This window comes from Macellibacteroides fermentans (assembly GCF_013409575.1).
In the GTDB taxonomy this organism is placed as follows: Bacteria; Bacteroidota; Bacteroidia; order Bacteroidales; family Tannerellaceae; genus Macellibacteroides; species Macellibacteroides fermentans.
In genome coordinates this window covers 683,358-741,028 of the sequence record NZ_JACCCY010000003.1, presented here as the reverse complement: position 1 = coordinate 741,028, position 57,671 = coordinate 683,358, and the positions used below count along the sequence as shown (strand labels likewise).

Annotated in this window: 43 protein-coding genes and 3 pseudogenes (2 of these 46 cut by a window edge); 32 read left to right on the top strand and 14 right to left on the bottom strand. The window is 40.9% G+C overall.

Translation table 11 applies throughout. The features are described from left to right. The 10 genes and pseudogenes from F5613_RS12390 to F5613_RS12345 all read left to right on the top strand — a co-directional run. A protein-coding gene (locus F5613_RS12390) for a glycosyltransferase family 117 protein (protein WP_179399969.1) crosses the window boundary here: on the top strand, positions 1–301 show its 3' portion. Its footprint begins 2,954 nt before the window's first position; only the last 301 of its 3,255 coding nucleotides appear in the window; its start codon lies off the left edge, out of view; its stop codon occupies positions 299–301. Positions 302–308: 7 nt separating this feature from the next. Next, the gene (locus F5613_RS12385) at positions 309–920 is read left to right on the top strand and encodes a polysaccharide deacetylase family protein (RefSeq protein ID WP_079682233.1); all 612 of its coding nucleotides are present in this window, start codon (positions 309–311) and stop codon (positions 918–920) included. Further along, entirely contained in the window at positions 917–1,870 is a 954-nt protein-coding gene (gene queG, locus F5613_RS12380; RefSeq protein WP_179399968.1) for a tRNA epoxyqueuosine(34) reductase QueG, read from the top strand. Before F5613_RS12385 ends, queG begins: the two co-directional genes overlap by 4 nt. After that, complete coding sequence (locus tag F5613_RS12375) at positions 1,867–3,150, top strand: S28 family serine protease (RefSeq protein ID WP_179399967.1); 1,284 nt, start codon at positions 1,867–1,869, stop codon at positions 3,148–3,150. The genes queG and F5613_RS12375 overlap by 4 nt, the downstream gene beginning before the upstream one ends. 95 nt (positions 3,151–3,245) lie before the next feature. Continuing rightward, a complete protein-coding gene (locus F5613_RS12370) occupies positions 3,246–4,847 on the top strand; it encodes a beta-N-acetylhexosaminidase (protein ID WP_179399966.1) in 1,602 nt (533 codons plus the stop codon). A 1,182-nt stretch (positions 4,848–6,029) separates the two neighbouring features. Further along, positions 6,030–6,566: pseudogene (locus F5613_RS12365) on the top strand (IS982 family transposase); the annotation flags it as partial. Positions 6,567–6,698: 132 nt separating this feature from the next. Further along, entirely contained in the window at positions 6,699–7,868 is a 1,170-nt protein-coding gene (locus tag F5613_RS12360; RefSeq protein WP_179398827.1) for an IS4 family transposase, read from the top strand. Positions 7,869–7,889: 21 nt separating this feature from the next. Beyond that, positions 7,890–8,336 (top strand): annotated as a pseudogene (locus F5613_RS12355) (IS982 family transposase); the annotation flags it as partial. A 759-nt stretch (positions 8,337–9,095) separates the two neighbouring features. After that, positions 9,096–10,196 (top strand): TlpA disulfide reductase family protein, encoded by a 1,101-nt coding sequence (locus F5613_RS12350; RefSeq protein WP_179399964.1) that lies wholly within the window; start codon positions 9,096–9,098, stop codon positions 10,194–10,196. 33 nt (positions 10,197–10,229) lie between these two features. Next, positions 10,230–11,768 carry a YifB family Mg chelatase-like AAA ATPase gene (locus F5613_RS12345; protein ID WP_068186543.1) on the top strand — a complete coding sequence of 513 codons (1,539 nt, stop codon included), beginning with the start codon at positions 10,230–10,232 and terminating at the stop codon, positions 11,766–11,768. Between the two features lie 203 nt (positions 11,769–11,971). Here F5613_RS12345 and F5613_RS12340 read toward each other — a convergent pair whose 3' ends face one another. Continuing rightward, on the bottom strand, positions 11,972–12,880 hold the full coding sequence (locus F5613_RS12340) for a transposase (RefSeq protein WP_246303365.1): 909 nt from the start codon (positions 12,878–12,880) through the stop codon (positions 11,972–11,974). A gap of 154 nt (positions 12,881–13,034) precedes the next feature. Here F5613_RS12340 and F5613_RS12335 point away from each other — a divergent pair, with 154 nt between their 5' ends. The 9 genes from F5613_RS12335 to arsB all read left to right on the top strand — a co-directional run bounded on the left by F5613_RS12335 (position 13,035) and on the right by arsB (position 25,491). After that, on the top strand, positions 13,035–13,589 hold the full coding sequence (locus tag F5613_RS12335) for an RNA polymerase sigma-70 factor (protein ID WP_179399963.1): 555 nt from the start codon (positions 13,035–13,037) through the stop codon (positions 13,587–13,589). Between the two features lie 64 nt (positions 13,590–13,653). Further along, positions 13,654–14,595, top strand: coding sequence for a FecR family protein (locus tag F5613_RS12330; RefSeq protein WP_179399962.1), 942 nt, complete (start codon positions 13,654–13,656; stop codon positions 14,593–14,595). A gap of 215 nt (positions 14,596–14,810) precedes the next feature. Beyond that, entirely contained in the window at positions 14,811–18,308 is a 3,498-nt protein-coding gene (locus tag F5613_RS12325) for a TonB-dependent receptor (RefSeq protein WP_179399961.1), read from the top strand. A gap of 33 nt (positions 18,309–18,341) precedes the next feature. Then, the gene (locus F5613_RS12320; RefSeq protein ID WP_179399960.1) at positions 18,342–20,096 is read left to right on the top strand and encodes a RagB/SusD family nutrient uptake outer membrane protein; all 1,755 of its coding nucleotides are present in this window, start codon (positions 18,342–18,344) and stop codon (positions 20,094–20,096) included. A 53-nt stretch (positions 20,097–20,149) separates the two neighbouring features. Beyond that, positions 20,150–21,010 (top strand): endonuclease/exonuclease/phosphatase family protein, encoded by an 861-nt coding sequence (locus F5613_RS12315; RefSeq protein WP_179399959.1) that lies wholly within the window; start codon positions 20,150–20,152, stop codon positions 21,008–21,010. 338 nt (positions 21,011–21,348) lie between these two features. Beyond that, entirely contained in the window at positions 21,349–23,388 is a 2,040-nt protein-coding gene (metG, locus tag F5613_RS12310) for a methionine--tRNA ligase (RefSeq protein ID WP_179399958.1), read from the top strand. Positions 23,389–23,574: 186 nt separating this feature from the next. Beyond that, positions 23,575–23,898, top strand: a complete 324-nt coding sequence (locus F5613_RS12305; protein WP_179399957.1) for an ArsR/SmtB family transcription factor — start codon at positions 23,575–23,577, stop codon at positions 23,896–23,898. Between the two features lie 71 nt (positions 23,899–23,969). Further along, complete coding sequence (locus tag F5613_RS12300) at positions 23,970–24,425, top strand: arsenate reductase ArsC (RefSeq protein WP_079682245.1); 456 nt, start codon at positions 23,970–23,972, stop codon at positions 24,423–24,425. Positions 24,426–24,444: 19 nt separating this feature from the next. Continuing rightward, positions 24,445–25,491: an ACR3 family arsenite efflux transporter gene (gene arsB, locus F5613_RS12295; protein ID WP_179399956.1), complete on the top strand. Its 1,047-nt coding sequence runs from the start codon at positions 24,445–24,447 to the stop codon at positions 25,489–25,491. 116 nt (positions 25,492–25,607) lie between these two features. Here arsB and F5613_RS12290 read toward each other — a convergent pair whose 3' ends face one another. Continuing rightward, positions 25,608–27,290 (bottom strand): SulP family inorganic anion transporter, encoded by a 1,683-nt coding sequence (locus F5613_RS12290; RefSeq protein ID WP_179399955.1) that lies wholly within the window; start codon positions 27,288–27,290, stop codon positions 25,608–25,610. Positions 27,291–27,611: 321 nt separating this feature from the next. Between F5613_RS12290 and rbr the strand changes: the two genes are divergently transcribed. Next, a complete protein-coding gene (rbr, locus tag F5613_RS12285; RefSeq protein WP_068186557.1) occupies positions 27,612–28,190 on the top strand; it encodes a rubrerythrin in 579 nt (192 codons plus the stop codon). A 67-nt stretch (positions 28,191–28,257) separates the two neighbouring features. On the opposite strand, the gene nadB is transcribed toward rbr, so the two are convergent. Further along, the gene (gene nadB, locus F5613_RS12280) at positions 28,258–29,841 is read right to left on the bottom strand and encodes an L-aspartate oxidase (protein ID WP_068186607.1); all 1,584 of its coding nucleotides are present in this window, start codon (positions 29,839–29,841) and stop codon (positions 28,258–28,260) included. Between the two features lie 161 nt (positions 29,842–30,002). On the opposite strand from nadB, the gene F5613_RS12275 reads away from it, so the two are divergent. Next, entirely contained in the window at positions 30,003–31,406 is a 1,404-nt protein-coding gene (locus tag F5613_RS12275; protein WP_179399954.1) for a S41 family peptidase, read from the top strand. Positions 31,407–31,469: 63 nt separating this feature from the next. Here F5613_RS12275 and F5613_RS12270 read toward each other — a convergent pair whose 3' ends face one another. Further along, the gene (locus F5613_RS12270) at positions 31,470–33,005 is read right to left on the bottom strand and encodes a SusD/RagB family nutrient-binding outer membrane lipoprotein (RefSeq protein WP_179399953.1); all 1,536 of its coding nucleotides are present in this window, start codon (positions 33,003–33,005) and stop codon (positions 31,470–31,472) included. Positions 33,006–33,025: 20 nt separating this feature from the next. Then, a complete protein-coding gene (locus F5613_RS12265; RefSeq protein ID WP_179399952.1) occupies positions 33,026–36,223 on the bottom strand; it encodes a SusC/RagA family TonB-linked outer membrane protein in 3,198 nt (1,065 codons plus the stop codon). Positions 36,224–36,387: 164 nt separating this feature from the next. On the opposite strand from F5613_RS12265, the gene lpdA reads away from it, so the two are divergent. The 7 genes from lpdA to tyrS are packed head-to-tail and all read left to right on the top strand — an operon-like array spanning position 36,388 to position 41,901. Beyond that, positions 36,388–37,740: a dihydrolipoyl dehydrogenase gene (gene lpdA, locus F5613_RS12260; protein WP_179399951.1), complete on the top strand. Its 1,353-nt coding sequence runs from the start codon at positions 36,388–36,390 to the stop codon at positions 37,738–37,740. Positions 37,741–37,775: 35 nt separating this feature from the next. Then, positions 37,776–38,534, top strand: coding sequence for a DUF4271 domain-containing protein (locus tag F5613_RS12255; RefSeq protein WP_317171237.1), 759 nt, complete (start codon positions 37,776–37,778; stop codon positions 38,532–38,534). Continuing rightward, positions 38,531–39,286, top strand: a complete 756-nt coding sequence (locus F5613_RS12250) for a uroporphyrinogen-III synthase (RefSeq protein WP_068186612.1) — start codon at positions 38,531–38,533, stop codon at positions 39,284–39,286. Before F5613_RS12255 ends, F5613_RS12250 begins: the two co-directional genes overlap by 4 nt. Beyond that, positions 39,283–39,669: a ribonuclease P protein component gene (locus F5613_RS12245; RefSeq protein WP_079682254.1), complete on the top strand. Its 387-nt coding sequence runs from the start codon at positions 39,283–39,285 to the stop codon at positions 39,667–39,669. Before F5613_RS12250 ends, F5613_RS12245 begins: the two co-directional genes overlap by 4 nt. Then, the gene (gene yidD / locus F5613_RS12240; RefSeq protein WP_068186567.1) at positions 39,666–39,887 is read left to right on the top strand and encodes a membrane protein insertion efficiency factor YidD; all 222 of its coding nucleotides are present in this window, start codon (positions 39,666–39,668) and stop codon (positions 39,885–39,887) included. The genes F5613_RS12245 and yidD overlap by 4 nt, the downstream gene beginning before the upstream one ends. Before the next feature lies 1 nt (position 39,888). Further along, on the top strand, positions 39,889–40,554 hold the full coding sequence (locus tag F5613_RS12235; RefSeq protein WP_179399950.1) for a TatD family hydrolase: 666 nt from the start codon (positions 39,889–39,891) through the stop codon (positions 40,552–40,554). Between the two features lie 54 nt (positions 40,555–40,608). Next, positions 40,609–41,901 carry a tyrosine--tRNA ligase gene (tyrS, locus tag F5613_RS12230; RefSeq protein WP_068186571.1) on the top strand — a complete coding sequence of 431 codons (1,293 nt, stop codon included), beginning with the start codon at positions 40,609–40,611 and terminating at the stop codon, positions 41,899–41,901. A gap of 417 nt (positions 41,902–42,318) precedes the next feature. Here tyrS and F5613_RS12225 read toward each other — a convergent pair whose 3' ends face one another. The 9 genes from F5613_RS12225 to F5613_RS12185 form a co-directional block, all read right to left on the bottom strand. Further along, positions 42,319–43,434 carry a Fic family protein gene (locus F5613_RS12225; RefSeq protein ID WP_068186616.1) on the bottom strand — a complete coding sequence of 372 codons (1,116 nt, stop codon included), beginning with the start codon at positions 43,432–43,434 and terminating at the stop codon, positions 42,319–42,321. Positions 43,435–43,913: 479 nt separating this feature from the next. Next, positions 43,914–45,074: an ISAs1 family transposase gene (locus tag F5613_RS12220; RefSeq protein WP_179398492.1), complete on the bottom strand. Its 1,161-nt coding sequence runs from the start codon at positions 45,072–45,074 to the stop codon at positions 43,914–43,916. Between the two features lie 800 nt (positions 45,075–45,874). Continuing rightward, positions 45,875–47,446 carry an IS66 family transposase gene (gene tnpC, locus F5613_RS12215; protein ID WP_179399234.1) on the bottom strand — a complete coding sequence of 524 codons (1,572 nt, stop codon included), beginning with the start codon at positions 47,444–47,446 and terminating at the stop codon, positions 45,875–45,877. 92 nt (positions 47,447–47,538) lie between these two features. Further along, entirely contained in the window at positions 47,539–47,880 is a 342-nt protein-coding gene (tnpB, locus tag F5613_RS12210) for an IS66 family insertion sequence element accessory protein TnpB (RefSeq protein WP_179399235.1), read from the bottom strand. A 4-nt stretch (positions 47,881–47,884) separates the two neighbouring features. Further along, complete coding sequence (locus F5613_RS12205; RefSeq protein ID WP_179399236.1) at positions 47,885–48,286, bottom strand: hypothetical protein; 402 nt, start codon at positions 48,284–48,286, stop codon at positions 47,885–47,887. Positions 48,287–48,501: 215 nt separating this feature from the next. Beyond that, positions 48,502–49,314, bottom strand: coding sequence for a carboxylesterase family protein (locus F5613_RS12200; RefSeq protein ID WP_179399949.1), 813 nt, complete (start codon positions 49,312–49,314; stop codon positions 48,502–48,504). A 705-nt stretch (positions 49,315–50,019) separates the two neighbouring features. Beyond that, on the bottom strand, positions 50,020–50,775 hold the full coding sequence (locus F5613_RS12195) for a succinate dehydrogenase/fumarate reductase iron-sulfur subunit (protein WP_068186586.1): 756 nt from the start codon (positions 50,773–50,775) through the stop codon (positions 50,020–50,022). Between the two features lie 39 nt (positions 50,776–50,814). Next, complete coding sequence (locus tag F5613_RS12190; protein ID WP_179399948.1) at positions 50,815–52,758, bottom strand: fumarate reductase/succinate dehydrogenase flavoprotein subunit; 1,944 nt, start codon at positions 52,756–52,758, stop codon at positions 50,815–50,817. A 37-nt stretch (positions 52,759–52,795) separates the two neighbouring features. Further along, positions 52,796–53,464 (bottom strand): succinate dehydrogenase cytochrome b subunit, encoded by a 669-nt coding sequence (locus F5613_RS12185; protein WP_179399947.1) that lies wholly within the window; start codon positions 53,462–53,464, stop codon positions 52,796–52,798. A gap of 215 nt (positions 53,465–53,679) precedes the next feature. Between F5613_RS12185 and F5613_RS12180 the strand changes: the two genes are divergently transcribed. The 4 genes and pseudogenes from F5613_RS12180 to F5613_RS12165 all read left to right on the top strand — a co-directional run. Next, positions 53,680–54,153, top strand: coding sequence for a pyridoxamine 5'-phosphate oxidase family protein (locus tag F5613_RS12180; RefSeq protein ID WP_179399946.1), 474 nt, complete (start codon positions 53,680–53,682; stop codon positions 54,151–54,153). A 67-nt stretch (positions 54,154–54,220) separates the two neighbouring features. Beyond that, a complete protein-coding gene (locus F5613_RS12175) occupies positions 54,221–55,120 on the top strand; it encodes a serine O-acetyltransferase (RefSeq protein ID WP_079684039.1) in 900 nt (299 codons plus the stop codon). Positions 55,121–55,134: 14 nt separating this feature from the next. Then, positions 55,135–56,541 (top strand): annotated as a pseudogene (locus F5613_RS12170) (THUMP domain-containing protein); the annotation flags it as partial. 361 nt (positions 56,542–56,902) lie between these two features. Then, positions 56,903–57,671: the 5' end (the start) of a S9 family peptidase gene (locus F5613_RS12165; RefSeq protein ID WP_246303410.1), read on the top strand. Its footprint extends 1,385 nt past the window's final position; only the first 769 of its 2,154 coding nucleotides appear in the window; the start codon lies at positions 56,903–56,905; its stop codon lies beyond the right edge, outside the window.

Sequence of the window (57,671 nt, the reverse complement as noted above, 5' to 3'; positions counted from 1 at the left end):
AAAAACGGTTCCATTGGATTACAGTGCCCTTTCTATCGGTGAGTTCTACTTTACGCTCAACCAGAAAGAAAAAGCAGAAGCAGTTTATAACGGTATTGCCGATAATTCACTTCGAAGCCTTCGCTGGTATTTCAGGTTAAACCCAAATCAGATGGCTTCTGTAATGGGAGATGTAGAACATAATCTGGCTGTTTTGCAAGAAATTTTAAGAATCGGAAAACAGTACGATCCTGAATATGGCAAAGCATTCCAGGAAGAATTTGATAATTACCGTATGGCATATAGTTCCGTACGCAGATAAATAAGGTATGTTTATAGAACAACCCCCGTTCTTTTACAGAGCGTTGTTCCCAGGGGTAATCTGGAGAATTCCGTCGGACAAGAAATGTGTCTATCTCACATTCGACGACGGACCTATTCCCGAGATTACCCCTTGGGTTTTAGATACCCTGGACCGATATGGCATTAAAGCTACATTTTTTTGTGTTGGCGATAATGTCCGAAAATATCCGGAGGTTTATCAGATGATATTGGATCGTGGTCACCGTGTTGGTAATCACACATTCAACCATATTCAGGGAATCCGTTTCTGGACTAAAAATTACGTAGCCAATGTAAAAAAGGCTGCAGAGTTGATAAAAAGTAACTTATTTCGTCCTCCACACGGACACATGCGTTTTCCGCAAGTATTAATGCTTCGAAGCAGCTACAAAATCATTATGTGGGACGTTGTTACACGTGATTATAGTCCACACATGACGCCCAACGGAGTTTTAAACGTAGTGAAGAACTATACACGGAATGGTTCCATCATTGTGTTTCACGATTCGTTAAAATCGGAAGTAAACATGAAAGGGGCTCTTCCGCGGGCGATTGAATGGTTGCAGCAAAATGGATATGAGTTTAAAACAATTGAATGAATCTTGAGCAAAAAATAAAGGAGGAAGCACTTAGGTTAGGCTTCGCTGCCTGCGGAATCGCAGAGGGAGCCCCTGCAGAAAGTGAAGCAATCTATTTTGACACCTGGCTGGCAAACGGAATGCATGCAGGCATGACCTTTATGGAGAATTACCGTAACGTCCGTTTAAACCCATCCGGGTTACTGGAAGGCGCCCGTTCCATTATTTCGGTTGCTTTGAATTATTATCCGGCCGACCTACAGCCACAAGATGTACCACAACTTGCATACTATGCATACGGACGTGATTATCACGATGTGATTAAAGAAAAACTAAACGAATTGGTTGATTATCTACGTCGTGAAGTCAGTATCAATGCCCGTTGTTTTACAGACTCAGCTCCAATTCTGGAAAGATATTGGGCTTGGAAAGCCGGACTTGGTTGGATAGGAAAGAATACCCACCTGATAATCCCCGGCAAAGGATCCTATTTTTTTCTGGGTGAAATCGTAACAGACCTAATCCTTATTCCGGATCGTCCGATGGAAAGTATGTGTGGAAAATGTACACGATGTATGGAGGCATGTCCTACAAGGGCCATAGAAGCTCCCCGAACATTAAACGCAGGCAAATGTATCTCTTATCTAACGATTGAGAATAGAAATGAGATCCCGGAAAAGCTTGCTCCTCTCATCGGCAACCGTATTTACGGATGTGATACCTGTCAGCAGGTATGTCCCTGGAACCGTTTCGCCAGACCAACAACAGAAGAGTCCTTTAAGATGAAAGAAGAACTGGCTGAGATGACTGCGGATAAATGGTATGCCCTCTCCCGCGAACAATATACTCGCATTTTTAAAGGGTCGGCTGTAAAACGGGCCAAATACGAAGGCCTGTTAAGGAATATAGCCAACTACAAAGCTATTAATTTCAGAAAAGAAGAAGAACAAAACACAAATACTTACAAATGAAACGTATCAGCCACCTGCTCCTGCTGCTATTGTTGGTTATAGTCTCGGCTAACGCATCCAACAAGGAGCTCTATCAAAAACTTTGTACCCTGAAGGGAGTTATTACCGTAGATAGCCTGCCTTCCGATTATTCCTCAGAAAAATATGTTGTTACTATTAGGCAACCCCTGGATCATAAACATCCCGAAAAAGGGTCGTTTACCCAACGTGTGGTAATCAGTCACGAAGGCTTCGACCGTCCAACAGTGCTTGTAACCGAAGGATACGGTGGCGACTATGCTCTAAACCCTCGCTATCGGGATGAGTTAGCCGGACTCTTTCAGACTAATACAGTCTTCGTAGAGCATCGGTATTTTTCCGGATCCGTTCCAGACACCGTAGACTGGCAATACCTGACTGCACAGAATTCGGCTTCAGACCTACATCTTATCACCACTCTGTTTAAACAAATTTATCCTCAAAAATGGATTAGCACGGGTATTAGCAAAGGAGGGCAAACAGCTCTGATCTACCGGGCTTTCTTTCCGAACGATGTAGATATCACCGTACCCTATGTAGCACCTGTAAGCCGGTCGGCAGAAGACGGCAGGCACGAACCGTTTCTAAATGTAGTAGGAGATAAAAAAACTCGTCAGGCTATTTTGTCTTTTCAGCGTGAAGTGCTGAAAAGAAGAGGTGAAATAATACCCCTCATGGAAAAGTTTTGCATGGAAAAGCAGCTATCTTTCCGCATATCCATGAATGAAGTACTTGACTACTGTGTATTGGAATATTCATTTGCTTTCTGGCAGTGGGGAACACCTGCAAGCCAGATTCCTGCCAACTCGGCAACCACTGAGGTTTTATTCAAACACCTGACAGAGATTAGCGGTCCAGATTATTTTGCCACCGGTCAACCTACTCAGGCATTCTTTATTCAGGCTGCACGCGAATTAGGATATTATGGTTACGAAATAGAGCCCTTTAAGGATCTTCTTTTCATCCGAACAGCTAAAGACTATTTGCAACGGATTATGTTACCCGAAGGAATAACTATCCAATTCCAACCGGAGCTTTATAAGAAACTGACAAATTTTATTGCAACAAGCGATCCTCGCCTAATCTTCGTATACGGCGAATATGATCCGTGGACTTCCGTAGGTATTACCAAGTTAGATGGGAAGAAAAATATGTTTGTTGCCATCCAACCGAAAGGAAGTCACCGGGCAAGGATTAATACTCTGCCCGATTCCTTACGAGACAAGGTGATTAAAACTATTAATCTATGGCTTGAAAAATAATTGTACAATATTTCATTCTGACTTTTTATTAAGGATTTATCTCTATATTTGCACATCACGCTTTATCGCTAAACAAAACATTTAAATAAAATTCTATGAAAGTTAACCTTATTTCGGGGATATGTATATCTCTATTGATGCTTTCCTGCAAGCAGGAAGCTCCTTTAAATTATCAGGTAATTCCAACACCTCAGTCAGTTGCTTACAAAACGGGGCATCTCGATCTTCCTTCAGAAGTTAAAATAGCTTTTCCTGAAAGTGTCAAAAAAGAGGCAGATGTGTTACAAGAGATCCTTTCTTCTGATTTCAATTGCAGAACAATATTGGATCCGCAAAATACTATGGCAGATATCCAACTGGAGTTAACTACAGGCCAATCAGAAAAAGAAAAAGATGGTTATTCTATTGATGTTAGTTCAAAAGGTATCAAAATCACATCAGGAACTTCCACTGGTATCTTTTACGGCATCCAAACCTTGAGACAAATACTTAGGGCAAACGAAGGGAAACTAACCGTTCAAAAGGGTACTATCTCAGACTATCCTGCATTTGAATGGAGAGCATTCATGCTAGACGAAGGACGCCATTTTAAAGGCAAAGAGGTTGTAAAGCAATTACTTGACGAAATGGCCCGTTTAAAAATGAACGTGTTCCATTGGCACCTCACGGAAGACCAGGGATGGAGAATTGAAATCAAGAAATATCCGATGCTTACAGAAGTAGGTTCATACCGGGACTCAACCGAAATTAATCATTTCGGAAGCAATGAATACGACGGTAAGCCTCATCAAGGATTTTATACACAAGATGATATTAAAGAGATTGTAACTTATGCAGCCGACCGCCACATCATGGTTGTTCCTGAAATAGAGATGCCCGGACATGCAAGTGCAGCCATTGCAGCATATCCCTGGCTCGGAACAACAGGCAAAAAGATAAAAGTTCCTTGTAAATTTGGTGTTCAATATGACATTTATAATGTGGCAGATCCTAAAGTCGTGAATTTCCTTACAGACGTTATCGACGAAGTAATCACACTCTTTCCTTCACCGGTATTTCATATTGGCGGCGATGAAGTTCGTTATGACCAGTGGAACGAATCACCTATGGTACAATCCTATATGAAGAAAAATGACCTTGCAACTCCGGCTGAATTGCAGGTATATTTCACAAACACTGTCTCCAATATACTAGCCTCAAAGAACAAGAGGATGATGGGATGGAATGAGATTACAGGAGCTAAGCTTCACGAATATCAATCAGAAAAGGATACGAAAGAAGGAAATGAGAAGCTGGCTGCAGGTACCATTGTTCACTTCTGGAAGGGGGATTCAAGTCTAATTGTCAGCACCCTCAAAAAAGGATATGAAGTTGTTAATTCTTTCCATGAATACACTTACCTGGACTATGATTACAAATCTATACCCATGGAAAAAGCTTATAACTTCAATCCTATACCTGCAGGACTTCCTACTGAATTACAATCCAAGGTATTGGGTACTGGATGTCAGATGTGGGGAGAATTTATACCAACCACAGAAAGTATGAATTATAAAGTATATCCACGAATAGCAGCATATGCAGAAGTGGGCTGGACTGAAGCTGGTAACAAAGATTATCAAAAATTTAAATTGGCTTTAGCCAATTTCCTTACACGCTGGAGCTCAATGGGGATAAAATATGGCCCTACCGAATAATTGAATATAGAGGAGAGGGTGTGTCAAAACAAAGTAATTGACACATCCTCTTTATTTTATCTAATTGACCTATAAAATAATAGCGTCTCAAAATAATAAATGCATCCAAGCAAATCTAGTCGAATCTCTTATTCTGTTAATCGACGATTTAAATCCTCTTTTTGGTGTATCACCAATCACATGATCTCTTAAACAAAGCAGAATACACAGGCTAGCATATCATCACACAATTATAATGGCATAGATAATAAGTATTCTCCAACGAATTCGATCCTATAGGCAATTCCTTTTTCCGCTTGATTAAGAACTACAATAGTTCTGTCATTTTTAGGACTATCACAGTAAGACTTACATAACTTTACTCCAACACTTAAGTTAAATAGTCTGGTTACCATATTGAAGTATAATTTTGAATTAAGGGATCTATTCGTGTAGAAAGAAGCTGTTCATTGTATATAAATAGATAAAACACAAGGCTTCAAAGATAATTTAGCGTTGTATGTTTATGCAAATAGTATAGTCAAGAATAAAAAGTAAGATCAGATCTTGATATGGTCCTCTTCTTTTTTCACATATATCGTAGTGTTTAACAAGATATTAATCAGATTAATTAATTAAAAAGACAGAATAGCTGCCTGATTTATGTGTTGTATAACACATGAGTTGTTTTTGTCGGAAATCATTGCAGATAATCGAATTATTGTTTTTATATTTGCATCAGAACAACAAGAGATAAGCAATTGATCTTAGATGTTGTTCTGGCTAACCAAAACATTACTCTGAAAGGATGCCCAAAAGGCATCCTTTTTTTCTTTTCCCCTTTTAATGCTCAGATATAATATAACTATGATTGAGGTATATGATTTCCATTCTTTAATTTTGCTAATTAATATATTAAACCATAAAATAACAACAATCAATAATTAAAAGAACAACAAAATGCATTAATCAATATGTTGTATAACATATTGATTGTTTTTATTGGAAAACATTACAGATAATCAAATTATTGTTTTTATATTTGCATCAGAACAACAAGAGATAAGCAATTGATCTTAGATGTTGTTCTGGCTAACCAAAACATTACTCTGAAAGGATGCCCAAAAGGCATCCTTTTTTTCTTTTCCCCTTCTAATGCTAAAATATAATACAAACCCGTTGGCGGAATTAATTCACTAAAAAATGTCAGGAAATAAGTTGTGCATATCATTGATTATTAGTATTTTAATGGTGATCAAACTATTAATATACAGCTCAATTATGCACAACTTATATGCAATATTCGCTAAATTTCTTGATATATGCAAGATGTTTTCTGCTGATTTAGTAAACGAAAAAGGGAATATACCTCGCAGAGGAGTCGTCCCGAAGTTCTCTGACTTAGAAGTGATCAGTTTAAGCCTTGCTGCCGAATCAATAGGTATAGATAGTGAAAGCTTTTTGTTTTCTAAATTAAATGGATACAAAGATGATTTTTCTTCTCTCATATCCCGTCGTCAATATAATGATCGCAGGAAGCTCACTATCGGCTTATGTAATCAGGTGCGTGAAAGAATTGCATCAAAAGTTGATGGTGGAGAAGCTATTTTCTGTATTGATTCTATGCCAATTGAAGTCTGTCGTCCCATAAGGTCAAAACGTTGTAAAATGGGAAAGAATAATTATGATAAAGCTCCCAATTATGGCTATTGTGCTTCACAGGGTAAACATTATTACGGATCACTAGTGTCCGGTTAAGGACTTTAACAAACTCCTGAAACCCGCATTGATAAAGGCTTTCAAATACGTTCTTTAATTTTTCGATTTGAAAATATTGGAAATTACCTAGATTTACGAAAAATACCGTAAATCATGAATATAGGGAAAACCGTTTTCGCGCAACTGATGTCATTTTTACCGACTTATGAATTCAACAAGTGTGTTGAAAAGTACAAGGGTAACCATCGCGTAAGGAACTTTACCTGTAAGGAACACTTTTATGTGATGGGTTTTGCTCAACTTACCTATAGGGAAAGTTTACGTGACATCGAATCTTGCTTGACAGCGTTTTCCAATAAATTATATCATTCAGGCATAAAGCAGCCGGTTCCTAAATCCACATTGGCAGAGGCCAACGAAAGTCGGGATTGGCGAATTTATGCAGACTACGCACAAGTTCTGATCAAGGAGGCTCGACACCTTTATGAAAAGGATAACGAGTTCAAGCTTGATGTCAAAAACATGGTGTACGCCTTGGACAGCAGCACCATCGACTTGTGCTTAAGTCTTTTTCCATGGGCGAAGTTTCGCAAAAACAAAGGTGCTGTTAAAATGCACACGTTGCTGGACTTGCGGGGCTCCATACCCACATTTGTACATTTGACGGATGGTTTATGCCACGACGTCAATGTAATGGAACATATCGTAGTCGAGCCTGGTGCCATTTATGTAATGGACAAAGGTTATGTCGATTTCTTTCGGTTCTACACTATCATCCACGAACAACGCGCGTTCTTCGTGACTAGGGCCAAGGATAACATGGCTGCCAGAAGAGTGTATAGTCGAAAGGTGGACAAGACCACCGGACTCAAATACGATCAATCTATAAAACTGACAGGCTTTTACATCAAGAAAGATTATCCAGACTATTTGAGGAGGATAAAATATCAAGATGCCGAAACCGGCAAGATTTATGTTTTCTTGACGAATAACTTAGAGTTACCAGCCTTTACAATTGCTCAGTTATACAAAGAACGATGGAAGATTGAACTGTTTTTCAAATGGATAAAACAGCATCTTCGGATAAAAGCTTTTTATGGCACCAGCAGAAACGCAGTGTACACCCAAATATGGATAGCAATCTGTATGTATCTGCTTGTCTCAATAGTCAAAAAGAAAATGAAATTAGAGCCGCCGCTCTACACTTTATTGCAGATTTTCAGCTTGACTTTGTTTGAGAAAATGCCTATAAATGAGCTATTTATAAATACAAATTACAATTTAACCAGTCCGAATAGTTCTAACCAGTTGAATATCTGGTAGTTTTAACCGGACACTAGTGATTACGGATATAAATTACATTCTCTCTGTGGGTTGAGCGGTGTCATACACTCTTTTGACCTGACAAAGGCGAGTGTTCACGACATTCATTATTTGAAAGACGTAAAGTGTAACTTTCAGAATTGCACCATCATCGGTGATCGTGGATATATTGGAGCAGCCATACAACTTGATTTATTTGAAAAAGCTAATATCAAGTTGGAAGTTCCATATCGGTCGAATCAAAAAGATTGGAAACCTGTATTTAGTCCATTTGCTAAAGCAAGGAAAAGGGTTGAAACGCTTTTTGCACAATTATGCGATCAATTTATGATAATCAGAAATTACGCAAAACAAACAGAAGGATTGTTTACCAGAATTACGGGGAAAATTAGTGCACTTACAATCCTTCAATATATAAACAAGATTAATAACAAACCCATTGGACAAATTAAATATGCACTAATTTAATTCCGCCAACGGGTATAATACAACTATGATTCTAGGATATCAATTCTATTCTTTAATTTAGCAAATTGATATGTTTAACTATGATACACAGACTATGATTAATTAAAAGAACAATAAAATGGACCGACCTATATGTTGTATAACACATAAGTTGTTTTTGTCGGAAATCATTGCAGATAATCGAATTATTGTTTTTATATTTGCATCAGAACAACAAGGGATAAGCAATTGATCTTAGATGTTGTTCTGGCTAACCAAAACATTACTCTGAAAGGATGCCCAAAAGGCATCCTTTTTTTCTTTTCCCCTTCTAATGCTAAAATAGAATACAACTATGATTCTAGGATATCAATTCCATTCTTTAATTTTGCTAATTAATATGTTTAACCATAAAACAACAACAATCAATAATTAAAAGAACAATAAAATGGACAGACCTATATGTTGTATAACACATGAGTTGTTTTTGTCGGAAATCATTGCAGATAATCGAATTATTGTTTTTATATTTGCATCAGAATAACAAAAGATAAGCAATTAATCTTAAAGGTTGTTCTTTTAATCAAAACATTACATATAAGGGATGCCCAAAAGGCATCCCTTTTTCTTTTGTTTTTTCTTTAGCTCTGCCTGTATTATTTGCAGATTCAACACAACTGTTTGGAAACGACTCTATTAAAATTAGCATATTTATAGTTTTATTTTATTTATTTTCATATCTTTACCCCAAAGAATTTATGTGAATTTGAACAGCTAAAGATGATAAATAGAATCGTTGTAGTGCTATTTGCACTGTTAGGTATGGTTTCATGTGGTAAGAAATCTGTTTTTCAGCTGGAAGGTAACCTCTCCAACCTGAAGAATCAGACAATTTATGCTGTATTTGAAGGTTCAGATAAAAAATTAACCGATACAATCACCTGTCAGAAAAACGGTCGTTTTGAAATAAAGCAAAAGCAAGCCGATTATCTAAGTGTAACTCTATATTTCGAGAATAAATCTGTATGGCTGACCGTATATCCGGAAGCCGGCGAGAAAGTGATTCTTACGGGAGATATAAATGTACCCGAATTAATAGAGATAAAGGGAGGAGAAACCAACGAAAAGTTGTCTGCCTTTTATAAGAGACATTCAACTCTTTTAAAAGAACGGGCGCAGTTGATTGAAAAGCTACATACACCGTCTGACTCGCTTTTGACAGACGAATCAACAACTACCACCAAACTGATCAACATTGATCATCAATTACAGGAAAAGGCAGAATCCTTTATACGCAAGAATCCAGCCGAAAAGGCCTCTATTGTATTAATGTACCGATTTTTCAGAGATTCAGACGATACACGGTTATTGGAAGAATTTATACCTCTTCTTGATTCATCGTTAAAGGATTTTTTCTTATTTAAAGAGTTGAAATCTTTTGTAGCAAGAGCTAAGCGTACCGCTATCGGTGCTGAGGCCCCCGGATTCGATCTGATAAATATTTATAACCAACCTGTAAGTCTGGATTCGTTTTCGAATAAATACCTGCTTTTAAGTTTCACGGCCCCATGGTGTGAAATGTGCCAGGCAGACAATCTGTATCTGGATGAGATAAAACGTGAATTTCCGGCCGAAAAGGTTGATATGTTGTTGATAAGTCTGGACACGGATCAGGCTGCTGTAAAAAAGGTGCTTGAGGCAGACACCATTAAGTGGAATCTGGTTACAGACTCGGCCGGGCAAGGTACCAGCATGCTGGAACTATACAATGTTAATGCGTTACCGCGTTGTTTCTTAATCGACAACGAAGGAAAAATAGTATTAAAAACAGATAACGGACTGGAAGTTAAAAAAGTACTGGAGCAGATCTTAAAGAAATAGAATCTCGCTCCCAAATTGTTAAACCAAAACCTAATGCTAGTAAAATCATTCGCTGCCGCAGTTCAGGGTATATCAGCCACCATTGTTACCATTGAAGTAAATTGCACCAAAGGTGTAAGTTTTTTTCTTGTGGGATTGCCCGATGTGGCCGTAAGAGAAAGTCACGAACGTATCATCTCCGCTCTTCAGGTAAACGGATACAAATTCCCCGGAAACCGTGTGGTAGTCAATATGGCTCCTGCCGACATCCGAAAAGAGGGTTCCGCATATGATTTACCGTTGGCTTTAGCCATATTGGCAGCAGCCGGACAGGTGGATGGCTCTAGACTGGATCAATATCTGATGATGGGAGAACTATCCCTCGATGGGAGTCTGATGCCTATCAAAGGAGTATTACCCATAGCCATTAAGGCCAGAGAAGAAGGATTCAAGGGGTTTATACTTCCGAAACAAAATGTGCGGGAAGCGGCTGTTGTAAACAATCTGGCTGTTTACGGTGTAGAAAACATCAAAGAGGTGATTGAGTTTATCGATGGTAAACGTACTCTGGAAGCAACTCAAGTAAATACACGCGAAGAGTTTTATGCCCATCAGGAAGCCTTTATGTTTGATTTTTCTGATGTAAGAGGGCAGGAAAACGTAAAGCGTGCCCTGGAGGTAGCGGCTGCCGGCGGACATAATGCCATCATGATAGGTGCTCCCGGAAGCGGCAAGTCAATGTTGGCAAAGCGCTTGCCATCCATATTACCCCCTTTTACACTGAATGAGTCGCTGGAAACAACCAAGATACACTCCGTTGCAGGAAAACTTGGTGGGGGAACCTCCCTAATGACACAACGTCCGTTCCGTTCACCTCATCATTCCATCTCACATGTAGCCATGGTTGGGGGCGGAGCCTATCCGCAGCCGGGCGAAATCAGCTTAGCCACGAATGGAATATTGTTTCTGGATGAACTACCGGAATTTAATAGAAGCGTACTCGAGGTGATGAGGCAACCGCTGGAAGACAGGTATATCAATATATCGAGAGCAAAATTCTCTGTGAACTATCCCGCCAGTTTTATGCTTGTTGCCTCAATGAATCCCTGTCCCTGCGGCTATTACAACCATCCAGAACGCCCCTGTCTTTGTCCCCCTGGCGCAGTACAAAAGTATATGAACAAGATATCCGGACCACTTCTGGATCGCATTGATATACAGATTGAGATTGTGCCCGTCCCCTTCGAAAAGATATCAATACAGACTCCTTCAGAACCTAGTGCCCATGTACGCGAAAGGGTTATAAAAGCCAGGGCGATACAGGAAGAACGTTTTAAAGCACATCCTGGGATATACTGCAATGCACAGATGGAAACCAAACAACTCCATCAATATGCCATACCCGATGCTGCCGGAATGCAGTTATTAAAACAGGCTATGACCCGCCTGAACCTGTCTGCACGGGCTTATGATCGTATCCTGAAAGTTTCGCGTACCATAGCCGACCTGGACGGTACAGAAAAAATTGAGACACCTCATCTGGCGGAGGCCATACATTACCGCAACCTGGACCGTGAAGGATGGGGTACCTAATATATAATAAATACTTTAACTACATACCATACAGATTAAAAATAATAGTTTATTACAAGATCTGCAGTGTTATTATTAATTTAGTATATTTGAATTTTATTCATAGAATATATATATCTTTCTTTATCTGTAAGGCGCTAATAAGCGTTTTGCTATTGGTTAATATATAATGCGAATCAGTATTTGACATTGATTCATTTGTTTTAAACAATTAGATAAATGAATGCGATGGCTATTTTCCCCATCGTATGTATAAGAAGTCCAGATGTTGATCTGACCTTCATCGCTCTTTGAATATTTGTTTTCTCATTCAACCAGTTGAAGAAAGACTCTATGGGTTGTCTGACTTTAGAAACAGCCGTCGAAAATAAGTCTCTGTGGGCTTTCTCTCTTTGAGTAATTACGGGCTCTTCAGCCTTAATAGCTTTTACGGGAGTTAGCATATCCAGACCTATTTCCCTGTGTTTTTCTCCCCAAAAAGAGAAATCGGAGTAGATTTTATCGGCAAAGATACTTCTATTGGTCAGGCTGTCTGCTGCTTCTGTTTTAAGTACCGTCAAATCGTTCTCTGCCGCAGATGAAAGTATCAACATCTCAGGGAATGGAATAGTTCCTTTCCTTCTGAAAGCTAACGTGTGGAGTTTCAAACCAAAGTAGTACATATTTTTGGTAGAGCAGTAGCCTTTTGTTGCAATTTCTGTAGCCACTTTTCCTGTTTTATTCTTTCCTTTGCAGGTAACAATTGGCATGGAATCGATCAGTGATGTCATATTGTCGCAATCTTCTGGTTTAAACGATGTAATGAGATGCTTTACGAGTTCATTAATTGCCTCACTTAACAGGTTCAATCGATAATTGAACGTCTGATAAGAAGGTAGACAAGGAAACCAAGAAAGCAAATATTCTTTAGTGAATGTATGTATCTCTTTGATACTGAAGTAGCGTTGATAAGCTCCACAGAACAGGTATACAGTAAGCAGTTCCTGGTCGGTGAAGATAGGAGTTGCATTATTACTGAATCTCTGACAACAAAATTTCAGTGAAGACTCATAGATATCGCAGATATACATATATATTTTTATAAGCTTAAGTTCTTTCTCCTTGGGAATCATAATTAGAAAAATGAGTGGTTTTATTCTTCTAAGATACTGATTTCCAGGGAGATTAAGAAATATTTTAATGTAATAATAAACTGTATAACAACATTTTAACTAAATGAATCAGCAAGTGATTTCAACTACTGATTCGCATATATAAAGAATTAGTATGAAAAAGACTCCTGATTTTAAGGATATTTACGAGCAGTGTTACCTTAGGTCATTCTTATTTGTAAAGTCTTACGTACATGACAAAATGGTAGCAGAAGATATTGTGGCTGAAACATTAGTAAAATATTGGCTTCTACTATCTTCAGGGGAAAAAGAGGCTTCGGAGTCTCTATTGATTACAATGCTTAAAAACAAATCCCTTGACCATATTAAACATGAAATAGTGAGAATAAATTTCATGGATACTATTACTGAATATAACCAGCGCGAGTTGGATATAAGATTATCAACACTAGAAGCCTGTGATCCAGTAGAAATATACTCAAACGAGATTCATGCCATTGTAAAAAAAACATTAGAATCTTTACCTCCTTTAACACGTAAAATATTTGAAATGAGTCGTTTCGAAAACAAATCTATCTTAGAGATTGCTGAAGCAACTAATTTAACGACAAAAGGAGTGGAGTACCATATAACGAAATCAATAAAAGAACTCCGTATTAGGCTTAAAGACTATCTTCCACTCTTGTCTTTTTATTTGTATAATTTTTAATTAAATTTTTAGGGGGTTTAATCTTTAAATCGTTATTCTAGTATAAGAATAATAAGACAATGATATGAATGAACTGTTACAGCGCTATATAAAAGGAGATATTTCAGAAGAGGATAAAAAAAAGGTTATTGAATGGCTTGATGAATCTCCTGATAATATGCGTGAATTATTTTCATTGCATAAGCTGTATGACATTAGTATATGGCATAAAAACAAATCATTACTTTCATCCATCAACAAGAAAACAAAGATCATTCGCCCTATTTATATCGAAATATTAAAGATCGCGGCAATATTTATCATTGCATTTGTATGTACCTTTTTTTGGAAGGGTAGTCAGATGGTAAATCGTACGGAAACAATGTCGCAGGTAATAAATGTACCCGCCGGCCAAAGAGCTGAATTAATTTTATCTGATGGAACCAAAGTTTGGCTTAATGCGAAAAGCTCACTTACATTTCCAACATTATTTGACGAAAACAATAGAGAAGTAATCTTGGATGGAGAAGGCTATTTTGACGTAAAAGAAAATACCAAAAAACCGTTTATTGTTAAAACCGAACAATATAATATAAAGGTTCTAGGGACCGAATTCAATGTTCAGGCCTATAAAGGAAAAGATTTATTTGAGACAGCTCTATTAAAAGGTTCTGTAGAAATTGAAGCTATAAATCATACTGAAAAAAGAACTCTTAAACCTAATGAACTTGCATTTAAGGATAAAGGCCATCTAAAAACGATTCCAATATCTCAATTTAATTATTTTCAATGGCGTGAAGGTCTAATTTGTTTTGATGATAACACAATTGCAGAATTGCTTGAAAAGTTACAGTTGTATTTTGATATAAAGATTATTGTAAATAATAAATCTATTCTGAGTCATAAGTTTTCTGGAAAGTTCAGATTTCGCGATGGAGTTGAACATGTACTAAAAACATTACAGATAAAAACGAAATTTAATTATCTCAAATCAGATGATATAGATAACACAATTATAATTTACTAACATAATACTAATCACAAACAATCCGTTGCCTATGAAATAATTACAAGTAATGAAAAAGCCGGAAAATGCTGCGAACACTCTCCGGCTTAAAGTCTATACCAGACTAAATATTAATCTAAGTACAAACTAATACAGGCTATAAAAGTATGAAAAATATCTTTTATCGGGAATACTATGTCCCATTAAAATCAAATTGCAACTATATATTTCGTATTATGAAAATCACTTTTCTTTTGATGTTTATTTTTACTGCGGGCATGTTAGCTTCGGAAGCAAATTCTCAAAATGTGAAAGTAACGATTGCTGAAAAAAACATGAATGTACGCCAATTATTAAATGAAATAGAGGAGCAGACTGATTATCTATTTATTTATAATAAAGAAGAAGTTAACCTCAATCGCAATATTGCAATCAAGGCTAAAAATAAACCTGTATCCGAAATTCTAAAAAATATATTTGAGAATACAGGGATCGTATATGCGATGGAAGGAAATAATATTGTTTTGATGAAAGAACCATTCAATGCAATACCACAGGTTATCCAGCATAAAAAAATTACTGGCATTATCACTGATGAAAAAGGAGAACCAATAATTGGGGCCAATGTTGTAGAGAAAGGGATCCAAAATGGGACAATTACGGATATAGATGGTAATTTCGCCCTTGAAGTAAATCAAAATGCTATACTAGAAGTTTCCTATATAGGTTATCTGAACAAATCAATACCCGTTGCTGATAATAAATCTTTGAGCATTATTTTGATTGAAGATACAAAAACATTAGATGAAGTTGTTGTTGTTGGCTATGGAACTCAAAAAAAAGTCAACCTGACAGGGGCTGTAAGCCAAGTAACAGCCGAAGATTTTAAGGACAGACCTATTACAAGAATGACTCAAGCCTTGCAGGGTGTTATTCCAAATTTAAATGTAACATTTGGTTCGGGAAAACCTGGCACCAGTGGATCTTTAAACATTCGAGGAAATACATCAATTAATGGAGGGTCTCCATTAGTGTTAGTTGATGGCGTTCCCGGAACGTTGGATAGGATCAACGTTAATGATGTAGAATCTGTTTCAGTATTAAAAGATGCATCAGCATCAGCCATCTATGGGGCAAGAGCTGCTTTTGGTGTAATACTTGTAACAACAAAAAGTGCAAAAGACGGCAAAACTCAGATTTCATATTCAAATAATTTTGGATGGATTACCCGATCAACCAACACAGACTTCATCACTTCGGGATATTGGAACGCAAAAATTAATGATGATGCTATGTATAATTGTTTGGGTTATCGAGCAACCAAATATTCAGACGAGGACTATGAACAGCTATTAGCTAGAGTAAATGATAAGACTGAGAATCCGGACAGACCATGGGTTGTAATAAGTAAAAATGCGAAAGGGGAAGATATGTATAGATATTATGCCAATTTTGACTGGTATAATTATTTCTATTCAAAATCAAGACCAAAACAAGAGCATAATGTAAGTATATCCGGGGCAAATGATAAGATGAAATATTTAGTGACAGGTTCTTACTCATCAGAAGACGGTGTTCTAAATATCAATACAGACAAATATCAAAGATTTAATATGAGATCCAAAGTTGAGTCTGATATTACTTCTTGGCTAAAATTTAGCAATAATACTCATTTCTTTAAATCTACATATGATTGGCACGGTCTTCCAACGAACTTTAAAGAGGTTTCGGGAAATGTAAGCAACAACCCGATATACCATTATCATGCAGCTTATGTACCTAAAAATCCGGATGGAACTTTAACCGGATATACTGGCATTAATTCTTATCCAATTGGATATGGACTGCATAACGCTCTTGAAAGTGGCAAAATGAAAGGACAGGATGCATATAATGAATTCACTACAACATTTGAATTTACTGCTAAAATATTAAAGAACCTATCTGTTACAGCAAACTATACTTATAACCAGGATCAACACGACAATATGTATAGACAGATAAAAATCAAATATTCAAAGTATCCTGGTATTATGGAATATTCATCATTAGGAGAACTGAAAGTTGATAAGCTGACTGAGGCCGTAAGTAGTAACAAATACCACGTTATCAATGCTTTTACTAACTACGAATTATCACTAGGCAAGCATTCAATTAAAGCTATGGGAGGTTTTAATCAAGAATACAAACGATACAAACTAATTTCGACCAGTGGTCAGGAGCTATTATCTGAAACACTCAATGACCTTAATTTTGTTACCGGAGAAGAATTGGTTTCTGGAGGGGCAAGTGAATGGGCATTGAGAGGTGTGTTCTACAGATTAAATTATGACTATTCTGGAAAGTATTTATTTGAAACTAGTGGGAGGTACGATGGAACATCCAGATTCCCTAAAGATAGCCGGTTTGGTTTCTTTCCATCCTTTTCAGCAGGATGGAGAATTAGCGAAGAAGGGTTCTTCGAGTCGTTAAAAGATAGAGTTAACAATTTTAAAGTGAGATATTCATACGGATCTTTAGGTAATCAGAATGTTTCTACCTATGCGTATATTTCATCAATGTCTACAGGTCAGATTAGCTATTTGGTTGACAATACGAAGTTGAACGTAGTAAATAATCCGGCCCCGGTTGCAAAAAATCTTACTTGGGAAAAATCTATTACAAATAATCTAGGAATGGATATCGATGTGTTAAATAGTAGATTATCTTTTTCTGGGGATTATTACATTAGAGACACGAAAGATATGCTTACAAAAGGCAAAGTACTACCCTCTGTTTTTGGAGCTTCCGAACCAAAAGAAAATGCAGCAGATTTAAGGACCAAAGGATGGGAACTATCTTTATCTTGGAAAGATAAGTTTGAGATAATGAACAAACCTTTTTCCTACAGTCTTACAGCTGTTTTATCTGACTATACTTCTAAAATCACTAAATTCGACAACCCATCTGGCATTCTTACTTCATATTATGAAGGTCAGCAGCTTGGTGAGATTTGGGGATATACATATGATGGATTTTTTAAAACAACCGAAGAAGCGCAAGCATGGGCAGCAATTGTTAATCAAGACAAAATAAATAAAAGAAGAGTACAGGCTCCAACTGCCGAATTAAAGAAATTACAGGCAGGAGATATTAAAATTCTTGATTTAGATGGAAGTGGAATTATTGATACCGGCGAAAATACATTAAGTAATCCGGGGGATCGCAGAGTAATAGGAAATACACAACCTCGTTATTCTTATGGTTTAAACATGTCTGCAGGTTGGAATGGATTTGATTTCTCAGCCTTATTTCAGGGGATAGGTAAACAAAACTGGTATCCATCCAACGAAGCACAAATGTTCTGGCATGTGTATGCAAGACCATATGATTCTTTTATTCCATCTAATTTTCAAAAAATGATGTGGTCTGAAGACAATCCAAATGCCTACTTCCCTTTCCTGAGAGGTTATACAGCTCAAAACTCGGAGCTTTCAGTTGCAAATAATATGTATTTACAAGATTTGGCATATTGTAAACTTCGTAACCTGACAATCGGATATACATTACCTTCCAGTCTTCTAAGTTCTTTAAAAGTCAGCAACTTAAGAGTATATGTAAGCGGTGAGAATCTGTTTACATGGACAAAACTGGATACGGATTATATTGATCCTGAAGAAACAATGGAGGATCCGGCAGCAAGAGGTTATCCAATGGGAAAAACTTTTTCCGTTGGAGCTGAAATTTCTTTTTGATAACCCAAAGTAATTCATTTAATATTTAGAAATATGAAAAAATATAAATATATATATCTATATGTCCTTATGGCTCTTTTTTCAGGATGTAATGATGATTTCCTTGAAAGATATCCATTATCCGAACTGGCTCCCGAAAACTATTTTCAGTCAGAAAATGAATTAAAAACTTATACAAATAGTTTTTACAATGCATTACCTGTTGCATTAGATATCTTCTACAACTCTCCGTACTATGCAGATGATGATGCCAGAACAACTGTACACGATGAAATAAGAGGTGTACGTGTCGTTCCAACAACGGGCGGAGGATGGACATGGACAGAATTACGAAGGATAAATTTCTTTCTGGAAAATTCTTCTAAATGTGAGGACAAATCGGTTGTTGCAAAATACAATGGATTAGCTCGTTTCTTTCGTGCATACTTTTATTTTCAAAAAATAAAACGGTTCGGAGATGTACCTTGGTATGACACAACATTATCCGTTGATGATGAAGGATTATTCAAGGCCCGAGATTCCAGAACTTTGGTTTTCGACAAAATGCTTGAAGATATAGACTTCTCAATAGCAAATCTGGAGGTAACAAAAAGTGGACAATTAATAACAAAATGGACTGCATTAGCATTAAAATCGAGGATGTGCTTATTTGAGGGAACTTTTAGGAAATATCATGGACTTGAAGGTTGGGAAAGAATTCTTGATGAATGTATTAAGGCTTCTGAAGAGTTAATGACCAAAAGTGGATACGGAATCCATACATCTTCACACCAATCAGCTTATCAAGATCTTTTTATACAAGAAGAGCCGTTGGTGAAAGAAATAATTTTAGCCAGACAATATAGTCCGGAAATACCATTTGTGCATAGTGTAAATTTTTATACATTATCTGCTTCATACGGACGTCCGGGAGTATTGCGTTCGGTTATTAACAGTTACTTGATGAAAGATGGTAGCCGTTTTACCGACATACCCAATTATAAAACAATGCAGTTCTATGAAGAAACACAAAACAGAGACCCTCGTCTTTCTCAAACAATTAGAACTCCGGGATATAAAAGAATTGGAGAAACGGTTACAAGCGTACCCGATTTTTCAACCTGTATTACAGGATATCAATATATTAAGTTTGTTTTAGAACCTAAATTTGATACCGGTAACTGTACAAACGATATGCCAATTTTCAGATATGCAGAGGTTTTATTAAATTATGCTGAAGCTAAGGCCGAAAAGGGAACAATTACTCAATCAGATATTGATAAGAGTATAAAATTACTTAGGGATCGTGTTGGCATGCCGAATCTTAATGTTGCATTTTCAAATGCAAATCCAGACCCCTATTTAGAAGGAGAATATCCCAATGTTAGTAAAGGTATTAATAAAGGTGTTATTCTTGAAATCCGTCGAGAAAGACGGATTGAACTGATACGTGAAGGGTTCAGATGGGACGACTTGCTGAGATGGAAAGAAGGAAAGCGATTAGAAAGAGTATTTTACGGTATGTATTTCCCTGGCATAGGCACCTATGATCTTGATAGGGACGGAAAAATTGACTTGGAAATATATTCTGGGAAAAAACCAGCAACAGTTCCGGGTCGACAATATCAAAAAATTGGTGAACTTGTATTGGAAAATGGAGAAGCTGGAGGTCAAATCATTACAAATCCAACCATTGAAAAACATTGGACAGAGGGTAAAGATTACTTTTACCCGATACCAACACAAGAAAGACAGCTTAACCAAAATTTGACACAAAATCCAGGCTGGGATGATGATTCAAATTTATAGAAAATTCGGGAAGTAATTTAATCTTGTTATCATGAATTCAACAATTAATTAAAATGAAAAAAATATTAACATTACTATATTTAATTCTTTTATCGTGTTCATCTTCTATTGATGCCAAGGATAATTTTAAAATATTAAGTTATAATGTACTAAAAGGTTTCCAACAAGACTCTGTTATTCAATCAACGTACAATAATTGGGTAAAGAAAATAGATCCAGACATTGTTGCTTATCAAGAAATGAATGAATTTACACAAAAAAGTCTGGAAGTATTTGCTCGCAAGTATTTTCATCCATATGCAGTTCAGTCAAAGTTGGAAGGCTTTCCAGTAGCGTTATCATCTAAAAAACCGATTGTGAATGTGCAGAAAGTTGTTGACAATATGTGGCATGCATATATATATGCGTTTGTGAATGACATCCACGTTTTTGTTATTCATTTTTCTCCATTTTCATTCGAAAAAAGAAGAGAAGAGGTCCAAATCGTTTTGGCTCATGCAGCTCTATTGCCTCCAAATGAAAAGATTGTAATTATGGGAGATTTTAATTCTCTATCATCAAATGATAAAGATGCATATGGTCCGGAATTTATTGAAAGCAGAAAAGCAACAGAAGTCGTAAATGCGCATATACGTAATCTGGATAACGGAAAGATAGACTACTCTATAACTGATTTCATGAAAAAAGCTGGTTTTAAGGATGCATATTATTTATTTAATAAGAATTTCACTCATAGTTGCCCTACACAGAAATATCAAAAGTCCAAATTTGTCCAACGAATAGATTTTATGTGGCTTAGTCCTGAATTGGCAAAATATGCTGTAAAAGCTGAGTATATATATGATGAAGACACGAGGGTAATGTCTGATCATTATCCACTTTTAGTGGAATTCGATTTTGATAATAAAAAATAGAGCTTAAAATATCTCTATCTTAATTTTAAATAGTAAGCAAGATTTTATTTCTCTAATGAGAATAAATTCTTGCTTACTTATTTTAATATATTATCAAACCTGATAACATAAGACTATCTGAATTACAAATGTATTTACCAGCCTTTTTTGAATTTATAGTCCAAAAAACAAGATATTATCTTTTAAAAAGTAGGTTATTATCCACAATATAGTTGTAATTACTATGTTTTAAGAAATTCCTACTAATGTAAGTTCTATCTTTTGATTATATAAGTTCATCATTCCATCTTTTGGTAAAATTTCTCTACCTTTGCACCTCAAAAAGAAGATTAGATGGTATGGAAAAAGAATTTAAAAGAACGCTGATAACTACGGCATTGCCTTACGCAAATGGACCGGTACATATCGGTCACCTGGCCGGAGTGTATGTTCCTGCCGATATTTATGCCCGTTACCTTCGGTTAAAAGGAGAAGATGTATTGATGATTGGTGGCTCCGACGAACATGGTGTTCCCATTGCATTAAAGGCAAAGGCCGAAGGTATAACGCCACAAGAGGTTGTGGATCGTTACCATGGTATCATCAAAAAGTCCTTCGAAGATTTTGGTATTACGTTCGATATCTATTCCCGTACCACATCAAAGACTCACAAGGAGGTTGCATCCGACTTCTTTCGTAAATTGTACGACAAGGGTGAATTTATAGAAAAAACAACCGAACAATATTACGATCCGGAAGCTAAACAGTTTTTGGCAGACCGCTACATCACCGGTACTTGTCCGCATTGCGGAAACGAACGGGCCTATGGCGACCAATGCGAAGCCTGCGGTACCTCTTTGAATGCAACAGACCTGATTAATCCCAAATCGGCTATCAGCGGAAGTGTTCCTGAAATGAAGGAGACAAAGCACTGGTATCTGCCATTGGATAAGCACGAACCATTCTTGCGCCAGTGGATTTTGGAAGACCATAAAGAGTGGAAATCCAATGTATACGGACAATGTAAGTCGTGGCTGGATATGGGATTACAGCCCCGTGCCGTAAGCCGCGATTTGGATTGGGGAATACCGGTTCCTGTAGAAGGAGCCGAAGGAAAAGTTCTGTATGTATGGTTCGATGCTCCCATCGGATATATCTCCAATACGAAGGAATTACTTCCTGAAACATGGGAAACATGGTGGAAGGATCCGGAGACTAAAATGGTGCACTTTATCGGCAAAGATAATATTGTATTCCACTGCATCGTATTCCCGGCTATGCTCAAGGCCGAAGGAAGCTACAACCTGCCGGAGAATGTTCCTGCCAACGAATTCCTCAACCTGGAAGGGGATAAAATATCCACATCCCGTAACTGGGCTGTGTGGTTGAATGAATACCTTATCGATATGCCTGGCAAACAAGATGTACTTCGGTATGTGCTAACTGCCAACGCCCCCGAAACCAAAGACAACGACTTTACCTGGAAAGATTTTCAGGCACGCAATAACAATGAGCTGGTTGCCATTTTTGGTAATTTTGTTAACCGTGCCCTGGTTCTTACTGAGAAATATTTTGGAGGAAAAGTTCCTGCATGCGGAACGCTGACGGATTACGACAAACAGACCTTGGCGGAATTTGCCGATGTAAAAGCTGCTGTAGAAAATTTACTGGACATATACCGTTTCCGCGATGCTCAGAAAGAGGCTATGAATCTGGCTCGTATCGGTAATAAATACCTGGCAGATACAGAACCCTGGAAACTTGCCAAAACAGATATGGCCCGTGTGGAAACCATCCTGAATATCGCCCTGCAGATTACGGCCAATCTTTCCATTGCATTCGAACCATTTTTACCTTTCAGCACCGTAGCTTTACGAAACATGCTGAACGTAGAGTCGTTTGGATGGGATCGTTTAGGTAGTACAGACCTGTTGAGTGCCGGACACCAGTTAGGAAAACCGGAACTTTTGTTCGAAAAGATGGAAGACAGCGTAATTGAAGCTCAGGTTCAGAAACTGCTTGATACAAAGAAAGCAAACGAAGAGGCTAATTACAAGGCAAAACCTATTCGGGCAAATGTAGAATTCGACGACTTTACGAAACTCGACATACGTGTGGGTACCATTCTGGAATGCACCAAAGTACCCAAGGCAGATAAATTGCTTCGGTTTAAGATTGACGACGGATTAGGTGCCCGTACCATCATTTCGGGTATTGCCCAACACTATGCTCCGGAAGATCTGATAGGCAAACAAGTATGCTTTATTGCCAACCTGGCTCCACGTAAGCTTAAAGGCATTGTCTCTGAAGGGATGATTCTCTCTGCCGAAAACAACGACGGAAGTCTGGCTGTTGTAATGCCTCAAAAAACCGTTAAACCCGGTAGCGAAGTAAAATAAGCAAACTTAATTCAATATAAAAAAAGGGAGGTCATATGAATGGCTTCCCTTTTTTGTTTACCCCCCAATGCCTTATACAGCTTCAACATATAAAATAAGGAAATTAAGATTCAAAAAAGAATTCCATATGATTGTATATTTTTATTCTTGTTCGTATATTTGCGAACAAGAATAAAAGATACAAAGATGAAAGACAAAAAAGATTATACACTCGAACAAGAGCAGATTGCCCGATATGCGAAAGCGTTAGGACATCCCGCCCGAATTTGCATATTGAATTTTCTGGCATCGCAGGACAACTGTTTTTTTGGTGATATCCATGAAGTATTGCCAATTGCAAAAGCCACCGTATCACAGCATCTAAGTGAACTGAAAGATGCTGGTCTGATTAAAGGAGAAATTGAAAGTCCGAAGGTCCGTTATTGCATTGATAAGGAAAACTGGGAGATAGCAAAGCAACTAATTAACAAACTTTTTAACTCAATTAATCCAAAGGAAATGTGTTGTTAATGTTTTTTTACCCCGAATGTTCGTTTAAATACGAATAAGAATTCTGAATAAAAAATCTAAAATTAAAAAATATGAAAGTTTTAATCTTATGTACAGGAAATAGTTGCCGAAGCCAGATGGCACACGGTTTTTTGCAATCGTTCGACAAAGATCTGATTGTTCGTTCGGCAGGAACAGCCGCAGCTGGCAAGCTTAATGCCGGGGCAGTGAAGGCTATGCAAGAGATTGGCATTGATATAAGTCACCATACTTCAGACCCTGTAGAAATGTATTTGAAAGAGGAATGGGATTATGTAATAACTGTATGCGGCGGAGCCAATGAATCATGCCCGATGTTTACCGGAAAAGTTAACAAACGTCTGCATATTGGCTTTGATGATCCCTCGCATGCAACAGGTACTCCGGAGTTTATTGAAAGTGAATTCCGCAGGGTACGCGACGAAATAAAAGACAGATTCTACGATTTTTACGTAAAAGACATTAAGGGAGGACTGACTCCTGAATGTTACTGCGGAAATCAAAATTAACAGACAAAAGCTTGTAGTAATGGAAAAGAATCAAGGAATAGGTTTTTTTGAACGCTACCTCACCTTATGGGTAGCAATATGTATTGTGGCAGGTATATTGATCGGTCAATACCTGCCCGTTATCCCAAGTACGCTAAGCAGATTCGAATACGCCAACGTATCGATTCCTGTTGCTATATTAATATGGCTGATGATCTATCCGATGATGCTAAAGGTCGATTTTCAGAGTGTAAAGAATGTAGGTAAAAGGCCCAAAGGAATATTGATTACCTGCGTTACCAACTGGTTGATCAAACCTTTTACCATGTTTGGCCTGGCCTGGTTTTTCTTTTACGTACTGTTCAAATCATTTATACCCGAAAATCTGGCGCACGAATACCTTGCCGGAGCAGTATTGCTTGGTGCCGCCCCTTGTACGGCTATGGTATTTGTATGGAGCTATCTGACTAAAGGAGATGCAGCTTATACTCTGGTTCAAGTGGCAGTGAACGATCTTATTATTCTGGTTGCCTTTGCTCCGATAGTTGCCTTTCTGTTAGGGATCGGGGGGATTGTTATTCCCTGGGATACACTTATATTGTCGGTTGTATTATTTGTAGTAATTCCTCTTGCAGCAGGCGTGTTAACTCGTATTTCTGTTATAAAAAAGAGAGGGGCAGATTATTTCAATAATGTTTTTGTAAAGAAATTCGATAATTATACGATTTTGGGATTATTGCTCACCTTGATTATCCTCTTTTCGTTCCAGGGTGAAACAATAACCAACAACCCGTTACATATCTTATTGATTGCCATTCCTCTCATTATACAAACCATACTTATCTTCTTTGTTGCGTACGGATGGTCTAAGGCGGCAAGGTTGTCGCACGATGTAGCGGCCCCTGCTGGAATGATCGGAGCAAGTAATTTTTTTGAGCTTGCCGTGGCCGTGGCCATATCTCTATTCGGACTACAGTCCGGAGCAGCCTTAACCACTGTTGTGGGAGTATTGGTAGAGGTCCCGGTCATGTTGCTTTTAGTGAAAATTGCCAATAATACCCGAGCCTGGTTTCCGGTTAACGCCTGATTGAATTAAATAAAGATTGTTGGTATTGAACAAATGAAAGGCGAAAAGCTTCGTCAGAAAAAGTCATAACCAGATAAATAAAAAGGTGCTTGATGGGCACCTTTTTATTTATCTGGTTATTTATGATTTACAAACTCATTTGCCTTCTGAATGGCTTCATTTATGTTGGAACAAATATTATCGTCTCCAATCTTATCGGTGAAGCCCGATTTAGTAAGAACTCCATGCACTTGCTGATTTACTCCAGAAAGGATGATGTGTATATGTTCTTTCTGAGATAAACGGAACAAGCTTTCCAGGTTATGTAATCCGGTTGAATCCATGAAGGGCACTTTGCGCATCCTGATAATACGGACTTTCGGTTTATCCCCGATAACCTTCATACTTTCGTCGAATTTATTGGCTATTCCAAAAAAGAACGGACCATCAATTTCATATACCTCAACACCTGTGGGAAGTACAAGAACACTGTCGTCGTGCATAATCTCGCCTTCATCAGACAGATCCACCACCTCTTTGGTAACCGATACCTTCGTTGTTTCTGCCACTCGACGCATAAACAAAAGCATGGCAATTAACATTCCTATCTCAATAGCAATAGTCAGATCGAATATAACCGTCAGGAAAAAAGTGGTAAGCAATACCGCCACATCACTTTTAGGATTTTTCATCAGCGAACGGAAAGTACGCCATTCACTCATGTTATAGGAAACAATGATAAGCACACCTGCCAGACATGCCATGGGAATATGTTTGGTAAGCGGACCTAGAAACAACAGGATAAGCAGTAATACGATAGCATGAACAATACCGGCTATTGGCGAACGGCCTCCATTGTTGATATTCGTCATAGTCCGTGCTATAGCTCCGGTTACAGGAATACCGCCAAAAATTGGCACTACAATATTGGCTGCACCCTGAGCAATCAATTCTGTATTGGAATTATGCTTATCGCCAGTCACCCCATCGGCAACGGTTGCGGAAAGCAACGATTCGATTGCACCTAAAATAGCTATGGTAAAGGCCGAAGGAAGCAACCGGTTGATAGTTTCCATCGAAAAAGTGATTTTCTCGGGTGCGGGCAGCGAGGCATTGATGGTGAATCGGTCGCCAATAGTTTCGATGCCCGTAATTCCTGCAAAATTCTTCATGGCATAAACAATAATCGTAACTACGACAATGGCGACCAGCGAACCCGGAATTTTCTTCGAGAAACGGGGTGTGAATACAATGATAAGGATACTTATCACACCTATAAGAAAAGGCCAGATATTAAATGACCCGAAATGTTCGAAATAAACAATCCATTTGGATATAAAATCGGCCGGGACTTTCTCGATTGACAACCCGAACAGATCTTTCATCTGTGTAGTAAAAATCGTCAGCGCAATACCGCTTGTAAATCCCACAACAATAGGATAAGGAATAAATTTGATAACGGTCCCAAGTTTAAGAACCCCCATCAGGACAAGTAAGATACCAGCTATGACAGTAGCAATGGCCAGCCCTTCTATTCCAAAATTCTGAATAATACCATAAACAATTACGATAAACGCTCCGGTTGGTCCACCGATCTGAACGGAACTACCTCCTAAAAAAGAAACAATAAAACCACCGATAATAGCCGTAACTAAACCTTTTTCGGGGCTAACACCAGATGCTATACCAAAAGCGATAGCAAGAGGCAGGGCCACAATCCCTACAATAATTCCGGCCATCAGGTCGGCCATAAACTTTTCTTTCGAATAATTTTCCAGCACAGCCAATAGCTTGGGCCGAAAATCAAACCTACTTTTCATTCTTTTTGCCTGTTAATTGATGATGCTGCAAAGGTATGAATAAAAACAACACAGATGGCCCTAATGGGTTATTCATTAGCCATCACTACATCCATAGTAAAGAAAGGTTAAACAAAACAAGCAGCATGCTTGTTAAAACACTTGAATCAATCAAGTAAGCCTTTCTTGTACATTTAAATGTTTACGATCTCTTTTTGTGAGAAAGAATTCAATCTAAATTTCCTCAGGGAGGTTGTACCTATCGATTTTTTTTTTACATTTGGGCTTGAAAGATTCAAAACCGGTATTCTCGCATTAATATTACATATATAATTTATCATTATGGAAAAAAGTATTAAAGGTACAGAAACCGAAAAGAACTTACTTAAATCGTTTGCCGGAGAATCTCAGGCAAGAAGTCGTTACACATTCTTCGCCAGCAAGGCAAAAAAAGAAGGATTCGAACAAATTGCAGCTGTTTTTGCTGAAACTGCAGAACAAGAAAAAGAGCATGCTGAACGTTTCTTCAAATTTTTAGAAGGTGGCATGGTTGAAATCACAGCCTCTTATCCTGCCGGTATCATCGGTACAACAGCCGACAACCTCGCAGCTGCTGCTGCTGGTGAAAACGAAGAGTGGACAGAACTGTATCCTGCATTTGCCGATATCGCAGAACAGGAAGGATTTAAAGCTGTTGCTGTTGCATTCCGCCAGATTGCCAAAGTAGAAGCCGAACACGAAGCTCGTTACCGCAAATTGTTAGCCAACGTAACTGAAGGCAAAGTTTTCGAAAAAGACGAAGAAATTATGTGGCAATGCCGTAACTGCGGTTGGACATTCAAGGGTAAAAAAGCACCTAAGACTTGTCCGGCTTGCGAACATGCACAATCTTACTTCGAGCCCATGAAGCAAAACTATTAATTGTTCTTTTCAACAGAAAAATCCCCCCTCAGGTGCTTACTTCGCTTGAGGGGGGATATTTATTTTATTACTCTTCGTCGGAAATTGCAATCTTATCAGGATAGTCCAGCGTATAATGCAATCCGCGGCTCTCCTTCCTTTCCATGGCCTGTCTGATTACAAGATAAGCCGTATTGATAATGTTACGTAACTCACACAACTCTTTCGACACCACCGAACGCAAAAACAGACTTTCAGTCTCTTTATACAGAATGTCCAACCGGTCGAAAGCTCTTTTCAAACGGATGTTAGAGCGGATGATACCTACATAGGTGGCCATAATCTGCTGAACCTCCTTTGCACTTTGGGTAATCAGCACCATCTCTTCCGTAAGCGAAGTTCCCTCGTCGTTCCATACAGGAATGGACTCATTGAAGTTATATCCGCTAATATGTTCCATGGCATGCTTGGCTGATGCATCCGCATAGACCACAGCTTCAATCAAAGAATTGGAAGCTAACCTGTTGGCCCCGTGCAATCCGGTGCAGGAACATTCTCCGGCAGCATACAACCGTTTGATTGACGATTGCCCGTTCAGGTCGACCTGTATACCTCCACACAGGTAATGGGCAGCCGGCGCAACAGGAATATAATCTTTGGTTATATCTAAACCCAGACTCATACATTTCTCATAAATCGTGGGGAAATGTTTTTTTGTTTCCTCGGGATCTTTGTGGGTCACATCCAGATAGACATGATCATCTCCCCTGTTTTTCATCTCCGTATCAATGGCACGGGCTACGATGTCGCGCGGGGCAAGTTCAAGTCGGCTGTCATATTTATACATAAACTCCTTACCATCCATAGTCCGAAGTTTAGCGCCATACCCACGCATGGCCTCGGTAATAAGAAATGAGGGACGATCGCCCGGATTAAATAAAGCAGTGGGATGAAACTGAACAAACTCCATATCCTTAACTGTACCCTTGGCCCGGTATACCATGGCAATACCATCACCTGTGGCAACCAGCGGATTGGTGGTGGTAAGATATACATTCCCAATACCACCCGTGGCAATCAACGTTACTTTTGAAAGGAAGGTATCCACCTTGCGCGTACGTTCATTCAGGATATATGCCCCGTAGCACTCCACATCGGGAGTCTGACGTGTCACCTCCATTCCCAGATGGTGCTGGGTAAGAATCTCTACCGCAAAATGATGGTCAAAAATTTTAATATTGGGGTGACTCTTCAACGCAAGAATAAGACTCTCCTGTATTTCGGCACCTGTATTATCCTTGTGATGCAGAATCCGGAACTCGGAATGTCCACCTTCACGGTGCAGGTCGAAATCGCCCGAAGCGGTCTTATCAAACTTAACACCCCATTCTATCAACTCTTTTATCTGAGCAGGAGCCTCTTTCACCACCTTTTCGACAGCGGCCCGGTCGCAATGCCCATCGCCGGCAATCAGTGTATCCTGAATATGCTTTTCGAAATCGTCAATGGGGTTGGTTACAGATGCTACACCTCCCTGGGCGTAATAGGTATTCGCTTCCTGTAAAGAGGTCTTGCAAATAAGGGCAACCGAACCCTTGTTGGCTACTTTCAGAGCGAAACTCATCCCGGCAATACCGGAACCAATAACTAAGTAATCGAATCTTTTTACCATCATTCTCTGATTTTAGAATGACAAAGTTAGGCATTTCCTTTGCTATTCACCCCATTTTAAAAATCTTTCGTACTTCCTTCCGGTTTTTAATTGGGCCAGCAGCTTATTCAATCCTCAAGAATAGGTATATTTGCGTCTTTCTAATTAAACCGGATAATAAAATGAATAAACGTAATAAATTATATCTCAGCCTGCTGATCTTCACGTTGGCATCCATATTCAGCTCCTGCGGCAAAGAGGAAGAGCAGCTGGTAGAAGATAATAACAATAAACAATACCCGGAGAACAGCTGGATCGAAAGGACCATGCGTAATAAATATTACTGGTACAAGGAAATGCCTGAGTTCGGATCCTTGAAATTTGATGCTGACGCTGAAACATTCTTAAAATCCTTGTTATCAACTAAAGACGGAAAAGAGGGATATTTTTATTCTTACATCGAAAGTACCACTCCGGTTACACGTGGTATCTATCAGACCACCTACAGTTACGGTTTCGACTATACGCTGTACAGGATGAGCAATACGGAATTCGTGGCACATATCCTGTATGTGGCCCCCGATTCGCCTGCTTCCCAAGCCGGCATCAAACGGGGCGACTGGATTGTAACCATGGACGGAGCTTATATTACGGAACAAAACTACAAAACATTGTATGGAGGCAAATCCATGGAACTGCAACTGGCTGTTTACAATCCGGTGTCTGATAAACTGGACGTCGGAAAGAAGGTACAGATCGATACGGCCCGCGAGATTGTGGATAACCCTGTTTACTTTAACAAAGTGATTGATTGGGGAGGCCGCAAAGTGGGCTATCTGGTGTACAACCATTTCTCTTCCGGAAAAACAGACGATGATAAAACTTTCGACAAGGATATGCTTGCCCGTTTCAAGGATTTCAAAACAGCAGGTGTCAATGAGTTTGTACTCGACCTGCGATACAACAACGGCGGGTCGCTATCTTGTGCACAGTTGCTCAGCACCATGCTGGCTCCCCAATCCGCTTTAGGGAAAACCATGTGTACACTCGAATACAATGATAAACAACGTCCGCAAAAGATAAACATAGCTCTTAATTCCTCGCTCATCGCCGATGGCGCAAACCTGAATCTGCAAACGTTGTATGTATTGGTAACCGAAACATCAGCTTCGGCCTCCGAACTGGTAATAAACAGTTTAAAACCCTACATGAACGTGGTAATCATTGGTATGCAGACCGAAGGAAAGAATGTAGGTTCGGAAACCTATACAGATGATGCATACGATTGGAAACTACATCCCATTGTTTGTAAACTGTTTAATTCGGAGAACAAATCGGATTACGAAAAGGGCTTTACACCCGACTATAAGCTGGATGAAGCCACCGAACTGGATAAATTTCTTGAATTCGGCAACACCAACGAGTTGTTGCTAAATGCGGCACTCCGTATTATCGACGGAAGCTATACCCAGACTACAACGAAATCGGCAACCTTCTTCACGCAGAATCTGCAGAAAGTTTCCGGATCATTGGATCGGAAAGCAACCCCCGGAGTGGTTATCGATATAGAAACCGGACAAGAATAAATAAAAAAAGAAAAGGCATCCTGAAGAATCATGGATGCCTTTCTTTTTACCGACTGGTGTATCTTATTTATTCCACCATACTTTCGTGTCTAGCTGATCGCCCCCTTGTTGAGCAACCGCCTTTTGGTATTGAGCCGAATTAAGCTGTACTTCGTTGTTGGGATATAACAACCGGGATGGAACAGACGAAATACCGATTGGTTCGAAGTTTTTGGTAACAGGCTGACCGTTTACAGTTCCTTTCCAAACAATATCTCCGGCTTTGATCAGGAAATTTGGATATCCGGTACGTCGATATTCGGCCCAGCCTTCGTTGCCCTGCATGAATAGAGCCACCCATTTCTGAGTCAGCACCGTCTCTTGTGAAGCAGGGGGAGCCGACTGAAGGTACGAATCTACAGCCACATTGGATATACCCCACTTCTGCATGGAAGCACGAATCCCGTTCAGGTAGTGCTGCTGATCCCAATTCTTGTATTCGGACAAGATGAACTGCACTTCGGCATACTCCATCAATACCTCCTTATAGTCGCTTTTATAAAAGGCGGCACCCGGTTTGCTTACGGAATCGGGACTAACCAAACTGGCTGTAAACATATCCATCCCGTAATACTGGCCCACATAGTTTCCTTTGCTGTTAGGTTGCGCATACACGCTCAGACGCGGATCCTGAACCGGAGATACCGCCTTCTTACCCTGCAGAAAATCTACAAACACATTACTTACAGCATAGTCGTTTCGGTTTGCCAAAGTCGTGGCTTTATAAAATGGAGCCTGGTTGGGGGCATTGGTTTCGAAAGCCAGCAATGCATTGTCATCGTTGCTTTCAAAAATAGGATACTGTGCCGGATTAGCCAGAATCTCCTTTATCCGGTTGTCTGCCTCATTCAGCTTACTCCGTACACGGTTTGCGATACGGAGACTTAGTGAATTGGCAAACTTTTTCCATTTCAGGGCATTACCTTTATATATGGCATCACCGCTTGCAAATGCGGAAGAACCCGTATTCAGTTGGTCCGAAGCCTCTTTAAGCTCTTTCAGTAAATCCGCATAGATCAATTCCTGTTTGGCATACTGGGCATAAATCACACCCTGATCCGCTTTACCGGCATCAAATGTGGCATTGGATCCGCCAAAAGAACTGTAAGGGATATCACCCCAGGTATCGGTCATCACCTGATAGGTAAACACCTTCAGGATTCGTGCAACGGCAATCTGGTTGTTGTTATCACCGTTCTGGGCAGCCTGAGCTTTAGTGGCTTCGTCTACATTAAGCCTGATAATTTCATCCAGGTTGCTCTGCGCCAGGTATAGATTCTTCCATGAATCATTCCCATTGGAACTGATCCAGTAATAGCGGTCGGCATCCGTATAGGTATTATTCGCCAACCATTGCACATAGAGGTCGGAACGACCGATCGACAGGTTGGTGGAACGTATCTCATCTACGATGCTTCTCTCCACATAAGCAATTAAACTTTGGGTAGGCACCTTCTCCGGACTGTTCGGATTCTTGTTAATTGCTTCAAAGTCGGAGCAGGAAGCCAAAAATACCAACAAGCCCGACACTATCCAATTTAGACTATTATTTCGTTTCATTTCGCTGATCATTTTTATAGTTAAAACTTAGCACTGATATTGAATCCGTAAGTAATCGGAGAAGGAATGTTACCGCCATCCAGCCCCTGAATATTACCGGAGCTCTGAGTAAAGTCGGGATCAAAATTCTTATTCGCCTTCCAGATTGTCCACACATTGTTGGCAAAAACGGAGAATCTCACATCCTTCACAGCCGTATCACCCAGACGAGGAACGGTATATCCTGCCGTAATCTCCCTCAGTTTCACGTAATCCGACTTAAACACATTCTGCGCCTGTACCCCGCTGCTATGCGAGCGTCCCCATTCGAAGGCCGATACGTTTTTATCGTTGGGCCGGGTGTTTGTAACCGTATAGCTTCCATCCGCATTATAGGCAACCGTACCCTGAACACCCTCCAATACCAATCCATTCTCGCGGATACCATTGGCGGCAGTTTCCTCCAGTGTTCCGGAATACATACCGTATTGTTGGGTGATGGAATAGAAGTATCCCCCTTTGCGAACATCAATCAAGAATCCTGCGTCGAAGTTTTTATACCGGAAACTATTCCGCACTCCTCCCAGCCAATCGGGCAGCACACTTCCCAAGCCTTCAGTCTGAGCTGTTTTCGCATATACGCCATTGGCGGCAACCACCTTATTCCCTCCGCTGTCGAATACATAATTGTAACCCATCAGCTCGCCGTAAGGCTTCCCAACGGTAGCATGCAGTGCCACAAACGATGAAGCAATCTGCAATGTTTTCAGCTGGTCGTTCAGTTTTTCCACCTTGTTGTTGTTTTTCGACCAGTTGAAAGTAGCCTCCCACTGGAAATTTGCTGTCTGCACAGGCACCACATTGAGCACCACCTCAAGCCCTTTGTTGCTGATCTCTCCGGCATTCATCCACTGACTTGTATATCCGCTCGAAGCAGCCAAAGGCACCTGCATAATCTGGTTTTTGGTCAGGTTATTGTAATAGGTAAGATCCAGTCCTACGCGGTTATTCAACAATTTAAGCTCGATACCCGCCTCCACAGAATTGGTAAGTTCCGGTTTCAGATGCGCATTGTTCAATATTATATCCAGTCCGTAGTTGGGAACCCCGCCAAAGGAGCTGTTCTTGTACTCGTAGGTACGCGACAAGCTGTAGGGATCCGTATCGTTACCCACCTGGGCCCATCCCAGACGAACCTTACCGAAGTTCAGCCACGAAACAGCTTTCACCGGTTCGAGTTCGGTAAAGATAAAACTGCCCGAGAAAGAGGGATAGAAGTACGAATTCTCGTTGGCAGGCAAGGTGGAAGACCAGTCGTTACGGAAAGTCGCATCGGCAAACAACATACTTTTCCATCCCAGCGAAACATTGCCCAGCAGCGAACGGATCTCTTTCCGATAGGTCTTATCCGTAGTAAGCACACTGGTAGCGTTGCTCAGGTTATAATATTCGGGGATAATAAGTCCCCCCTGCGTTTCGCCGTTATTGATATTGCGACGCTGGTGCATCAGGTTGGTCCCGATAAAAGCATTTAAAGTAAAGTTTTTAAGAGCCGTATTATAGTGAAGCATAGCCTCGTAGTTGAACTCCTGGAACCGCTGCACCTTCTCGCTGTACATGGATGTTGTACGAGAATAGACCGCGATACGATCTTCCACCGAATAGGTGTACACGTCGCCATGTACCTTGGCCGTAGCTTTCAATCCCTTGGCAATGTTCCATTCTACGCCCGCATTTCCATACACACGGTCGCGGTTCTCGTCGGAATAACTGGTATACGAAGCCCAGTAGGGATTATCTATATATTTGGCCTTCAGGTTATCCCACGAGGTAACGTTCCAAAGTCGTTGCGATCCGTCCGGACGTTTATAGTTAGACAACTCCTTGTAATCCACCTGATTCTGTCCCCACGAGTAAGCCTGGGTAATCACATTCCGGTTGGAAGTACCTGTCCACGGACGACCAACCACCCCGGTATTCATATAATTTACGGAAGACGAGAAGATAAAGTTCTTATGTTTCAGGCTACCGCTTGCACTTAAATTGTTACGTGAAAGCTTTGAATTAGGAGTGGTTCCCGTTGCCGTACGGTTGGTGTACGATACGCGGTAATTAGCAATCTCATTTCCTCCGCGAACCGAAATATTGTTATCGAAAGCCACACCCGTCTTAAAATAATACATCAAGTCGTGCTCCGGATATTTCCATTCGGTAGTCTTCAGATAACGGGCCTCATCTTCCGGATAAAGGTTTTCCCACGAAAGTACCTGCTGACCGCTGAATTTAGGTCCCCAACTCTCGTCGATGGCATAGGCAGGCACATTGTAACTCTGTCCGTTTATAACAACCTGGTTGAAAGTCTGCTGATTGCTGGCGCCCCCTCCGTAAAATTTCTGCATGGGAGCAAAGCTGCTTCTAAGCTGGTTTTCCAGGCTGATACCCGTACTCAACGATATCTCTGTCTTATTCTTATTGGTGCCCTTCTTGGTTGTAATCAATATCACCCCGTTGTTCGCCCGCGAACCATATAAAGCAGTTGCCGAGGCTCCCTTAAGAACCGACATACTTTCTATATCGTCCGGATTGATATCGGCAGCGGTATTCCCATAATCCTTTTCGCCATACCCTATAGCCGTAGTGGTGCTACCCAACTGCGTATTGTCGATTGGCGTACCATCTATTACGTACAAAGGCTGGTTGTTTCCCAATACCGAACTCACCCCGCGAACCAACACACGGCTGGATCCACCCAAAGCACCTCCGGCGGAGATAATCTGCAAACCGGCCACCTTTCCAGAAAGCAACCCGATGGCATTGGTCTGACGCGATTTGGTCAGCTCCTCACCCTTTACATCCTGTACCGCATAGCTCAGGGCCTTCTTCTCTCTGGATATACCCAAGGCAGTAACCACTACCTCGTCTATATTGATCAGATCGGGCAACAGCACGAACCTTAACTCCTTTCCTGCTGCAGCAGGAAGTTCCTGCGATTTGTAACCCAGTGAAGAGGCTACAAGAATAGCCTCCGCAGCAGGCAGACTGATTGAAAACTGTCCGTTGCCGTCGGTAACCACCCCGTTGGTTTTTCCTTTCTCATACACTGTGACGAAAGGAAAAGGGGTATTGTCTTCTCCGTTGATCACCTGTCCTTTTACTGTAATCTGCGCACCCGCCTTCACCAGGATAAACAGTGAGAGAACAAGGAACAGCGCTTTTCTGATGAATTCTTTGTTTCGCATTATGGTAACTTTTTTAATTAATTCATTTAATGCGACAAAATTATGCCGAACAACATGTTTAGGAAATACCATACCTATGGTATATTTATAAATTGTAATTCTCGATAAAAAGAGTTAATATTGCAGTCATCTTACAATACTTTAAAACCATAATTAAATTAAACATGAAGTACAATGTTGCCATAATAGGGGGAGGTCCCGCAGGCTATACGGCAGCCGAAAAAGCTGCAGCTCAGGGCCTTTCTGTCGTCCTGTTCGAAAAAAATGCTTTAGGAGGCGTATGTCTCAACGAAGGATGTGTGCCCACGAAGACACTTCTTTACTCGGCCAAAGTATACGATACACTGAAACACGCATCCAAATACGGCATATCGGCCGATGCCTTCTCGTTCGACATGGACAAAATCATAGCCCGAAAAAATAAAATTGTAAAAAAGCTGACCGGAGGCATCAAGCTGAAAATGAAAGAACATCACGTGGAGGTGATACAGGGCGAAGCCTGCATCCGGGGCTGTGCGGCCGACGGAACTATCACCATCACCTGTGCCGACGATACCTTCGAGGCGGAGAACCTGCTGATATGCACCGGGTCCGAAACAGTTATACCCCCCATCCCCGGCTTGGCCGAGGCTCCCTTCTGGACCAACAGAGAGGCGCTGCAAAGCAAGGAACTTCCTTCATCGCTGGTAATTATAGGCGGAGGCGTTATCGGGATGGAATTTGCCTCCTTCTTCAACAGCATGGGTACAGAGGTGCATGTTATCGAGATGATGGACGAAATACTGGGAGGTATGGATCGCGAGATATCGGCCATGCTGCGGGCAGAATACACGAAGAAAGGGGTTAAGTTTCAGCTGGGAACCACGGTTACGGCCATACACGGCAACACGGTGGAGGTTTCGAAAGACGGAGCTGTAAGCACCGTTACAGCCGAAAAGATACTAGTAAGCGTAGGCAGGCGTCCGGTTAGCAAAGGATTCGGACTGGAAACACTGGAACTGGAGATGAACCGGGCCGGTATTAAGGTAAATCCATTTATGCAGACTTCGCGCCCCAATGTATATGCCTGCGGAGACATAACCGGCTTTTCGCTTCTGGCGCATACAGCTGTAAGCGAAGCCGAACTGGCAATCAAACATATCCTGGGTAAGGCTCCGCAGGGAATCAACTATCTTACAGTTCCGGGGGTGGTCTATACCAATCCGGAGGTTGCCGGAGTCGGAAAAACAGAAGAACAACTGCAGCAAGAGGGTGTTGCCTATACGAGCCGTAAACTACCAATGGCCTTTTCGGGCAGGTTTGTTGCGGAAAACGAACAAGGAAACGGACTGTGTAAAATATTGCTGTCGGCAGACGGCACCATCCTGGGCGCCCATCTGCTGGGTAACCCTGCATCCGAACTTATCGTCAACCTGGGTATAGCCATTGAAAAGAATATGACAGCCCGGGAACTTAATTCCATGGTTTTTCCACATCCAACGGTGGGAGAAATCATAAAGGAGACTTTATTTACATAGAAATAGCTACCTTTGTACCCAAATAAAACGTAATAGTGAGTACATTGGTAACCATACAAGCTAGCGGAACCCACGGATTTGAAGGATTTGTGGGTATCCGTCTCTGGGACGGACAACTGATCAACGATGTAATGTTTGCATTACTTCTTGTTCAGTTGTCAGTTTTTGCCATTGTGTACCGTAATTATATCCGTCACTTCATTAAGATGACAAAAGATGTGTTTCTGGTTAAAGAGCGCCACAGTCTCTTTACACAAACCGTCTCCAACGATGTTTTTTACAGAAACTTCATGACTTACCAGGCACTTTTATTGTGCTCGCTTGCCATCTACGCCATCGGCCGGTCGTACGGATACGTATCCCGGTTAAACGAAACACAGACTCTGCTCACCATCGCAGGCCTGTTGGGTGTATCCTTCCTGTTTTATCAGTTCAAGCAATTCATCTATTTCATTATGGGTGTCATAATGGACGACCACTTCAAATACAAGCTGTGGAAAACAAGTTATAACGCCATCATCGGTTTATGGGGTGTTGTTTTATATTTGCCTGTTTTATGGCTCTCTTTCGTAGAAACCTATACGGCTACCCCCACAATATTGTTCATTATTAGCTATATTTTGTGTCGATTTGCAATTATTTACAAAACGATACGGATATTTTACAAGAAAAAAAGCGATTTATTCTACTTAAGTTTGTACCTTTGCGCCCAAGAAATTTTACCTCTGGTATTTTTGTACGAAGGTTTAACTTATTTGTATAACTTTATCGAGACAAGTACTTTATGGCATTGAAAATAAAAAAAGTATTGGTGTCACAACCCAAGCCTGCAACCGAGAAATCTCCGTATTTCGATATAGCAGAGAAATTTGGAGTGGAAATAGATTTCCGCCCATTTTTTAAAGTAGAACCGTTAACTTCCAAAGAGTTCAGACAACAGAAAATCTCCATTTTGGATCATACAGCCGTGGTGTTTACATCGAGGCATGCTATCAATCACTTCTTCCATCTGTGCGAAGAGCTGAGGGTTGCCATTCCGGAGACGATGAAATACTTCTGTGTTACGGAAGCAATTGCAGTTTACCTGCAAAAATACATTGTATACAGAAAGCGCAAGATCTTTTTCGGTCAGACCGGAAAAGTGGAAGATCTGGCCGTTGTTATAGGTAAACATCCCAAGGAAAAATACCTGATACCTGTATCCGATATACACAAGGAAGATTTAATTTCGTTGCTTGAAGCAAAGAAAATCAGCTACACCAAAGCGGTTATGTACAGAACAGTAAGCAACGATTTTGAGGATAACGAGAAATTCGATTACGATATGCTGGTATTCTTCAGCCCGTCCGGAATCTCTTCTTTATTGAAGAACTTCCCCAACTTCGAGCAGAAAGATATCAAGATCGGATGTTTCGGACCTACAACCGCTAAAGCAATCAAAGATGCCGGTTTAAGGCTGGACATGGAAGCTCCCACGCCGGAGGCTCCCTCCATCACAGCTGCCCTGGAAATGTACCTGAAAAAGCAGCAGTCCGAAAAAGGATGATAGACAGAAGGCATACTCTTTCAAAAGAAGAACGGCTTTCGTGGAAACGTCACATTGATTTGTTGTTTGCCGAAGGCCGTTCTTTTATATCTTTCCCCCTTCGGGTAGTATATCTTCCGGTAGAAGAAAAGGAGCTCCCGTCGAGGGTAGCCATCATGGCCAGTGTACCCAAAAAGAAATTCAAACGGGCCAACAAGCGGAACCTTATTAAAAGGCAGATACGCGAAAGCTACCGGATACACAAATACGACCTGATTGATCCGCTGCAAGAGAAAGGAACCAGCATGCTTGTCGCCTTCTTATATGTAGATAAGGAGATCCGCTCCTTTGCCGAGATTGAAAAATCCATGATCAAGGCCCTGAAGGCCCTCAAAGATAAATGAAGAAATTCTTCACCTACATCCTGTTATTGCCGGTATATTTTTATAAGTATTTTATTTCACCCATGACTCCGGCTGCGTGCAGGTACACCCCTACCTGTTCCGAATATGCTGTGCAGGCCCTCAGGAAACACGGTCCCATCAAAGGACTCTATCTGGCTATAAAACGAATACTCCGCTGCAACCCCTGGGGAGGAAGCGGTTACGATCCGGTTCCCTGACATGCATTACGTAGATATACATACCCACCACACCCCTCACCAGGCATCCTCCGGTGCAGACTCATACGCCTGTATCGTAAATCTGATCATCGCAACGGAAGGGCAGCAACTGCCAAACACTCCAAACGAAAACGGCATCTACTATTCGGCAGGCATACACCCGTGGTACATCAGCGACCCCGACCAGCAAATGGAGCTGCTGCGCCACACCTGCAACCTGCCGGGCATCGTGGCACTGGGTGAAGCCGGACTGGACACGCTTGCCTCCACGCCTTTCATCCTGCAGGAAAAAGTCTTCCGCCAGCAGATAGCCTTGTCTGAAGCGCTCTGCAAACCGCTGGTTATACACTGCGTAAAAGCCTGGCAACAGCTAATCACCTTCAAAAAAGAGACGACTCCCCGCATGCCCTGGGTGATACACGGGTTCAGGGGCAACAAGCAATTGGCCGAACAGCTCATACGCCAGGATTGCTGGCTCTCCTTCGGCGAAAAATTCAATCCAGAAGCCGTACGGGCAGCCTATCCGAACCGTATCCTGGCGGAAACGGACGAAAGCCTGCTCTCCATCCAAAAAATATACCAACAGCTTGCTGATACCTCCGGAATAGATGCACATCTATTTTCCAACACATTAAGAGAGAATGTTCGCACGGTTTTTACTATTTGATTTAAAAATAAGTACTAACTTTGCCTCACTCAAATAATACAATAATTTAGTACGATGAATTTTGTTGAAGAATTAAGATGGAGAGGCATGATTCATGACATGATGCCCGGTACAGAAGAACAGTTACAAAAAGAGATGACCTCTGCTTACGTTGGTATCGATCCAACCGCAGATTCTTTACATATTGGACACCTGGTAGGCGTTATGATGTTAAAGCACCTGCAGCGTGCCGGTCACCGGCCCATCGCCTTGATAGGCGGCGCTACCGGAATGATTGGCGACCCATCCTTAAAATCGGCAGAGCGTAACTTATTGGACGAAGCCACCCTTCGTCATAACCAGGAAAGTATTAAAAACCAGCTGGCTAAGTTTCTGGATTTCGATTCGGACGCACCTAATGCCGCCAAGCTGGTTAACAACTACGACTGGATGAAAGACTACTCATTCCTGAATTTCATTCGCGACATCGGTAAACACCTTACCGTAAACTATATGATGTCTAAAGACTCCGTAAAGAAACGCCTCAGCTCGGAATCAAACGTAGGTATGTCTTTTACTGAATTCTCGTATCAGCTGCTGCAGGGATACGACTTCCTGTACCTGTACCAGCACGAAGGATGCAGACTGCAGATGGGAGGCTCCGATCAATGGGGTAACATCACAACCGGAACAGAACTGATCCGCCGCAAGCAGGGAGGCGAAGCCTTCGCCCTTACCTGTCCGCTTATCACCAAAGCAGACGGTGGCAAGTTTGGTAAAACCGAATCGGGTAACGTGTGGCTGGACCGCCGCTATACCTCTCCCTACAAATTTTATCAATTCTGGCTTAACGTAAGCGATGCCGACGCAGCCAAATATATAAAGATCTTCACTGCCCTGAGCAAAGAAGAGATTGCCGACCTGGAGGCAGAACAGGCAGCCGCACCCCACCTGCGTCCGTTGCAGAAGCGTCTGGCCAAAGAGGTAACCATCATGGTACACTCTGAGGAAGACTACAATGCAGCCGTAGAGGCATCCAACATCCTGTTTGGCAATGCCACATCCGAAGCCCTCAAGAAGCTGGACGAAGATACTCTGTTGGCCGTATTCGAAGGGGTACCTCAATTTGAAGTATCCATGGACGAATTTGCTACAGGCATCAAAGCTGTAGATCTGTTTACAGAAAAAGCTGCCGTATTCCCCTCCAAAGGCGAAATGCGCAAGCTGGTTCAGAGCGGTGGTGTAAGTGTAAATAAGGAAAAGCTGGCAGCGGCCGACGAGGTAGTAACCTCTGCATCGTTGCTGAATAACAAATACTTACTTGTACAAAAGGGTAAGAAGAACTACTTCCTGCTCATTATAAAGTAAAATTTCGAGCAATAGATTTGCAAAGTTAAAAAATATGCTTACCTTTGCAACGCTTTACAATAAAGCATCGGATTGTCTCATGGTGTAACGGTAGCACTACAGTTTTTGGTTCTGTCTGTCGAGGTTCGAATCCTCGTGAGACAACAGAAAGGAAAAAAGGTTTGGAATGAAAATTTCAAACCTTTTTCTTTTATAATAGAAACTTCATAAATAATAGATCAAGTATTGGATCAACACAAAAGTTGAGCAATTGACGAAGACCAATTTACGTAAAGGTTTTGCGATTTTCTTTACACGTTTTCCGAACATGTAAAGGTTTTGCGATTTTCTTTACACGTTTTCCGAACATGTAAAGGTTTTGCGATTTTCTTTACACGTTTTCCGAACATGTAAAGATTTTGCGGTTTTCTTTACATGTTATCCGTTAGAATCTATCGAATCTACGAACTCCGATTCCAAGTGAAATGCGTTAATCAAAAGATTGAATAATTTTTCGTTTAAATAGAAATTTTCTCTGCCTAATTTTAGTTTTACCACTAACCCTCTCGCTTCTAATTGTTTCAAATAGGAACTTGCTGTTGGGCGGCTAATTGAAAGTTCCTTCATCACAAATTCAATACGTGTATAAGGGTGACGAAACAAATTATTCAGAAGATCCTGCGAGTAAATCTTTGATAAATTATCACGAATATCCTTTTTGAATTGAGCCATTAGTTTTTTTACACCCTCTACCAAATTTATGGTTTCAATGGCAGTAAGTTCAACGCCCTTAAGCATAAATAATATCCATTCTTCCCAAGCATGCTCATCCCTTACTTTTTGGAGCAATTCATAATATTTACCTTTATTCTTAATTACGTACCGGCTTAAATACAGAACCGGCAAATCGAGCAACCCTTGTTGTACAAGATAAAGGATATTAATGATACGCCCCGTACGCCCATTACCATCACTAAATGGATGAATACTTTCAAACTGGTGGTGTATGATAGCCATCTTAACCAGTGGATCCAAATCGCTAATTGATTCATCGTTAATGAACTTTTCGAGATTTGACATATAATTTTGAATCAAATCAATGCTTTGTGGAGGTTCGTAGACAATTTCCTGAGTTCGTTCATTTTTGAGCGTTGTACCGGGTGTAACTCTGAAACCGGAATCATTTTGTTTTACATTCCTGAAAATTTCAATTATAGCATTGTTGGTCAACAGATGCTTTTTTGAGACCATTTCAAAACCACGTTTTAAAGCATCTGCATAAGTTTGCACTTCTTTAGCACCTGCAGACGCAAATTGGTGTATAAAGAGCTCTGCTTTATAAAGTTCATCGTGCGTAGTAATAATACTTTCGATAGCAGAACTGTCTTTAGCTTCCTGCAAAGCGAGTGTATTTATAAGAATAGATGCATTGGGCATAGATTTCACTACTCCTTTCAGCTCGGCTAACCTGCGGTTGGCCTCGATTGTTTGCTTTAACACAGCCTTCGTTTCGACATCGAAACTTAGGGGTAATTCGGGGATTTTGTAACTCATATTACTATATATATCACAAAAGTAAGAATAATAATCTGATTTATTTTTTTTAACGAATTTTGTGTATATAACAATTGAAAATGATACAAGATTCCTGATGAAATGTATATCAGTACTCATTGTTTGCGAAGATAAAAAAGTAATCTAAACGTAGGTCATATTCTTTTATTTTTGATCCATTTGGGAGGCTTTCATTCCATGAGACGTAAAAAAATAAAAATTACTTTAGCAATCTAATTACAGTTTGTGAAAAGTGGCACATTTAGTGTAATACATTCAGATATACAATTCAGCTGCCAGTTAAGATTAAATTCTCATGTTAACAAAAGCCGTTTTTATTAACATGAGAAAAATATGATGTTAAGTAAATCGTATTGAATAAATTTGAATTTCTTCCTTATTCTTAAACACTTTTCCTTATATGTTTAACCGATTTGTAAACGAAGATTAATTTCTTTCCATACGACAGGGCAGACGCATTAAAATTTCTCCACAGAAAGTATGCTTTGGAGAACGTCGTCAGACCATCCTGCTGATTTTCTTTTGCGAGCAATGCTACTTTTACTTTCATAGTGCTTTAACATAGATAAAGCTGTTTTAGAGACAAGCGAAAAGTTGACGGCAGCATTGTTCTTCTTTCTTCCGTAATCTTCATTAAACGAGACATCCAATTGCCAGTGTAAATTATTTTCCACAGACCAGTGTTTTCTGACAGAACTAGCGATTAATTCAGCATCTAAAGCTAATGAAGAAATATAGTATCTGGTTTCTTTTTGTTTACGAGGGCCTTTTTCGCCTGGAACGGTACGCTCTGTAATGACACAGGCAAATGTTTTCAAACCAGCCCATTGAGTGAAGTCTTTAGTATTTAACCAGTATAGGTTGTCACAGGCTATGCAAGTTCTTTTTTCCAAACGACCATGTCCAGTCTCGCTCTTCTCGTAAACGCTTACCCGGTTGGGCTTCTCAGCACTCCAAATGGTGAAAAAATGTTCTATTTCTTTGTATAAATGCATATGGTTGTTTTTCACAGCCAAAACGTAATCAGCTTCTTTGTCTATTATTTTAGATGCTATTGTCTTTTGACATCCCATAGCATCAATAGTGATTATACACTCTTTAATATCTAATGCTTCCAATAGTTCGGGGATAGCGGTAATTTCATTGGATTTTTCTTCTGTCTTGATTTGTCCAAGGCTTATTCCATTGTCTGCGGCCCAGGCACTTACCATGTGAAGTTTATATTTGGGACTCGATGGTTTTAAGTAGGTACCTCTGAATAATTTAGCCTCTTCAGACTCATATGCTCCGCATATTGTTTTGCCGTCGATAGCAACCACGCCTTTATACTTGCCACATATGGATTTAACCCATTCTCTGAATTGATTTTCAAAATATGAGGTATCCAAGACTGTGAAAAATCGGTTAAATGTATCATGTGAGGGTATTCCATTAAAAGAAGGGATCGTACGAGAGAAGAAATCAATTTTACAATGACCAAAGTCTTCTATTTCATTCCATGTCTCGGCCCCGCAAATAACGGCAGCTAACGTAATATAAATAATAGTTTCTGCAGAGTGAACCTTATTTCTGTCAAAACGATAATCTTCGATACTTGAAGCAAAAGCAAGCAATGTCATATTTTATGTATTTAAACTATTGATAATAAGGTAAATATACGATTTTTTACTGAGATATCAATGAGTTTAAGTGATTATTTTGAAGATTTATTATCTTTCTTTTCGTAGTTGTAATTACCGTTTTTGGGCTCTTTTTAGTAATGTCAATATGACTTCAAACTGAACTTAAATATTCTGATTAAAGTTTTAACTTAACAAAGTTGTCGTAGCAAAAAGATACATCCAATTTTTAGAGACGGTTATTATTTTTAAAGCAAATTTTATCACATACAATATGTACGATTAATATTAAATATGGCTATTTTAATCTTATTTTAAATTGACGATGTTTTGATACAATAAATTATGAACGTCAGATATGCTATGTTTAATATATTGAATATCTGCATTATATATATACACATTAAGTAATAATCCTTACTCTTTTAGCTCTAAAATAATATGCGTCTGCCCTGTTTCATTCCAGACTTTACTCGTCTTCCAACTGAGGGACAATAGTCACACAGCTGAGGGACCATTGTCACACAGATGGAAGACAATGATCACTCAGATGTGGGACGAAGAATATACTTTAGGTTAATGACTAATCATCGTTATGAAAAGCATTAAATCCTTAAGGGAAAACCTCTGATTCAGGAATGAAAAACGTTTAAAACTTCCGCTTAAGATTAAAGTTGTACTTACGGAGGTGCTCAACGGTCTGATTACAGTCTGTCGAACCATACAAGATAGTATCCTGAAAACACCTCTGAGACGTAAGCGTCTCCGCGATACCGTCTTGTAAGATTTATTAATTGTTATTAGAGTTTAGTCCACTTGTCTGGAAGTAAATCGCGATATATTTGATCGGGAGCGGTTGGACTTATGTATGCCAGTCGGTTTAGTATGTCCGTAAAGTATTCGAAGGAGTTTATATTATGAAGTTTGCAGGAGATGGATAGCGAGTAGAGCAATGCCGTTCTTTTAGCTCCGGCATGACTGCCACAAAAAAGAGAGTTTTTTCTGCTTAAAGATATGCTTCGCATACATCTTTCCACGGCATTGTTATCCAACGCATAGTCCGGACGTACAATGTAATTACACAGTGCATCGTACTCGTTGAGAGTATAATTCACGGCCTTCGAGAGGGGACTCTTGGGAAGGGTGGATGGATTGGATTGTATTTCCAACAGTTTGCTTTTTAGTTCAGCCAGTATGGGTGGGGCGTACTCTTGTCTATGTTCAAGGATTTTGTCGGGCTTCCATTTCGGGTCAATCTTATGCTCCGCCTGATAAAGCCGGTTGATTATGTTGACAATTCCGATGGCTTCTTTATCGTTTGCGAGATCCAGGAACTGACGCTTGCAGTGCTGGAAGCATGCCAGCCGGATTACATCAGGATAGGTATCGGTCTCAAGTATTTTATAGTTGATCAGCCCGTCACTCTGGATGGCTCCTTTGTAATGATTGCCGATATAGTTGGTCAGAACCTCCCGGGATCGAGACCCGTTTTCATAAAAGTACTGGACCAATTTCTTTGTATTGGCCAGCGCAGCCCAGATATACCCTTTGCGTACGCCCTTACCATCCTTGTTTTTCTCTTTGGTAAGGATGGTATGGTAACTTTCATCCATACAAAGATAGTCATCTTCAAGGATCGCTGTATGAAGAACATCATCCAGGCGGTCCATTAATCCGGCAGACTTCTTAATCAGTCCGTGGGCGGTAGCTTTGTTTAATTCAAAGCCATTTTCTGTAAAATACTTGACAATCCGCTCCACAGGCATGGAGTAAACATACCGCAGTTGAAGCATGCCGGCGATAAAGGAGGCATCATAGTTTGAGTTCTGCAGGGGAGATCTGGGGGCTTTACCCGAGTAAACCTTTTCCTGCTGTACGCAATTATATTGTCTGTATATGATTTTCTTAAAAGTAGCCTTGCTGTAGGTATACATGACGGAGTCTACAGATCCGATCACCCTGGCCTTTTCTTTGTCAAAGGCAGGATCATCGGGATATACATGCTCGACAATGGTTTCTAGAGAGAAGTATTCTTTCCGTTTGGCATTGTTGTTTCCGCGGTCTTTGGGCAAAACAGGGGGAGCGGTTTCTGTCGGTTCTTCTTTTGCGGTATCGGGCACAAGCTTTTCCGATTTATTGGAGAGAAGCTTGCTCATTCTCCGGTTTTTCCCCTCAACCTTCTGCATGTCCCCGTTCTTTTGAAGCAGGCTTTTTTCCAGCGAACGGATTGTTTCGGTTAAACTACCAACCTGGACAGAGAGTCTTTCTATTTGTTCAGATTGCCGGACGAGTTGTTCCAAATACATCTTTTCCCTTTGAGCGGAAAGTTTCAGCTGGTCTTCCTGTAGTTCAATAATCCGTTTGCTATTCATGTCATAAAGATACGGACAATACTTCGGATATCAAAGTAAATTACAATAAATAATTTAGCTATGTATTTGGTATACAATATATTAAGCCTTATCTAAAACCTTCTCCTGTACTTTGCCGAACGGACCGAGACGCCCTCCATTATCAAGACAAAGGTCTTCCATTTCATCTCAAACTCATTGTTTGAAGGGTTAAATCGGGGGACTTCAAAGGTGCCCCGTTCCAGCTTTTTCTGATACAAAACAAATCCACCGTCTTCCCAGTGAAGGATCTTAATTAACGACCGGTTCCTGCCAAGGAAGAGAAAAACCTCTCCCGACAAAGGATTCCGTTTCATGTCTGTCTTCACTAACTGGTATAGGGAATAGATGCCTTTGCGCATGTCCACGTAATGCGGACATAGATAATAGCTCATGGATTCTGTAAGTGCAAACATCGGATTATTGGTTAAAATAGGTTTGTATAAATTTATTCAGATCTTCCTGGCTAATCTCTTTAATGGTTATAATTACGCCATCGGGAAAAGTGATGTTGACGCCTTTAAGCACAGGGAAAACATTCCCTGTGAAAACCGGTTTTTCTGATGCTTCCTTTATAAAGGAGAGCGGATAGAGTTGTTGTCCTTCACAAGAGGCTTGCTCAGGAGTGGAGGCAGAAGTATCGGGTAATACGGGACGAGGCTTGAGATCTGCTACTTTGATCGAATGCCTGCTCATCCAATTCTGGATACCTCCGTAGCAGACATGACGTTCTTTGCAATAGTCCCGTAAAGTCATGCTACTTAAAATACAGATTTGCCTGTACTCTTCGATTGCCAATGCATAAAGTTCGGATGCTTTCATTTGTTTCTTTTTTGAAAACAAAGGTAAAGGGGATCAAATGTGTTCACAAGATGGCATCGCGGAGACGCTTACGATGAAAGAGAAAAAATGATAGATGATTTATACATCTATCATTTTTTTATGGATTGATATACTGACTGTTAACCCTCAAAAATGAGGGATGACAGATGTTTTTGCGTTTAATTCGTGTTGGAACGGATTAACGCAATTACAGACTACTTTTTAACCTGTTTGAACATCCAGCTCAGGAAGTCGGGTTCTTTAAAAGCGGGTACCCAGCTTCCGTGGTTTACTCCGGGGTATTCGGTATATTGCACTTCGGCTCCGATGGACTTCAGGGTTTTATAGGCTTCCTGCGAGAACTTGGGTAGTACTACATCGTCGTCTGCTCCGTGGAAAAGACGGAACGGGGTTTTGCCTTTATACCTGGCCAGACGGTCGGTATTGACTGCTCCGCAGATAGGAACAGCTGCCGCAAAGAGGTTGGGGTAACGGCATACGAGGTCGAAGGTTCCCATTCCTCCCATAGAGAGTCCCGTTACATAGATGCGCTTGGTATCTACCACCCCTTTGGCAATGTAACTGTCCAGCAGTTCTTTTACCGCCGCAAGGGGTTCGGTGATGGGGGCATTGGCCGGGAAGGTTCTGAACATGCGTTCCTGGGGTGTAACCGGACGTTTAATGGCTACCCAGTAGTTCTTGGTAGGTACGTCGGGCTGTTCGGGGCATTGTGGCGCCAGCACAATGGCGGGATAGTCTGCCCGGTTCTGCAGATTGGTAAAGAGGTCCCATCCGTGTACCAGCTGTTTCTCGTTGTCGTTGCCACGCTCGCCCGCTCCGTGCAGGAACAGGATTACGGGATATTTCTGCTCCGGACAATAGTCTGCGGGCAGCAGCACCCGATAGTTCAGCTTATAGCCGTTTTGGGAGGTAAACTGTTTTTTAAGGAAGCTCAGCTTGTCGCCGGCCGTGGCCTGAAGCGCTGTAAGCAGGCAGAGAAATAATGTAACACTTCTAAGGAATCTCATAATAAACTGTTTATTGTTAATCTGCGCGCAAGTTAATATCTTTTCGGTACATATCCGACTGAGAATAGGGAAAATTTACTTGTAAGGCAATAGTATGCGGGGTTGTCTGAAATATAAATCATATGAGTGGAAAGGATGCATTCACTAGCAGAATGGGATTTTGGGGATAGAAACATCTATAAACAATTAAAGGATGTCTCCCGACATCCCCTAACCAAACTTTGTTAACCTTAAATCTAATACTATTATGAAAAAACCACGATACAAAGATACGGGCTATATTCGGGTTTGTCAAGTCTTTTTTGTCTAAAACATGTTAAATAACATATAATTACCTTTCATAGGAGTAAAGGGGAGTTTGTATAAAAAATCAGGGGATGTCATCCCGACATCCCCTAACCAATCTTTGTTAACCTTTAATTTAATACTATTATGAAAAAACCTATTGCAAACATAACAAACATTTTTCATATTGTCAACATTTTGGCAGTTTTAATTTACATAAGTATATAACAAAAAGATTTAATATTTCAATATGAAATATTAAATCAACTAATAACATACATTTGATAATTTATAAGATCTATCGCTTTCAAATTACAACCTCTCGCAACTGCCTGAACAGGCAGAGGCCTTTTCAGAGAGAAAACAAAAAAAAGGATGCCTTTTGGGCATCCTTTTTCTTATTGTAAGTTGTGAGAACTCTTAGTCTCTTAGCTTGGCTACAAGGAACTCACGATTCAAGCGAGCAATGTTGCTTACCGAAATACTCTTCGGACATTCAACTTCGCAGGCACGGGTGTTTGTACAGTTACCAAAGCCCAGCTCGTCCATTTTGGCAACCATTGCTTTTGCACGGCGTGCACCTTCAATCTGTCCCTGAGGAAGCAGAGCAAGCTGACTAACCTTAGCTGAAACAAACAACATAGCCGATCCGTTTTTGCAGGCTGCAACACAAGCACCACAACCGATACAAGCAGCAGCATCCATAGCTTCTTCTGCCTTGTACTGAGGAATGGGTATTGCATTAGCATCAGGTATACCACCTGTGTTTACAGAAACGAAACCACCCGACTGCATGATCTTATCGAATGCGGTACGATCCACCATCAAGTCGCGGATAACCGGGAAACCGGCCGAACGCCATGGCTCGATTGTAATCGTGTCGCCGTCATTGAAACGACGCATGTGAAGCTGGCAAGTAGTAACTGCACTGTCTGGTCCGTGAGGGTGTCCGTTAATGTACAAAGAGCACATACCACAAATACCTTCGCGACAGTCGTGGTCAAAAACTACAGGATCTTTTCCCTCGTTGATTAATTGCTCGTTCAGGATATCCAGCATTTCAAGGAAAGAACTTCCCTGGGAAATTCCTTTAAGCGGATACGTTTCGAAAAAGCCCTTTTCTTTCGGACCTTTCTGACGCCAAACTTTCAGTGTGATATCAATATTTTTATCCATGATTTTAATCTTTACTTTAATTTTACGACTACTTACTCCTTAGCTCTTGTAATTACGTTGCTGACGAACAATAAATTCGTAGTCAAGCTCTTCTTTCAACATCACAGGAGCTTTATCTTCTCCCTGATACTGCCAGCAAGATACATACGCGAATTTATCATCGTGACGTAACGCTTCACCTTCTTCGGTCTGGTGTTCAAGACGGAAGTGTCCGCCACAAGATTCTTCTCTGTCGAGAGCATCGTGAGCCATCAATTCGCCTATTTCAATAAAGTCGGCCAAACGAAGCGCTTTTTCAAGCTCAACGTTCAAATCATTTCCTGAACCAGGGATACGAAGATCACTCCAGAATTCCTTCTTCAGATCGCTCAACTTCTGGATAGCTGCCTTCAAACCTTCGGCATCACGTCCCATACCAACGAAGTCCCACATGATGTGACCCAGTTTCTTATGCAAGCTGTCTACAGAATGCTGACCTTTGATGTTCATCAACTTGTTGATGCGAGCCTGGATTTCTTTTTCTGCTTCCACAAATTCAGGTAAATCTGTACTGAAACGAGGAACACGAATCTGATCGGCCAGGTAGTTCTGGATAGTATAAGGCAATACGAAATAACCATCGGCCAAACCTTGCATCAATGCAGAAGCTCCCAAACGGTTTGCTCCGTGATCGGAGAAGTTTGCTTCACCAATGGCGAACAATCCGGGAACTGATGTCATCAATTCGTAATCAACCCAAAGACCACCCATTGTATAGTGGATAGCCGGATAGATCATCATAGGAGTTACATATGGATCATCGTCAACAATCTTTTCGTACATCTGGAAGAGGTTACCATATTTAGCTTCCACCACTTTTTTACCCAGGCGTTGGATAGCATCGGCAAAATCAAGGTATACGGCCAATCCGGTTGTACCAACACCGTAACCGGCATCGCAACGTTCTTTAGCTGCACGCGAAGCTACGTCGCGGGGAACCAGGTTACCGAAAGCCGGATAGCGTCTTTCCAGATAGTAGTCGCGGTCTTCTTCCTTAATGGCGGTTGGCTTAAGCTTGCCGGCACGGATTGCTTCCGCATCTTTAATATTTTTAGGAACCCAGATACGTCCGTCGTTACGTAAAGATTCGGACATCAAGGTCAGTTTTGACTGGAATTCACCGTGAACAGGGATACAGGTAGGGTGGATCTGAGCCATACATGGGTTGGCAAAATAAGCACCTTTTCTATAGCACTGAACAGCAGCAGAACCGTTTGAAGTCATCGCATTGGTAGAAAGGAAGAATGTGTTTCCATAACCACCGGTAGCTACAACAACTGCGTGTGCAGAGAAACGTTCTGTTTTACCTGTAACCAGGTTACGGGCGATGATACCGCGTGCACGACCGTCAACCTTAACCAAGTCAAGCATTTCGTAGCGGGTATACAATTTAACAGCACCCTTGCCAACCTGACGGCTCAATGCAGAGTAGGCACCAAGAAGCAACTGCTGTCCGGTCTGACCACGTGCGTAGAATGTACGGGATACCTGAGCACCACCAAAAGAGCGGTTATCCAGCAAACCACCATATTCGCGAGCGAAAGGTACACCCTGAGCCACACATTGGTCGATGATGGAGTTAGACACTTCTGCCAGACGATATACGTTAGCCTCGCGTGCACGGTAGTCGCCACCCTTGATTGTATCGTAGAACAAACGGTAAACCGAGTCGCCGTCGTTTTGATAGTTCTTTGCCGCATTGATACCACCTTGTGCAGCGATAGAGTGTGCACGACGTGGAGAATCCTGAATACAGAAATTCAACACATTGAAACCCAGCTCACCCAGAGAGGCAGCAGCCGAAGCTCCGGCAAGACCTGTACCAACTACAATGATATCCAGACGACGTTTGTTAGCGGGATTCACCAGCTTCTGGTGATTTTTATAATTACTCCACTTCTCAGCCAACGGCCCCTGAGGGATTTTTGAATCTATTTTAGTCATAATTCTTATTCTTTTAAGTTGTCAGACATTCATGATATTAAGCTGCACAGCAAGCACCGAAAGGAGCAAAGTAGAAGTATACAGCTACAACAGCGAAACCAACGGCAAGGATAGTAGCGTAGATGATACCGATCATTTTCAGACGGCTGTACCATTTCTTGTTGTTAATTCCCAGTGTCTGGAATGCACTCCAGAAACCATGAGTAAGGTGAAGCCATACAGCCAAGATCCAAGCCAGATAAACTGCAACTACAACCGGATTTTTGAACACAGTGACAATCAATTCTGATCCCAACATCGACTCTTCGCCTTTCCACTCCAGCAATTGCATCTTTGCCCAAAAGTGAGTAAGGTGGAAAACCAATACACCAAGAACAATTGCGCCTAAAACGAACATGTTCTTTGAAGCCCAGCTTACTTGTGTTTTGCTGGCCGATGCATACTTGTCGTTGCCTCTGGCTTTCTGATTCTGCAAGGTTAACATGCCCGCATAGATGATGTGAACAATGAAACCTGCTGCTAACACAGGAACCATTAACTGAATGACTGGATTGGTACCCATGAAATGACATACGGCATCATAACCATCCAGCGAGAATACCGCCACTAAGTTCATCACCATGTGTACTGTTAAAAATACGATCAGAAAAAGCCCTGAGATACTCATAATCAGCTTTCTTCCGATAGAAGAATTAAGTAACCACATAAGATAATAATTTAAGTTATTTAATTATATTTAAAAATTACGTTCGTGTCACGTACAAAAAGTCTGGCAAAGGTATGCTAAATCCCCATATCACGCAAACGATTAAAGAAATATTTCGCCAATCAGCGCAGGAGATTCGAAACAATAAAAGCCATACTTTTGTTACCGCAAAAAAAACCGTATGTTTGTATGCATAAAAGTAAGACAAAATCTTTATGAAAACACTTATTATCACTGAAAAAGAGGAAATAGAACAAATAATTGTCAAATGTACGGTATGTTTTGTGGGATTGGCAGATACGGACCTCACCCCTTATGTAATTCCCATGAATTTTGGATATAAAGAAGGTACAGTCTACCTGCACTCCGCACAAGAGGGAAGAAGTATCGACATTCTGTCTAGAAACCCCCAAATATGCATCACCTTCAGCACCGACCACGCCCTTGTATTTCAGCACCCACAGGTTGCCTGCAGCTACCGGATGCGGTCTAAAAGCGTTATCGGATGGGGGACCGTGCTTTTTGAAGAAGATTTCGACAAAAAGAAAGAGGCATTGGACATCATCATGCACCAATATACTCAAAAAGAGTTCACCTATTCGGACCCTGCCGTTAAAAATGTAAAGATATGGAAAGTGGCGTTAGACACCCTTACATGCAAAGTATTCGGCGAACCGCATAAGAAGTAGGCCACGTAATTGTCGGTATTTCAATCTTTATTACTATTTTTGCACCAAATTATGAATACTTTATCTCATGGGCTTGCAGAAGCATAGTACAATACTGGCTGACACAGTTGAACAACTTTCGGACGAGGCATCGTATAAACAACTGTTTCATGCGTATCGCGATGAGGAAGCCCTCCCTTCCGGCGAAGTATTGAAAGAGATCGTGGATCTTTGCAGATCCATTCTTTTTCCGGGCTATTATGGAAATGCCCGGATAAGCAAACAGACTATTCGATTTCAGACGGGAGTGAACATAGAAATGCTTCACGAACGGTTGTCCGGGCAGATTTATGCAGGACTTTGCTTTGCCGACAGCTCCTGCACGGCATGTCCGGAAGAAAAAATAAGCGAGCAGGCAAAGAGATTATCAGAAGCATTTATAAAAACTCTTCCCGAAATCAGGGAGATACTTGCTACAGACGCCGAAGCTACTTTTAACGGAGATCCGGCGGCACAGAATGTTGGTGAGGTAATATTCTGCTATCCGGGATTCAGAGCCATCGTTGGTTACCGTATCGCACACCGGCTATACAGTCTGGGCGTTCCTTTTATTCCGCGAATGATTACCGAAATGGCGCATAGCGAAACAGGGATAGACATCCACCCGGGGGCCACCATCGGCCATTCCTTTTCCATCGACCATGGAACCGGAACCGTAATAGGAGAAACCAGCGTGATCGGAAATTCGGTAAGGATATTTCAGGGAGTCAGTCTTGCCGGCGAAAAATTACCTCCCGACGAAAACGGACAAACCATACGTGGTGTGGCACGACACCCCATCCTGGAAGACGATGTTACGGTTTATTCCAATTCTACTCTTATCGGACGCATCCGCGTTGGAAAAGGAGCTACCATTTGCGGAAACGTTTGGATTGCCCAGGACGTACCTGCGGGAATGGTTATCACACAAAACAATGCATTAAGATAATATATTAAAAACAAATGAATAACGAGACGTTTGAAATGGTGGCTAAAACCCTCTATGGTTTAGAGGAAGTATTAGCCGGTGAGTTAATTTCGCTGGGAGCCAATGAGGTGCAGATCGGTCGCCGGATGGTTTCCTTCGAAGGCAACATGGAGTTGCTTTACAAGGCTAATTTCTATTGCCGTACCGCACTCCGCATCCTGAAACCCATCTATCACTTCAAAGCCAAAGATGCCGACACAGTTTACAAAGAGGTGAAAAAGATAGAATGGGAAAAATACCTGTCTTTAGATAAAACGTTTGCCATTGACTCGGTAATTTATTCTGAAGACTTTAACCATTCCAAGTTTGTTGCTTATCGTACCAAAGATGCGATTGTTGATTATTTCATGGAGAAATACGAAAAACGTCCGTCTGTACGCGTAAGTAATCCCGATTTATACATTAACATTCATATTTCTCATAACGACTGTACACTTTCTATCGACAGTTCGGGCGAGAGTCTGCACAAACGCGGATACCGGGTTGATCAGACGGAAGCCCCTCTGAATGAGGTTCTGGCTGCCGGGTTGATCATGAAGACGGGCTGGAAAGGGGAATCCAACTTCGTGGATCCGATGTGTGGTTCCGGAACGTTGCTTATAGAAGCAGCTATGATCGCCCTGAATATCGCTCCCGGTATTCATCGTAAAAACTTCGCCTTCGAAAAGTGGGTCGACTTTGATCAGGAGTTGTTCGACCGGATTTATAACGACGAATCCAACGAAAAAGAATTCACATTCAAGTGCTACGGATCGGATATCAGTCCGGACGCCATTGAAATTGCCAGAACGAACGTTCGTAGTGCCGGTCTCTCCAAGTACATTGACCTGCAGGTGCTTCCATTACAGCAATACCAGGAACCACCCAGACCAGGGATCATGGTTACCAACCCTCCTTACGGAGAGCGTATCTCTTCTCGCGACTTAATGGGCCTTTACGCGATGATCGGCGAGCGCATGAAACATGTCTTTACCGGCTATAAAGTTTGGATATTGAGCTACAAGGACGAATGTTTTGAAAAGATAGGATTACGCCCCAGTGATAAAATGAAGGTAATAAACGGTTCGCTGGATTGTGAATTCCGTTGCTACGATATATTTGAAGGAAAAAACAAGGACTATAAGAAAGCTTTGGCCGAAGGAGAAGAAGCTTCAGATGTTTCTACCGAAAGACCGGCCCGTTCGTTTAGCAGTGACCGACCCGCAAGAAACGAAAATTCATCCGGAGGTGAAAGAGCTCCACGCAAGGAGTACAGCGAACGTCCGGAGCGGAAAAACTTCAAAACAGACCGGATGGACCGTCCGGACAGAAGATTTGCCGCCGCACACAGCGAAACGGAAGAGGAAAAAGCAGCTTTTGCTCCGGGAAAACGTTTCTTCGGAGAAGATCGCAACGACGGAAAACCTGCACGCAAACAATTTGGCAGAGAGGATGCAAAACGTTCTAAAGACAAACCTTTTGAACGTCCTGTAAAATCAAGTTTCTCGCCTGGCGGTCCGGGAAAGTCTAGTTTCTCGCCAGGCGGACCCGGTAAAAAGAAGTTTGATGATCGTCCGGCTAAGATGAAATATAAAGATGACGACCGCTTTGGCGGGAAAAACTTCAAAGACAAGGGTAAGCCGTTTAAAGATAAAAAAGAAGGAAAGGACTTTCGGGATAGTCGCATCGACAAACGAAGCTTTAGTGACCTGCCTATTAAAAAGATAAAAGGAGATGATGATTTATAATCAATACAAAAGGAGGATGGCTTCCATCCTCTTTTACATTGTATGTTTTACGTTGCCTATGGGAATACATGGCCAGAATAAACAATTTACACTGGATGATCTGATTCCCGGGGGGAAGACATACAGCAAATTTACGCCACGCACTTTAAAACAACTGCAATGGAGCGGAACTACTTATCTGTATGCTAAAGGTGATAGTGTATTGGGTGGCAAACCGGGTAAAAAGAGTAAAGAAACAGTATTGTTTACACGCGCATCGTTAAATGAAGCTCTTATGGCTGCCGGACTTAAAACAGTTTCCGGCTTACCGGCTTTTACCGTGACGGATCATGACAAGACGGAACTGGTTTTCGAATCTAAACAGGTACGGGTTCAGTACGATTGGAAAGCGGGTAAGGTGGTTTCATTCCGTAAAGTGGATGAAAACTGGAAAAATTGTGACTGGACTGCCGATAATAAATGGCTGGCATTTACCGAAGATAATAACCTCCGAGTGGTTGGTCCCGATGAAAAAGTAATGGAAGTAACTGCCGACCATGACAAAGGGATTGTAAACGGTCAGTCTGTGCACCGAAATGAATTTGGAATCAGCAAAGGTACTTTCTGGTCGCCCAACGGAAACAAACTGGCCTTTTACAGAATGGACGAGCGAATGGTTACAGACTATCCCATCGTGGATGTTACGGCCCGCACGGCTGTAGCAAATCCTATTAAGTATCCCATGGCCGGAATGAAAAGCCATGAGGTTACTGTTGGTGTTTACAATCCATCCACCGGTAAAACGG

Bases quoted from the DNA above. Each gene is read 5' to 3' on its own strand.
- F5613_RS12305 (WP_179399957.1), top strand. From the start codon at position 23,575: ATGAAAGACAAAAAAGATTATACACTCGAACAAGAGCAGATTGCCCGA.
- F5613_RS12200 (WP_179399949.1), bottom strand. From the start codon at position 49,314: ATGAGATTCCTTAGAAGTGTTACATTATTTCTCTGCCTGCTTACAGCG.
- F5613_RS12180 (WP_179399946.1), top strand. From the start codon at position 53,680: ATGAAAACACTTATTATCACTGAAAAAGAGGAAATAGAACAAATAATT.
- F5613_RS12360 (WP_179398827.1), top strand. From the start codon at position 6,699: ATGAATATAGGGAAAACCGTTTTCGCGCAACTGATGTCATTTTTACCG.
- F5613_RS12175 (WP_079684039.1), top strand. From the start codon at position 54,221: ATGGGCTTGCAGAAGCATAGTACAATACTGGCTGACACAGTTGAACAA.
- F5613_RS12185 (WP_179399947.1), bottom strand. From the start codon at position 53,464: ATGTGGTTACTTAATTCTTCTATCGGAAGAAAGCTGATTATGAGTATC.
- tyrS (WP_068186571.1), top strand. From the start codon at position 40,609: ATGAATTTTGTTGAAGAATTAAGATGGAGAGGCATGATTCATGACATG.
- F5613_RS12370 (WP_179399966.1), top strand. From the start codon at position 3,246: ATGAAAGTTAACCTTATTTCGGGGATATGTATATCTCTATTGATGCTT.
- F5613_RS12290 (WP_179399955.1), bottom strand. From the start codon at position 27,290: ATGAAAAGTAGGTTTGATTTTCGGCCCAAGCTATTGGCTGTGCTGGAA.
- F5613_RS12265 (WP_179399952.1), bottom strand. From the start codon at position 36,223: ATGCGAAACAAAGAATTCATCAGAAAAGCGCTGTTCCTTGTTCTCTCA.
- F5613_RS12270 (WP_179399953.1), bottom strand. From the start codon at position 33,005: ATGAAACGAAATAATAGTCTAAATTGGATAGTGTCGGGCTTGTTGGTA.
- nadB (WP_068186607.1), bottom strand. From the start codon at position 29,841: ATGGTAAAAAGATTCGATTACTTAGTTATTGGTTCCGGTATTGCCGGG.
- F5613_RS12205 (WP_179399236.1), bottom strand. From the start codon at position 48,286: ATGAAAGCATCCGAACTTTATGCATTGGCAATCGAAGAGTACAGGCAA.
- F5613_RS12330 (WP_179399962.1), top strand. From the start codon at position 13,654: ATGAATGAACTGTTACAGCGCTATATAAAAGGAGATATTTCAGAAGAG.
- lpdA (WP_179399951.1), top strand. From the start codon at position 36,388: ATGAAGTACAATGTTGCCATAATAGGGGGAGGTCCCGCAGGCTATACG.
- F5613_RS12385 (WP_079682233.1), top strand. From the start codon at position 309: ATGTTTATAGAACAACCCCCGTTCTTTTACAGAGCGTTGTTCCCAGGG.
- F5613_RS12275 (WP_179399954.1), top strand. From the start codon at position 30,003: ATGAATAAACGTAATAAATTATATCTCAGCCTGCTGATCTTCACGTTG.
- queG (WP_179399968.1), top strand. From the start codon at position 917: ATGAATCTTGAGCAAAAAATAAAGGAGGAAGCACTTAGGTTAGGCTTC.
- tnpC (WP_179399234.1), bottom strand. From the start codon at position 47,446: ATGAATAGCAAACGGATTATTGAACTACAGGAAGACCAGCTGAAACTT.
- F5613_RS12315 (WP_179399959.1), top strand. From the start codon at position 20,150: ATGAAAAAAATATTAACATTACTATATTTAATTCTTTTATCGTGTTCA.
- F5613_RS12225 (WP_068186616.1), bottom strand. From the start codon at position 43,434: ATGAGTTACAAAATCCCCGAATTACCCCTAAGTTTCGATGTCGAAACG.
- rbr (WP_068186557.1), top strand. From the start codon at position 27,612: ATGGAAAAAAGTATTAAAGGTACAGAAACCGAAAAGAACTTACTTAAA.
- F5613_RS12190 (WP_179399948.1), bottom strand. From the start codon at position 52,758: ATGACTAAAATAGATTCAAAAATCCCTCAGGGGCCGTTGGCTGAGAAG.
- yidD (WP_068186567.1), top strand. From the start codon at position 39,666: ATGAAGAAATTCTTCACCTACATCCTGTTATTGCCGGTATATTTTTAT.
- metG (WP_179399958.1), top strand. From the start codon at position 21,349: ATGGAAAAAGAATTTAAAAGAACGCTGATAACTACGGCATTGCCTTAC.
- F5613_RS12300 (WP_079682245.1), top strand. From the start codon at position 23,970: ATGAAAGTTTTAATCTTATGTACAGGAAATAGTTGCCGAAGCCAGATG.
- F5613_RS12345 (WP_068186543.1), top strand. From the start codon at position 10,230: ATGCTAGTAAAATCATTCGCTGCCGCAGTTCAGGGTATATCAGCCACC.
- F5613_RS12350 (WP_179399964.1), top strand. From the start codon at position 9,096: ATGATAAATAGAATCGTTGTAGTGCTATTTGCACTGTTAGGTATGGTT.
- F5613_RS12375 (WP_179399967.1), top strand. From the start codon at position 1,867: ATGAAACGTATCAGCCACCTGCTCCTGCTGCTATTGTTGGTTATAGTC.
- F5613_RS12235 (WP_179399950.1), top strand. From the start codon at position 39,889: ATGCATTACGTAGATATACATACCCACCACACCCCTCACCAGGCATCC.
- F5613_RS12320 (WP_179399960.1), top strand. From the start codon at position 18,342: ATGAAAAAATATAAATATATATATCTATATGTCCTTATGGCTCTTTTT.
- tnpB (WP_179399235.1), bottom strand. From the start codon at position 47,880: ATGTTTGCACTTACAGAATCCATGAGCTATTATCTATGTCCGCATTAC.
- F5613_RS12335 (WP_179399963.1), top strand. From the start codon at position 13,035: ATGAAAAAGACTCCTGATTTTAAGGATATTTACGAGCAGTGTTACCTT.
- F5613_RS12220 (WP_179398492.1), bottom strand. From the start codon at position 45,074: ATGACATTGCTTGCTTTTGCTTCAAGTATCGAAGATTATCGTTTTGAC.
- F5613_RS12195 (WP_068186586.1), bottom strand. From the start codon at position 50,775: ATGGATAAAAATATTGATATCACACTGAAAGTTTGGCGTCAGAAAGGT.
- F5613_RS12340 (WP_246303365.1), bottom strand. From the start codon at position 12,880: ATGATTCCCAAGGAGAAAGAACTTAAGCTTATAAAAATATATATGTAT.
- F5613_RS12245 (WP_079682254.1), top strand. From the start codon at position 39,283: ATGATAGACAGAAGGCATACTCTTTCAAAAGAAGAACGGCTTTCGTGG.
- arsB (WP_179399956.1), top strand. From the start codon at position 24,445: ATGGAAAAGAATCAAGGAATAGGTTTTTTTGAACGCTACCTCACCTTA.
- F5613_RS12325 (WP_179399961.1), top strand. From the start codon at position 14,811: ATGAAAATCACTTTTCTTTTGATGTTTATTTTTACTGCGGGCATGTTA.